A 57,671-nucleotide genomic window follows, 5' to 3' on the forward strand; every position below is an offset into this window, starting at 1 on the left:
GCACCCGCTCGACCGCCATCAGCCGAATTTCCTCCAGCGTCTTTCGGTCAAAAGTTCGTCCATCTCGTTTCATGGAATATATGAACGTCATTCTTGTGGCAAGTTCCCAATTCGTCGACTTATTTAGCGACTACTGAGTAAACAAGCGTTCGGTAGTAAACTGCGCACCATTAAAACGCAAAGGCCAGACTTGCACCGGCTTTTGCCTTTCCGGCCATGCACCGGGAAACGCACGCTGGAGAACCCCGCGCAATGAGCTACACCGCAGAATCCATTTCCGTTCTCAAAGGACTCGAACCCGTTCGTCATCGTCCTGGCATGTACACACGCACGGACTGCCCGCTGCACATCATCCAGGAAGCCATCGACAATGCCGCTGACGAAGCACTCGGCGGTTACTGCAAGCGCATACAGGTCACCTTGCACAGCGACGGCTCGGTGTCGATTCAGGATGATGGGCGTGGCATCCCAATCGAGATTCACCCGGTCGAAAAAGTGCCGACGGTCGAAGTAGTCTTCACCCAATTGCACGCTGGCGCCAAATTCGACAAGGCCGACGGCACGTCGGCCTACCGCTTCTCTGGTGGCCTGCACGGCGTCGGCGTTTCGGTCACCAATGCCTTGTCCACCCGCCTTGAAGTTGAAGTCACGCGCGACGGCGGACGCTACCAGATCGCGTTCTCCGGCGGTTCGCTCAGCGAGCCCTTACAGCGCCTTGGCGACGCACCCAGGCGGGCCAGCGGCACCCGCGTCAGAACCTGGCCAGACCCCCGGTTTTTCGATTCGGCAAGCATCCCCGCCGCCGAACTCGAACGCCTGCTGCGCAGCAAAGCGGTTCTCCTGCCCGGCCTCGAAATTTCGCTGGCCATCGAAAACGGCGCAACGAGCACCTGGTGCTTTGCCAATGGCATGCAGCAATACCTGGCCGAACAACTCGACGGCGAACTGGTGGCGCCGATGTTTACCGCCGAGAAATATGCACTCTACGGCGACGAGAATTTCCCGGTCGGCGCCGGCGCGGCATGGGCCATCTGCTGGAGTGCAGAGGGCAATCTGGCGCGCGAATCCTACGTTAACCTGATTCCCACCCCGGCCGGCGGCACCCACGAAACCGGTCTGCGCCAGGCGGCATTTGACGCTGTCAAAAGCTTCGCCGAGCACCGCGCGCTGCTGCCCAAGGGTATCAAACTCGCCGCCGAGGATGTTTTCTCGCGCGCCAGTTACGTCCTTGCCGCGCGCGTTCTCGACCCCTCATTTCAGGGGCAGACCAAGGAGCGACTGAACTCGCGCGATGCCGTGGCACTCGTCTCGCGCATGGTGCGCGACCCGCTCGAACTATGGCTCAACGAGCACCCAGACGACGCCAAAAAGATTACCGAGCTGGCCATCCGCGCCGCGCAGGCACGTTCGCGCGCCGGGCAGAAGGTCGAAAAGCGCAAGCAGTCGGGCGTCGCCATCTTGCCCGGCAAGCTCTCCGACTGCCAGAGCGAAGACATCCGGCGCAACGAGATTTTCCTGGTCGAGGGCGACTCCGCCGGCGGTTCGGCCAAATCCGGTCGCGACAAGGAATTGCAAGCTATCCTGCCGCTACGCGGCAAGGTGCTCAACACCTGGGAAGTCGATGCCGGCAATCTGTTCGCCAACCGCGAAGTGCATGACATCGCCGTAGCGCTCGGCATCGACCCGCATGCGCCGGGCGCGCCAGCCAGCGTTCTCGACAGTCTGCGCTACGGCAAGGTGGTGATCATGACCGATGCCGATGTAGACGGTAGTCATATTCGTGTCCTGTTGTGCACCCTGTTTTACCGCCATTTCCCCAGGCTGATCGAAAACGGCCACCTCTATTTCGCGCAGCCACCGCTCTATCGCCTGGATGTCCCCGGGCACGGCAAGAACCGCCCGCCGCGCAAGCTCTACGCACTCGACAATGCCGAGCGCGAGGCAATCATCGACCGTCTGCGCCTGGAAGGCATCAAACCCGAAGCAGTCGTCCTGTCGCGCTTCAAGGGGCTGGGCGAAATGAATCCGGAGCAGTTGTGGGAAACAACCATGTCGCCCGACACCCGCCGCCTAATGCGCATCCGCCAGCCCGGCGCCGATAAAGCCAACCCGGTGATGAATATGCTGATGGCCAAAACCGAGTCGGCCGGTCGACGCGCGTGGATGGAAGCCAACGGCGCACTGATCGGCGCAGAGATATAAGAAAATTGATTTCACCGCAAAGACGCGAAGACGCAAAAAGGTCGCAAAGGAAGATGAAAAAGCTATCGTGCAACGCCAGACTGCTCTTCTTTGCGGCACTCTGCGCCCTTTGCGTCTTTGCGGTACAAACTGCATTTCAGACTGAAAACACTTCGAAGTATATGAACGACTATGCCCACCACACCTGATCTGTTTGATAACTTGCCGCTAGCCGAAGTACCGCCGCCGCCACCCGTTGTGCTGCCTGAAACACCGGATGACGACGATGGCGAGAGCATTCTGCTGCACGAATCGGCCTCGCGCGACTACCTCGAATACGCCATTGCCGTGGTCAAGGGCCGTGCCCTGCCCGACGTCAAGGACGGCCAGAAGCCGGTACAGCGGCGTGTGCTGTTCGCCATGCGCGAACTCGGACTGGTGGCCGGCGCCAAGCCGGTAAAGTCGGCACGCGTCGTTGGCGACGTGATCGGTAAATACCACCCGCATGGCGATACCTCAGCCTATGACGCCATGGTACGCGTGGCACAGCCTTTTTCGCTGCGCTATCCTCTGGTCGACGGTCAAGGCAACTTCGGCTCACGCGACGGCGACAATGCCGCCGCCATGCGCTACACCGAAGCGCGCCTGGCGCCGATCGCCGAACTGCTGCTCGGCGAACTTGGCGAAGGCACCGTCGATTTCCAGCCCAACTACGACGGCTCGTTCGACGAACCCGCTTTCCTGCCGGCCCGCCTGCCCTTCTCGCTGCTCAACGGCGCCTCGGGGATCGCCGTTGGCATGGCCACCGAAATGCCCTCGCACAATCTGCGCGAAGTCGCCGCCGCCGCCATCCACAAGATCCATAATCCGGCGGCCGGCGTTGCCGAACTGATGGAACACATCCCCGGCCCCGACTACCCGGGCGGCGGTCAGATCATTTCCTCAGCCGCCGAAATCGCCAGCGCCTACGGCAGCGGGCGCGGCAGCCTGCGTGTTCGCGCCCGTTACGAATTCGAGGACATGGCGCGCGGCGCCTGGCAACTGGTGATCAAGGAACTGCCGCCGGGTGTTTCCTCGGCCCGTGTGCTCTCCGAAATCGGCGCACTGATGAACCCGCAGCCAAAGCCGGGAAAGAAATCAATCGAACAGTCGGCAGCGCAACTCAAGGCCCTGTTCGCCTCGCAGCTCGAACGCGCACGTGACGAATCGGGCAAGGACGATGACATTCGCCTGGTCTTCGAACCGGTGAGTTCGCGCCTGCCGCGCGACGAGTTCGTCGCCCTGCTGCTGGCGCACACCAGCCTTGAGTCGACGGCGCCGATTAACCTCGTTGCCGTCGGCATCGACGGTCGTCCGTGCCAGAAGACACTGGCCGACTTGATCGGCGAGTGGTGCCAGTTCCGCGTTCACACCGTTCGTCGACGTACCCAATTCCGCCTGCTCAAGGCCAACGATCGTATCCACATCCTCGAAGGCCGGCACATCGTCTTTCTGAATATTGACGAAGTAATCCACCTCATTCGCGAATCGGACGAGCCGAAGCCGGCACTGATTGAACGCTTCAAACTCTCCGACCGCCAGGCCGAGGACATTCTCGAAATCCGCCTGCGCCAACTGGCGCGGCTCGAAGGCATCAAGATCGAGCAGGAACTTGATAAATTACGCGGCGAGAAGGAAGAGTTACTCAAGCTGCTCGGCAACGAATCGCTGCTGCGCAAGCTGGTGGTGCGCGAGATCAAGGCCGATGCGTCCAAACACGGTGACGAGCGACGAACCATCATCCAGCCGGCAGCAATGGCCTCGCGCTTGGAAGTGGCAACGGTGGCCGACGAGCCGGTAACGCTGATCGTCTCCGAAAAAGGCTGGGCGCGTGTTCGCCAGGGACACGGGCTTGACCTCTCCGGCGTCACCTTCAAAGATGGCGACGGCCCCGGATCAACCCACGAATGCCGCTCAGTCGATTCACTGGTCATCCTGTCGACCGAGGGCCGCGCCTACACCGTGCCGATCGCCAGCCTGCCCGACGGACGTGGCATGGGAACACCATTGCCGTCCTTCATCGACATCGGCGCCGGCAAAATCGCCCACGTCCTGACCGGTCAGGCGCAGGACGAGTTGCTGGTGGCCAAGACTTCCGGCTACGGCTTTGTGTGCGCCTTCGCCGACCTGCTGTCGCGACAGAAAGCCGGCAAGACCTTCCTGACCATGGAGGATGGCGCACTCATCCTGCCACCCGCCCGCATCACCGGTAAGGACCATGTCGCCGCGCTGTCCGATGACGGTCGCCTGCTCGTCTTCCCGCTCGATCAGATGAAACGGCTGACCAGCGGCAAGGGCGTGCAGATCATAGCGCTCAAGGGCAAGGAAACGCTCAAGGCGATCGTCGCCGCCAAGGGGCCGACGGTTAACATCAAAGGGATATTCCGCAACAAGGTGAAGCTCTTGCCGTCGGAAGAAAAACACCTCGGCCAACGCGCGCGGCGCGGCGCGGCAGTGGGCCTGGTCAATCAGGTAGTGATCGAGAGTCTGCCTGATTCATCAGTTTAGTTTTGAATACCGACTAAACTGACAAGCAGCCCACCGCAATTGTCACGGCTTACTTTGACCGTTCAATGAAAGGCAAACTATGAAAATAGAATATGACCCGGAAGCCGATGCACTCTATGTGAGGCTTGGTGAACAAAAGATCACTGAATCCGAGCAGGTACAGCCAGGTGTAATTCTCGATTTTGACGAATCGGGCAAAGTCGTTGGTGTCGAGATTCTCTCGGCCAGCAAACGCGAAAACCAGCCTTTGAAAAAAGCAGCCTGAGCATAATAAGAATTCAACAGTCCGAAAAAACGGAAGCACCCGCAGCGGCTTACAAACTTTTACAAATTGTTGATACCAAGCTTTACCGCATATCGCATACACTTCTTTTGCGACTTGTTCGCTGCACTTTTCCAACAATCTCTACCGGAGTTCAAAATCATGGCGAAGAAAAAATCCAAGGGCAAGAAACCCGCCCCGAAGTAATCTCGAACAGGCACCGCCTGTTTCGTGATCAACAAAAAAGCAGGCGCAAGTCTGCTTTTTCGTTTTCTCAATCGGTTTTCTGACCCGCAGCGGTGAGCATGCCAACTGCATTATCCCCCGCCCTACCAAACATTTTCCGGCCGCGCGACTTTTTTCGCTTTCTGATCGGCCCGGCGATGTTCGCCATGCTGGCGGTGATCCTGATCCAGGAGTCTTGCAGCGCGGCAACGACCTGGCTGGTCATTAAGATCGCCCGCGACATCACCGAAGAAACCGTTTCGGCTGGCCTTTTCGGCTGGATCATCGCGGCGCAAACGGTTTCCTACCTGGCCGGTGCGGTGAGCTGGATCTTTGCCGAGCGCGCCGGCTTTGGCGCCTACTCGCGCTATATGCTGAATTTTGCCCGCCACAATCGCTTCCAGACTGGCTTGCTCGGCGACATCAGCGCACGCGAACAGAGCGAGCCCTTTCTCACCAGCGAAACCTTTCATGTCTGTTTCGAGCTGATCTTCACCCTGCAATTTCATCTTCGCCTGTTCTTCCAGTTACTCTTCAACTCGCTGGTGCTTGGTGTAGAAATCGACGCCGGGCTGCCACTGGCCTTTGCCGCAGCCTTTGTCGTTCTATCCATCCTGCAATGGTTCCTGCGCACGCCGCTGGCCGCCGCCTACCTGCATAACCAGCGCATGACCAACCGCATGACGGCACGTACCTACAACGCCTGGGACAATATTTTCAGCGGCAACCGCTACAACTTCAGCCTCTGGCACCGGGATTTTCGCCAGCGTCTGGCCGCCGCGCTCGATGCGCAGATTCGCGCCATCCTGCTGCGTGAAGGCTGGAGTGCGATCAGCGGCCTGATTGCCCTGGTCCTGGTGTTATCAACCACGGCCTGGATCGCCGTGCAGGATGCCGGCGATACCACATTGCTGATCGCTCTGGCCGCCACCCTGCCAAGGCAGATCGAGATGACGCTGGACATGCACCAGCTCACTGCCGGCTTTACCGATCTGCTGGCGGTATGGACTCGAATCAAAGGTGTCTGCGCGCATATCCGGCCGCTGCCTGATGCTGGCTTTGTCGGGCGCATCGGCTTTGGCCGCATCGTGCTCAAGGAGGGTGAAAATGAACGCAGTTGTGTTTCGCTGGCCGACGCCGTGCAACACGCGTTGGCCACAACAACCGGACTGATCACTGTGCGCGGTGGTAATGGCAGCGGCAAATCGACCCTGCTGGCGGCGCTCAAGGCGTATCTTCGTGGCCGCGCCTACTACTGGCCAACGCAGGATCGCTTGGCTTTCGCATTCAATAGCGGCATGCGGGAGGTCGCTGAAAACGCCGACGAAATAAGCACTGCCGATGCCGACGAAATCAGAGCCGCCGAAGAGGCCGTTCAGAAGAAGGGCTATTCGTCGGGCGAACGGCAGTTGCAGGTTCTACGTGAGATTGTCGCCAATACCGCCTATCCGGTTTATCTGCTCGACGAGTGGGATGCCAACCTTGATGCCGCCAACCGTGCGGCGGCCCTCGCCCTGGTTGAGGAACTTGCGCAGCGGGCGCGAGTCATTGAGATATCCCACCGCGACAGGATTTGACCATGTCCAGCTTGCCACGCCTTGCCGCCAGCATTTTACTGATCCTGAGTTGCGCGGCATTCGGCGCTGATCCGGAGATCGTGGTTAAGCTCCTGAAAAACGGAGACGCCTTTGTCGTCGATGCTAGGTTCGATATCGCGGCACCCTTGCGCACCGCGTGGGAAGTCCTCACTGACTTCGACAATATGGCCGGCATTCTGAGCAATCTGACATCGAGCAAGATCATCCGTCGCACAGGCAATACCTTGAATGTGGTGCAGGAGGGGGCAGCACGCTACGGAATCTTCACCTATTCATTCGCGTCCGAGCGGGAAATCCGGCTTGAGCCGATGCGGCGAATTCTTGCCCGGCAGCTTACGGGGACGGCAAAGCGGTTTGAAAGCGAAATGAAACTCTCAGCAAGCGATCGCGGCACCCAGATTCATTATCGTGCCGAGATTGTCCCGGATTCGGGCATCGCTCGTACTTTTGGTGGCCCCTTCATCGAGCATGAGATCGAAGAGCAACTCAACGCCATGGCCGCCGAGATGGTGCGGCGCAAAGCCCTCTGAATGAAGTGTGGAGTGACTATGCGGAGTTCATTCTTCGCCTGAACCGCAGGCCGCACGGCGCAGGCGATCGGACACGGCGGCCCAGGCCGGCGCTGCGGGAATGTCTTCAACCACGATCAGGTCATTACCCGCCTGATCGAGCTCGCGCAGCGCGGCATAGAGGCCGCGCGCGTAGCCTTGCGCATCGTCCGGCAACTGGCGCAAGGCATGCGCTGGCGCCACCGCCGGAGTTCTCCGGGTGTGTGCCAACAGGCCGCAGCGCCGCCCGTCCTGCTGCAGGCCGCCAATGAACGCCGACAATTGTTCGGTCTTCACCAGTTGCATCGGTGTCAGCGGCGCGTAGTGGGCATCCAGCGAACCGGAAACGCGCGGCGTGTCTACCGCTTGCTGGACGTCGGGTAGTTCAGGGAATATGCCAATCACGGTGGCAATCTGCTCCGGCGTGATGTGCCCGGGACGAAGCAGGCGTGGCGGCTGATCACCAGCGCGCGACAAATCGATGATCGTCGATTCGATGCCGACCGGACAACGTCCGCCGTCAAGAACCAGCGCTACCGAGTTGCCGAGTTCTTCCCGCACGTGCGCGGCATCGGTCGGGCTGATGCGTCCGAAACGGTTGGCCGACGGCGCGGCGATTCCGCACAGGCCACTGTGTCCGCCACCGGCCTGCGCGTAAGCGCGCAGCAGGTCGAGCGCGACCGGGTGCGCCGGTACCCGTACCCCTACGGTTTCCTGCCCGCCAGTCACAGCGTAGGGCACTTCAGGAGCGCGTTTGAGAATGAGGGTGAGCGGCCCCGGCCAGAAGGCCTCGGCCAGTTCCCAGGCTACGTTCGGGATGGCGCGCGCCCAGCGGTCAAGATAGGCCGAACCCGCCAGATGTACGATCAGCGGGTGATCGGCCGGCCGCCCCTTGGCGGCGAAAATCCTGGCTACCGCATCAGGATTGGCAGCATCGGCGCCCAGCCCGTAGACCGTCTCGGTTGGAAAGGCGACCAGCTGCCCGGCTTGCAGCAGTTCAACTGCTCGGGAAAACTCCTGCCGTTTCACGGCAAATCGGGAAGCGTCTTTGACAAAACCTTGTCGGACTGATTGACGCGGAACTCGGCAAGCTTGCGAGCCAGATCATGATCGTTCAGGGCCAGCATGGCCACCGCAAAAAGCGCAGCATTGACTGCGCCGGCCTCTCCGATGGCAAAAGTCGCCACCGGAATACCGCCGGGCATCTGCACCATGGCGAGCAGTGAATCGAGCCCCTGCAAATGCTTGGACGGCATCGGTACGGCCAGCACCGGCAGTTGACTCTTGGCCGCCAGCACCCCGGCCAAATGAGCCGCGCCGCCAGCGGCACCGATCAGCACCTTGACGCCCCGCTCCTGCGCGCAAGCGGCGTAGTCGAGCGCTGCGTCCGGCGTACGATGGGCGGACAGTACTTTGGCCTCGTAGGGAATGGCGAAACGCTTGAGCATTTCAGCGCAGGCACGCATCACGGGCCAGTCGCTGTCCGACCCCATGACGATGCCAACCAGTGTTTGTTCGATCACGATCATCTCCTTTAAGTGTTTAACGAGCGCTCGGCGCTCTCAAGGGTATTGGCCAGCAGCATGGTGATCGTCATCGGACCGACGCCACCGGGAACCGGCGTGATGAACGACGCCACATCCTTCGCCGACTCGAAATCGACGTCGCCGCACAGCTTGCCGTCGGCCGTACGATTGATGCCAACGTCAATAACCACGGCACCCGGTTTAATCATGTCGCCGGTGATCATTTTCGGCTTGCCGATCGCCGCAACCAGGATGTCGGCGCGCCGGCAATGCGCCTTGAGATCGCTCGTCTGCGAGTGGCAGACGGTGACCGTCGCCCCGGCATGCATCAGCAGCATGGCCATCGGTTTGCCAACAATGTTCGAGCGACCGACCACCACTGCTTCCTTGCCCTTGAGGCTGACTCCCGCCGCCTCGAACAATTTCATCGCACCATAAGGTGTACATGGGATAAAGCAGGGCTGACCCTGCATCAGCGCGCCGACGTTCTCGGCGCGAAAGCCGTCGACGTCCTTCTGCGGCGCGATCGCTTCAAGCACAGAGTCGGCGTCGAAATGCTTCGGCAGCGGCAGTTGCACGAGGATACCGTGTATCTTCGCATCGGCATTGAGCTCGGCAATCTTGTCGAACACCACCTGTGGCGCCACGTCGCAGGGGTAGACGTATTTTTCAGAGTGGATGCCGGCCTGGGTGCAAGCATTGACCTTGTTGCGCACATAGACCTGCGAGGCCGCATCCTCGCCGATCAGGATCACAGCCAGTCCGGGGCGCATGCCCTGCGCCGCGAGCTCGTCGGCACGTTGCTTGAAACCAGCACGTAGTTTCTGACCGAGTGCGACGCCATCGAGGAGTTGTGCTGTCATGGTGAGATCCAGAATACGTAATGGAAGGCGCGCGATTTTACCGCATCTTATGCCGCCTGCGCAGCTTGTGCCGCAGCAGCGCGACCGGCAGCAAAGGCGCGGCGGTTAAGCTCGATGAGTTCGGGTTTCTTGCTGGCGAAACGTTTGAGGATGCATTGTTCGAGAACCTCGGCCGAAAAAGGCAAGTGATCCGCGATGGCGCCTAGCATGACTGTATTGCCGAGCCGGATGTCGCCGAGTTCATTGGCGATAGACGAGGCATCAAAGGAAAAAACGCGGGTTCCGGCAGCGCGCACTTCGGCGACCGGATCGTCGGGATAATCGTACAGACCAAGGTCGACCACCGGCGGCACCAGCCGCCCGGTATTCATCAGGGCCAGGCCGTCGGGACGCAGCATGTGGCGCCAGCGCATGCCCTCAGCGGCTTCAAAACCGAGCAGCACATCGGCCGTTCCCGGCGTAATCTGGGGCGACAGAACCCTGGGGCCGAAACGCAGATGCGAGGAAACGACCCCGCCGCGCTGTGCCATGCCGGCCACTTCGGTCTTCTTGACGTCGTGGCCAAAGGCAATGGCCGCCTCAGCAAGAATTTCAGTCGCCGTCATGACCCCCTGACCACCGGTACCGACAACAAGGATGTTGGTTATTTCAGACATATTAAAAACTCCGAAACGCTTTCAACGCAGAGAGCGCAGAGACGCAGAGTTCGCAGAGAAACCTCTTACTAACTCTGCGTTCTCCGCGTCTCTGCGCTCTCTGCGTTGAAAGAGGTTAACTTTTTTTCACCACATGAATCGGCATCGCCAGCATCTCGACCGGCACGATGGCGTCGGGCGCACAGGGTTGCAGGCACAGGCCGCAACCGGTGCAGGCCGCGCTTTCGATGCGCACGAAATTGAGCTCGACTTCCTTGCCGCTCGGTTTGATGACCTTCTCGCGTCGCGTCACGTGAATGGCCGGACAGCCAATGTCGACGCAATTGCCACAACCGGTGCACAGTTCCTCGGCGACCTTGAACGGCTTACGCGCGCGGTAGTCCTCGACCAGCACGCAGGGCTGGTTGGTGATGATGACCGAGGGTTCGTCAATTTTCGATTCCTGGCGTAGCGTCTTGAACAGAGTCGGCAACTCGTAGGGGTCGACCACATGCACGCGTTCTTCACGCACCCCCAGTGCTTTCACCAGACGGGAAAAATCGATGCGCGGCGCCTCCTCGCCGTGAATGCCACGACCCGTGCCGGGGTTGTTCTGGCCACCCGTCATGCCGACGGCGCGATTATCAAGCAGCAGCACGGTGACGTTGCCGCGGTTATAGACGATGTCAAGCAGCCCTTGCATGCCCATGTGCAGGAAAGTCGAGTCGCCGATCACGGCGACGATCTTCCTGTCCTTTTCGGAATCGGCGCGACCCTTGTCCAGGCCGAGCGCCATACCCATCGACGCGCCCATCGATATGCAGGCGTCAAGCGCATTCCACGGCTGGCCGAAGCCGAGGGTGTAGCAGCCGATATCACCGGAAATAGTGACATTGCGCAGTTGCGCCAGCGTGTAATAAACGCCAAGATGCGGGCAGGCTACGCACATCGTCGGCGGCCGTGGGAAAACCTTCATCGGCGCGACTGTGACGACATCGGGGAGCGGCTCGCCAAGCAGCCGGGCGATAGCCGGTTTGAGGACATTGGGTGACAATTCGCCGCTGCGCGGCAGGATATCCTTGCCACTGACCGCAATGCCCTGGGCCTTGATTTCGATTTCAATCAGGGGTTCGACTTCCTCAACGACCACCAGTTGATCGCATTCGCTCGCAAAGCGGCGTACCAGATCAAAAGGCAGCGGACAGGAAAAGCCAAGCTTGAGCACCGGTGCGTCAGGAAAGCTTTCGCGCACGTGCATGTAGGCCGGACCCGAGGTAACGAAGCCGACACGGCGATCACTCCCCGTCTCGACGACATTGAGTCTTGATATCTCGGCCTCGGCCCGCAGCCGGTTTTCGCGCTCGAACATCAGCGGCAGGCGAAGGCCGGCAGCGCCCGGCACCATCACCCAGCGCGCGACATCCTTGGTGAAGCCGGCGACTGGCCGCTCACTGCGTTGACCGACGACGACCACTCCCTTGACGTGGCAAATGCGCGTCGTCAGGCGCAGGATCACCGGCACTTGGAAGCGCTCGGAGAGCTCGAAGGCGGCCAGCGTAAAATCGTACGCTTCCTGCGAGTCGGACGGCTCAAGCACCGGGACGTGTGCGAAACGGCCCCAATAGCGCGAATCTTGTTCGTTTTGCGACGACGACAGGCCGACGTCGTCGGCAACGGCAATCACCAGCCCACCGGCCACACCGGTCAGGGTCATGGTCATCAAGGCGTCGGATGCAACGTTCATGCCGACGTGCTTCATCGCGCAGAAAGCGCGCGAACCCGCCATGGCGGCGCCGAAAGCGACTTCCAGCGAGACCTTTTCGTTAACCGACCACTCGGCATAAATGTCAGGATAGGTCGAGATCACCTCAAGCATCTCGGTCGCCGGTGTCCCCGGATAGCCCGCAGCAACGCGCACGCCAGACTCCCAGACGGCACGTGACACGGCCTCGTTACCTGACATCAAGAGCCGGCTCTGCGCCGGCACGGGCGTGACTGCGGCCATCACATCTCCTCAAATGACTGGACTGTCTGCTAAAAATCGGGATATCCAACGCATGGATAACGCAGTTGCACTGCCTTGAGCAGAGCAGAGTATATCGCAGGCGTTTTGCTCAGTCTCAGAGATAGCGAGCCAAGCCTGAGCAATTCATCGTCGCGCCCCGCTATCACAATGCAGACGATTAGCCAGTCTGGGCCAACTTAAACCGTTCTTGCGGACAGATTTCACTGATCCGGCTAGATTCAATTTGGAGTCCGTTCGCCATGCACCTGCCGGTTTGAGCGACCACATTATATTACTATTGCACAATGCAGTATCGTATTTTACAATGCGGAAAATAGTGCGTTATTGATGCAATGCGGTACTTTCCATCGCGACGACGCATTAAGCTTGGCGGTTTCGTCAACCACTGATGAGCGATCAGCCACCCATCTGCAGACCAGGAGACAAGTCATGGCAGTACCCCCCGAAAACACCAAGAACGTTGCGATCAACGATACTGATCCACAAGAAACCCGCGAATGGCAGGACGCACTGACCGGCGTCATCGGCCAGGAAGGCACCGACCGCGCCCATTTCCTGATCCAGCAAATGATCGCCCAGGCACGCGAGGAAGGGATCGACATCCCGTACAGCGCGACGACCGAATACATCAACACCATCCCGGTTGATCGGCAGCCCATGTATCCGGGTGATGCCACCATTGAAATCCGGATCCGCAATTTCATTCGCTGGAACGCCATGGTCATGGTCGTTCGCGCCAACCGCGACAGCAATGTCGGCGGCCATATCGCCTCCTTTGCATCGTCAGCCGCGCTGTACGATGTCGGCTTCAACTGGTTCTGGCGCGCGCAAACCGAGCAGTATGGCGGCGACCTGGTTTTTTTCCAGGGGCACTCCATCCCCGGCGTCTATGCCCGTGCCCACCTGATGGGCCGCCTGAGCGACGAGCAGGTGGGCAACTTCCGTCAGGAAGTCGACGGCAAGGGGCTCTCCTCCTACCCGCATCCCTGGCTAATGCCCGATTTCTGGCGCTTCCCGACCGTGTCGATGGGACTGGGTCCGATTCAGGCCATCTATCAGGCGCGTTTCATGAAATACATGGAAAGCCGGGGCTTCATTAAAGCCACAGATCGCAAGGTGTGGGCTTTCCTTGGCGACGGCGAGACCGACGAGGTCGAATCGCTTGGCGCCATCGGCATGGCCTCGCGCGAAAAGCTCGACAACCTGATTTTCGTCATCAACTGCAATCTGCAGCGTCTTGACGGGCCGGTTCGCGGCAACGGCAAAATCATTCAGGAACTCGAAGGCACTTTCCGCGGCGCCGGCTGGAATGTCATTAAGCTGATCTGGGGGCGCCACTGGGATACGCTGTTCGAGCGCGACAAGAAGGGCATCCTGAAGAAGCGCATGATGGACGCGGTCGACGGCGAATATCAGATCTATAAAGCCAAAAATGGTGCCTATGTACGCGAGCACTTCTTCAACACCCCTGAACTCAAGGAACTCGTCGCTGACTGGACGGATGCCGACATCTTTGCCCTCAATCGTGGCGGTCACGATATCTTCAAGATCTACAGCGCCTTCAAGGCGGCGACCGACCATCAGGGGCAGCCCACACTGATCCTGGCCAAGACCGTCAAGGGCTACGGCATGGGCGTAGCCGGCGAAGCGATGAACATCTCGCACCAGCAGAAAAAGCTCGACCGCGATGCGATTATTGGTTTCCGCAACCGCTTCAAACTGCCGGTACCGGACGACCAGATCGACGATCTACCGTTCCTCAAGTTTGAAGAAGGGTCAGAAGAGTTGACCTATATGCACGAGCGGCGCACGGCGCTGGGTGGTTTTCTGACGAGGCGCAAACTCAAGGCCGCCGCGCTTGAGATTCCCGAACTCACGGCCTTCGAGTCGCTGCTCAAGGGTTCGGGAGAGGGCCGCGAAGTCTCAACCACAATGTCCATCGTGCGCGCCCTCAATATCTTGCTTAAAGATAAGAAAATTGGTCGCCGTGTCGTCCCCATCGTCCCGGATGAATCACGCACCTTCGGCATGGAAGGACTCTTCCGTCAGATCGGCATCTGGAACCAGGATGGTCAGAACTATATTCCGGAAGACCACGACCAACTGATGTTCTACAAGGAGTCAAAGGACGGCCAGGTGCTGCAAGAAGGAATCAACGAATCCGGCGCCATGAGCGACTGGATCGCCGCCGCCACCGCCTATTCGGTGCATGGCGAGCAGATGATTCCCTTCTACATCTGCTATTCGATGTTCGGCCTGCAACGCACCATGGATCTTTACTGGGCAGCGGCAGATCAACGTGCACGCGGCTTCATGATTGGCGCCACTGCCGGGCGCACAACATTAAACGGCGAAGGTCTGCAACACGAGGATGGCCATTCGCACGTTCTCGCCGGCCTAATTCCCAACTGCATCAGTTACGACCCGACCTTCTCTTTCGAAGTCGCGGTGATCATGCAGGACGGCATGCGCCGCATGTTCCAGGAGCAGGAAGACGTTTATTACTACATCACGGTAATGAACGAAAACTATGAGCATCCCGAAATGCCCAAGGGCGAATCGGGCAACACCGCAGCCGACATCATCAAGGGCATGTACCTGTTGAAGAAGGGCCAGGTCTCGGATGGCAAGCAAGCGGCTCCACGCGTGCAGTTGCTCGGCTCCGGCACCATCTTCCGTGAAGTCATCGCCGCCGCCGAACTGCTCAAAAACGACTGGGGCGTCGACGCCGATTTGTGGGGCTGCCCAAGCTTCAACGAACTGGCGCGCGAGGGCAACGACAAGGCGCGCTGGAATCTGCTCAACCCGACCGCCAAGCCAACACTCTCGCACGTCGAGCAGTGCCTGAACGACACGCGCGGCCCGATCATCGCCGCTACCGACTACGTTCGTCAGTATGCCGAACAGATTCGCCCCTTCCTCAACCGCCGCTATGTCACCCTCGGCACCGATGGCTTCGGTCGCTCGGATACGCGCGAGAAACTGCGCCACTTCTTCGAGGTCGATCGGCGCTGGGTCACGCTCGCCGCGCTCAAGGCCCTGGCCGACGATGGCAGCATCGCACACAGCAAGGTCGCCGAGGCGATTGCCAAGTACGGCATCGACGTGAACAAACCCAACCCGATGTCAGTGTAAGGGAGCGCATTAATGAGTCAGACAACTGAAGTCAAAGTCCCGGATATCGGCGACTACAGCGATATTCCGGTCATCGAAATCTGCGTCAAGGTCGGCGATACGGTCAAGCTTGATGACGCGCTAGTCACCCTTGAATCCGACAAGGCGACCATGGATGTTCCCTCGTCGGTCGCCGGTGTCGTCAAAGAAATCCGGGTGGCGCTCGGTGATCGCATTTCCGAGGGCTTTGTCGTCGCTGTCGTGGACGCGGCGGCTGGCGCCCCCTCCCCCGTCGTCACGCCGGAGCTTATCACTGCTCCAGCGCCCGCCGCAGCGGCTGTTGTTGCAACTCCGGCAGCGGCAGTCGTGCCAGTGCAAGTACCACCGCCCGCCGCCAGCCTGGCGCCGGGTGCGGCAACGCACGCCAGCCCGTCGGTACGCCTCTTCGCCCGCGAGCTTGGCGTCGACCTGTCCAGGGTTACAGCGACCGGCCCCAAGCAACGCATTCTCAGAGAAGACGTCACTGCCTTCATCAAAGGTGTAATGAAAGCTGGCCCAGCGGCAAGCACTGGTGGCGCGAGTCTGGGAGGGCTGGATCTGCTGCCCTGGCCGAAAGTCGATTTCGCCAAGTTCGGCGCGGTCGAGGTCAAGCCACTGGCGCGCATCAAGAAGATTTCCGCACAGAACCTCGCGCGCAACTGGGTGATGATCCCGGCTGTGACCTACCACGAGGACGCCGACATCACGGAACTCGAAGCCTTCCGCGTAGCGCTGAACAAGGAGAATGAGAAGTCCGGCATCAAAATCACCATGCTCGCCTTCCTGATCAAAGCCTGTGAACTGGCGCTCAGGAAATTCCCGGAATTCAACAGCTCACTGTCGACCGCTGACAATGGCGAAATGAGCCTGGTGCTGAAGAAGTATTTCCACATCGCCTTTGCCGCCGACACGCCGAACGGCCTGGTCGTCCCGGTGGTCAAAAACGTCGACCAGAAGTCGGTGAGCCAGATCGTTGTCGAATGCGGCGAGCTGGCCAAGAAAGCGCGCGACGGCAAGCTCGGCCCGGCCGACATGAGCGGCGCCTGCTTCACCATCTCCAGCCTCGGCGGCATCGGCGGCACCTGCTTCTCGCCGATCGTCAATGCGCCGGAAGTGGCCATCCTCGGCGTCAACAAATCGGTCATGAAGCCGGTCTGGAACGGCAGGGAATTCGTACCGCGCCTGATCCTGCCAATGTCGCTGTCGGCCGACCACCGGGTCATCGACGGTGCCCTGGCCACCCGCTTCAACGTCTATGTCGCGCAGCTTCTCGCCGACATGCGCCGCGCACTAATTTGATCGGGAGATACGGATGAGCCAGATCATTGAAGTAAAAGTCCCGGACATCGGCGACTTCAAGGACGTTCCAATCATTGAGCTATGCGTCAAGATCGGCGACACGGTCAAGGCCGAAGAGGCTCTGGTCACACTCGAGTCCGACAAGGCGACGATCGACATCCCGAGCCCGGCCGGCGGCGTAGTCAAAGAAATCAAGGTCAAGGTTGGCGACAAGGTGTCGGAAGGTAGCCTGGTCATGGTGCTCGAAGCGCTTGACGCCCTCGCTCAGACTGTTCCGGCAGCATCGCTGGCAACTCCAGCCACAGTGCCAGCGCCGCAAGCTGCACCGCTGGCCGGGCAATTTGGCGGCACGGTCGATCTCGAATGCGAAATGCTCGTCCTCGGCGCCGGCCCCGGCGGTTACTCGGCGGCCTTTCGCAGTGCCGACCTCGGTCTGAAGACGATCATCGTCGAGCGTTACGCAACGCTTGGCGGGGTGTGTCTGAACGTTGGCTGCATTCCGTCGAAAGCGCTGTTGCACGTTGCCGTCGTCATGGATGAAGCCGAGCACATGGCCAAATGCGGTGTCGCCTTCGCCGCGCCGCAGATCGATATCGACAAGCTGCGCGCACACAAGGCCGGGGTCGTCGGCAAGCTTACCGGCGGCCTCGCCGGAATGGCCAAGCTGCGCAAGGTCGATGTCGTTCGCGGCTACGGCAATTTCCTCGATGCCAACCACATCGAGGTTGAGATCACCGACGGCGGGGCGCAAGAGAAGACCGGCGCCAAGAAGGTGATCCGCTTTCAGAAATGTATCATCGCGGCCGGCAGCTCGCCCGTGCATCTGCCCTTCATCCCGAGCGACCCACGCATCGTCGACTCGACTGGAGCGCTCGAACTACGCTTCGTACCCAAAAAAATGCTGGTCATCGGCGGCGGCATCATCGGCCTCGAAATGGCTACCGTCTACTCGCTGCTCGGCACCCGTGTCGACGTCGTCGAAATGCTCGACGGGTTGATGCAAGGACCGGACCGCGACGCGGTCAAGGTCTGGGAAAAACAGAACCTGCACCGTTTTGACAAGGTCATGCTGAAGACCCGAACGACCGCCGTCGAAGCCAGGGACGATGGCCTCTACGTCAAATTTGATGGCGACCATGCACCCGCCGAAGCAGTCAAATACGACATGATCCTGCAAGCCGCCGGCCGCTCGCCGAACGGCAAGAAGGTTGCCGCCGACAAGGCCGGCGTCATCGTCACCGACCGTGGCTTCATCACCGTCGACCCGCAGATGCGCAGCAACGTGCCCAATATCTTCGCCATTGGCGACATCGTCGGCAACCCGATGCTAGCGCACAAGGGAGTGCATGAAGGGCACGTCGCGGCCGAAGTCGCCGCTGGCGAACTGAAAGGCAACGCCGAACTGGCGCGCACCGCCTTCGACGCGCAGGTCATCCCCAGCGTCGCCTACACCCACCCGGAAGTGGCCTGGGTCGGCCTCACCGAAGAGCAGGCAAAGAAGGAAGGACGCAAGGTCGAAGTCGCCAAGTTCCCCTGGGCGGCGTCCGGACGCGCCATCGCCAACAGCGCCGACTACGGCTTCACCAAACTTATCTTCGATCCCGTAACGCATCGCGTGATCGGCGGCGCCATTGTCGGCCCAAGCGCTGGCGACATGATCGGCGAAGTCTGCCTGGCCATCGAAATGGGCTGCGACGCCGTCGATATCGGCAAAACCATCCACCCGCACCCGACGCTTGGCGAAACAATCGGCATGGCCGCTGAAGTGGCGCACGGCACGTGCACCGACATCCCACCGGCCAAGAAAAAATAAGCCCGCATCACGACGGCAAGGTCACGGAGAAATCTGTGGCCTTGTACGTCTTACCTATACGCCTCCCAGCACCCGCAATATTTCCCTGCCGTAGGCTTCCAGCTTTTTAGCCCCGATACCACTGACTTGCGCAAGCGCGTCGAGTGAGCCGGGCACACCCTGCGCCATCTCGGCCAGGGTTGCGTCGTGAAACACAACGTAGGCCGGCAAGTTGTGTTCGCGCGCGACTTCGGCGCGCCAAGCCTTCAGCGCAGCAAAGCGCGCCAATCCTTGTTCATTAAGTGGGAGCGGCGGCGGCTTGCCCTTGCTGCGCGCGGGCTTGCCGGCCCTGACCCCTGCCGTGCGTTTGGGCACAGTACTCGGCTGGCGCAGCAGCAACTGCACTTCGCCACGCAGCACCGGGCGCGCGCTCGGTGTCAATTCCAGCGTGTTGTATTCGCCCTCGCTGCGCAGGTAGCCCAGGGCAATCAACTGGCGCAGAACAACGCGCCATTGTGCTTCGCTCACTTCAGCGCCGATACCGAAGGTGGACAGGCCCGCATGCCCATACTGCGCGACCTTCTCGGTGCTCTTGCCGCGCAGCACGTCGATCAGGTGCACAGCGCCAAAGCGCTGGCCGCGGTTCTGGTAAAAACGGTAGATGCATGACAAAGCCTTGCGCGCGGCCTCGGTCGCATCCCAGGTGGCGGGAGGATGAAAGCAATTGTCACAGGCGTACTGATGCGCTGCACAGGCAGCGCTCTTCTCGCCGAAGTAGGAAAGCAGACGAACGCGCCGGCAGTCGTGCGTTTCGGCCAGTGCGAGCAAGGCGTCGAGCTTGCCGCGCTGGCCGCGCTTGAATTCCTCGGCGGCCGGGCTTTCGTCGATCATGCGCCGTTGGTTCACCACATCGGCCAGGCCGTAGGCCATCCAGGCGTCAGCAGGTTGGCCATCACGGCCAGCGCGACCGGTTTCCTGGTAATAGCTCTCGATGTTCTTTGGCAGGTCCATATGCGCGACGAAGCGCACGTCGGGCTTGTCGATGCCCATGCCGAAGGCGATGGTGGCGACCATGACCACTCCCTCGTCGCGCAGGAAGCAATCCTGGTGACGCCGGCGCACAGCGGCGTCGAGTCCGGCATGGTAAGGCAATGCGTTGACGCCTTCACCGCTCAGCCAGGTGGCGGTGTCGTCCACCTTCTTACGCGACTGGCAGTACACAATGCCAGCGTCGCCCTCGTGCTCGTCGTGGATAAAGCGCAGCAACTGCTTGCGCGCATCATCCTTCTCGACCACCGCGTAGCGGATGTTTGGCCGGTCGAAACTGCTTATGAAAACACGCGCTTCTGAGAGCGCCAGCCGCTCAATGATGTCGGCGCGCGTCAGGTCATCGGCGGTCGCCGTCAACGCAATGCGCGGCACGTCAGGATAACGCTCATGCAGCAGGTTCAGCGCCAGATAGTCCTCGCGGAAATCGTGGCCCCACTGACTCACGCAATGCGCCTCGTCGATGGCGAACAGGCTGAGCAGACCGCGCTCGTGCAGTGAATCGAGTTGCGCCAGCATGCGCGGTGTGGTCAGGCGTTCGGGCGCGACGTAGAGCAGTACCAGCCGGCCGCTCATCATCTCGCGCTCAATTTTCTGCGTTTCAGGAAGCAACAGCGTCGAGTTAAGAAAGGCAGCGCGCACGCCGGCCTCTTCGAGCGCGCCAACCTGATCGTGCATCAGCGCGATCAACGGGCTGACGACAAGCGCCACGCCTCGCCCGGCGCGGTGCCGTGCGATTGCCGGCACCTGGTAGCACAGGCTCTTTCCGCCACCAGTGGGCATCAATACCAGCGAATCACCGCCACAGATCAGGTGGTCGACAACCTCGGCCTGCGCTCCACGAAAAGCGCTGTAGCCAAAGACATCGTGCAGAATCGCGATGGGGGACGTTGAAGCAGTAGAAGTCACAGGACAGACCGACAGTAAAGCCCTGATGGTAACTGATTGAACACCCGTTTAGGTCGTCTGGCCGGCCAGGACGATTGGGGTCGTTTTTTGCAGTGCGTTGCAACTGTTTTCCTTTCAACTGACTCAAACACACCTTTCATGTAGAAAGGAAGCAGCGATGGTAAAAATCATGGCCAGAATTTCAGCGAAAGTCGGCACAGCGGACCAACTCCAGGAAGTTCTCAAGGCACTGGTCCGCTCCACCCGAAATGAACCCGGGTGCGTCAGCTACGAACTATTTCAGGACGAAGAGAATTTTCTCGAATTCGTCACCATCGAACACTGGGCGAATAACCAGGCTGCCGAAGCCCACATGACCACGCCGCACGTCGCCGAAGCATTTGCGAAGGCGGCAGGCTTGCTTGCCAAGCCCCCATCTATCAATCGCTTTACACAGATTATTTAGCGGGCGCGTGTTACCGGTCAAAATTGGCGGTCGCATGAATATATCCGTCATGTCGGGACCAAGACCTACCACGCCGACGGCGGCCAGATCGACTCGGTCGTCGCCAGCCACTACCCCGACACCTTCAGCAGCACCAGCCCGATCGACTTCGGGCACGTTGGGAGCTAAGGTCAAATTCAATATTCAGTCTCAGCGTTTGGCAAGTTTCGTGGCAAAAGGCACCTTTGACACTAGATATCACTATTGATACCATGAACGGATGGGTGGAGTCGACAAAATTCTTGACCAGATGCGACGCGAGCCGACCAATGTTCGCTTTGGCGACTTGCAAAAAGTCTGTGAAGCTTACTTTGGCAAGCCCAGAAATCACGGCACCAGTCATTCGATATTCAAAACGCCGTGGCAAGGTGACCCGCGGGGCAACATTCAGAATGACAAGGGCAAGGCCAAGGCGTATCAGGTCAGGCAAGTGCTGTTGGCAATCGAACGATTAGAGGTGAAGCCATGAACATCGATCATTACACCTACCGCGTGACGTGGTCACAGGAAGACCGCGAGCATGTCGGCTTATGCGCTGAGTTTCCGTCTTTGTCCTGGCTTGCACCGACACCCGAGAAAGCGCTTGCCGGTATCCGTCGCGTCATCTCCGAGGTTGTGGTCGACATGCAAGGTGCGGGAGAGGCCATTCCTGAGGCACTGGCTGAAAAAAAATACAGTGGACGCTTCATTGTTCGCGTTCCTTCGCTTGTGCACCGGGCACTGGCGACCGAGGCGGCCGAACAGGGCGTGAGCATCAACCGTCTGGTATCCGCGAAACTGGCAGTCTGAATCGCAGCCTTAAGGTGGCTGATTGACGATTGGCCATCAGCCCGCAATCTCTGCATCGGCGGCTTCCATCGGCAGCGCGATGCGCGAGCGTGACACCAGCGTAAATCCCATCTCGGTCGCGGCCTTAGTCATGATCTGGGCCTGCTTGTTCGCAATGGCCAGGTAAGGCGACTGCATCGGTACGCCGGTGTTGGGCGCCTTGACCGCGGCGCCACTCGCCCCGTGAGCCGGCCACGCACAACGCCGCTGGCCCTACGCAATCCGCTGCTGACCTGGCGCCTGATGCTGTTGATGCGCTAAGCTTGAGCCCATGTCAAAAACAGCCCTTGTCCTCTTTGCCCACGGCGCTCGCGACCCCGAGTGGGCCTCACCCCTGCGGCGTGTTTGCGCGGCGGTACGCGCAAAGTCTCCCGAACTGCGCATTGAATCCGCTTTTCTTGAATTCATGACACCGAATCTGCGCGATAGTGTTGAAGCGTTGGTTGGCGACGGTTTTGAGCGCATTGTCATATTACCGATGTTCATCGCCCAGGGGGGCCATCTTAAGCACGACGTGCCGCTACTGCTTGAAGAATTGCGCACGCTTCATCCGCAGGTTCGCTTTGATCTGACCTGCGCAGTTGGCGAAGCGGAAAGCATTGTGCAGGCCATGGCGGCACATGTGCTGGCATTAGCCGGCTAACGCCTATCGACCATCACGCGGTGATTTTTTCTCGCCCGCCAAGGTAGGGGCGCAAGACTGCGGGAACGGTAATGCTGCCGTCGGCATTCTGGTAATTTTCCATGATGGCAACCAGGGTTCGGCCAACCGCCAGCCCCGAGCCGTTGAGCGTATGCACCAGTTCGGTCTTGTTCTTGTCGTTGCGCAGCCGCGCCTGCATGCGCCGCGCCTGGAAAGCCTCGAAGTTGGAGCACGAGGAAATCTCGCGATAGGTGTTCTGCGCCGGCAGCCAGACATCCAGGTCGTAGGTCTTGGCCGACGAAAAGCCCATGTCGCCGGTGCACAGGGCGACGCGCCGGTAAGGCAGATCGAGCTTCTCAAGAATGACTTCGGCATGCCGGGTCAATTCCTCATGGGCTGCGTTGGATTTGTCGGCGGCGACAATCTGCACCAGCTCAACCTTGTCGAACTGGTGCTGGCGGATCATGCCGCGCGTGTCCTTGCCGTAGGAGCCAGCTTCCGAGCGAAAGCACGGCGTATGACAGACAAGTTTAAGCGGCAGCGCGTCGTGGGCCAGAATTTCGTCGCGCACGATGTTGGTGACCGGCACTTCGGCGGTCGGGATCAGATACAGCGGCTCGGCATCCGGGCGCAGAATCTTGAACAGATCGGCTTCGAATTTCGGCAATTGCCCGGTGCCATGCATGCTCGCCGCATTGACGAGATACGGCGCATAGACCTCGGTGTAGCCGTGCTCCTCGGTGTGCGTATCGAGCATGAACTGGGCAATGGCGCGGTGCAAACGGGCGAGCGGCCCCTTCATCAAGGAAAAACGGGCGCCGGCAATTTTGGCCGCCGTCGCAAAATCAAGCTGGCCGAGCGCCTCGCCCAGATCAACGTGATCCTTGACCGCGAAATCGTAGCTGCGCGGCGTTCCCCAGCGCCTGACTTCGACATTGTCGGCTTCCGACCTGCCGACCGGTACCGACTCCTGCGGCAGATTGGGAATCAGCGCGACAAAGGCGTCAAAGTCCTTGAGCAATTCGCCGAGACGAAGCTCATTGCCGTCCAGCTCCTCTTTCAGCGCCGCCACGTCGGCCATCACGGCGAAGGCGTCTTCGCCCTTGCCCTTGAGTATGCCGATCTGCTTTGACAGGCTGTTGCGGCTGGCCTGAAGTTCCTGGGTGCGCGTCTGCAGGGTCTTGCGTTCGGCTTCGAGTTTGAGAAAGGTGGCGCTGTCGAGCGTATAGCCGCGCCTTGCCAGCCGTTCGGAAACCGCGTCAATGTTGGTGCGCAGAAGTTGGATATCGAGCATGGTCAGTCCTCAGAGTCTTTTGATTTTTCGAATTTCAGCGCATTGCGATCCAGTTCGCGCAGATGCGCAAGCTTCTCGCCGATCTTTATTTCCAGCCCGCGACCAACTGGTTTATACCAATCGACAGTTGGCATCCCCTCGGGGAAATAGCTCTCGCCGGCGGCATAGCCCTCGCTTTCATCGTGCGCGTAGCGGTAATCCTTGCCGTAGTCGAGTTCCTTCATCAGGCGCGTCGGCGCATTACGCAAATGCAGTGGAACCGGCCGTGAAGCGTCTTTGGCGATGAAAGCACGGGCTGCATTATACGCGACGTAGGCGGCATTCGATTTGGCCGCCATGGCCAGATAGAGCACGGCTTCGGCCAGCGCCAGTTCGCCTTCCGGCGAGCCCAGGCGTTCATAGGTCGCCGCCGCTTCGCCGGCGATCTGCGCCGCGCGTGGATCGGCGAGGCCAACATCTTCCCACGCCATGCGCACGATGCGTCGGGCCATGTAACGCGGATCGGCGCCGCCGTCGAGCATGCGGCATAACCAGTACAGTGCGGCATCGGGATTCGAGCCGCGTACCGACTTGTGCAAGGCTGAAATCTGGTCGTAAAAGGCCTCGCCGCCCTTGTCGAAACGACGCAGGCTCTGCGCCAGCGTACTGTCGATGAAGGCGCCGTCGATCTTTGAACGATTGGCCGTTGCCGCTGCGGTGAGCGTCTGTTCGAGCAGATTGATCAGCCGGCGCGCATCGCCGTCGGCCAGACCGATCAGCCGCGAGCGGGCATCGTCGTCGAATGAAAGATCCTGCAGCGCCCGGGCGCAGGCGCGTTCAAACAGCAATCCCATTTCGTCGTCGGAAAGGGGGTTGAGCACATACACCGAGGCGCGCGACAGCAATGCGGAGTTCACCTCGAACGAGGGGTTCTCGGTCGTCGCGCCGACCAGGGTCAGCAGTCCGCTTTCAACATAGGGCAGGAAGGCATCCTGCTGCGCCTTGTTGAAGCGAACACTAAAGCATTGAACTTTGTTATAAAATAACGACTTACGAAGATTTTTAACTGATTTTCTGGCACAAATTTCTTGAACGCGGCACAAATTTGGCACAAATTTTTTTCTTTGTGCCGTTCCAGCTTTGAGCATTCTGTGGCCGTGCATATTTGCAGCCACACCACACGGAGAAATTCGCATGTCCGTCTATACCGTTGAGTATTCCCGCAAGAACCCAGAGACCAAGCGGAACATCACAGTAGTCAAATACCGCGCCCAGGTAAAGCACAACGGCAAGGCGCATACCAAGCTGTTTGACACCGAGCGAGAAGCCAAGGACTGGGAGGCCCAGAAGGAAAAAGAGCTATCGGGCATGGCTACAGTAGAGAACCTGATCACCGAAGCGAACAAGATCACCATGAGAATGCTCTTGGCGGAGCACTTCAAACAACACCTGTCCAAACAGAGCCCCAACTCCTACAAGACCAATCAAAATCGCAGTCTGCGAGCTATTCCTGAGTTCAAAATTCCCTACGAGCTCATTCACAAGCGGATCAACAAGTACAAGTACAGCAAAACGATTGTGCAGGCAATCATTGAGCAGACCCAAAAAGATTCCTTTGACTACATGAAAGACGGAATTCCGTTTGGGGACTTTTTTGTTGAAACCGTGGATATGCAGCTCATCCTTGCTTACATCAAGGCAAGGAAGGTAAAGGCTAACACCCTACTTCGGGAGCTTTCCACCATTTCTGGTGCCTTCACGCATGCCTACAAATACTTCACTGAATTTGAAGATGGTCTTGAAAACCCCATCAAAAAACTTCCCCGAAACGAGAAGCCAAAACCTGACAACAGCAGAAGAACAATCATCAATGAAGAACAGACATTGAAGATTGCAGAATATCTGAACATGAAGGCAAACCAAGAGCCTTACTATTGCTTTATCCAGTGCATCTATTCAGGTTGTCGCCGTGTTGAATGTCTTTCAATGGAATGGGAAAACATTGACTGGAAAAATCAGACTGTCTTGATCCCAAAGACGAAAAACGGAAAACCCCGTGACATCCCCATTGAGCCTTCTTTCCTTGCATACCTGAACGAACGAAGGAAGGAAAAAGGCAAAGTGTTCAAGCTGACCTACTTCAACATGCGTGCTTACTGGGTTGAAGCAACAAAGCAACTTGGCTACTACGACAATGAAAGAGAACGGCTTTACTTCCACGACACCAGAAGGACTGCCATCACTAACAATCTGCGACAAGCCGAAGGCAACAACTTCAAGCTTGCCAAGGTCTTCGGTTTGAAGACGACCGAGATTGAAAAGCAGAAAACTGCCATTGATCAAGATCTGTCAGGCATCATCCGCAAGCTACAAAATGGCGAGAAGCTGACACCCAAGGAAATCAGCTTGCTGGCAGGTCACAGCAGCACCAATGTGACTAACGACACTTACAACGCAGACAGGTGATGCCTGTCCTGAATGAAGAACTTTTTTTGGCAAAGAAAATCAACAGGAAGATGAAACAATATGACTACAAAACTAATTCTCGTTGACTACGAAAACATCCAGAAGATTGACCTTTCTGTACTGGACGAAACTTACAAAGCCATCGTCTTTGTGGGAGCCAAACAGAATCCGCCCAAAGCATCCAAACAGAAGGCTACTGCCCACCGCTTCAGTCGCGTAGACTTTCACAAGATTGATGGCACAGGCAAGAATGCTTTGGACTTCCATATTGCATTTCAGCTTGGCCGCACAATTGAGACCGATCCGTCCACAGAGTGCTTTGTTCTTTCAAACGACAAGGGCTTTGATCCCCTTCTGTCTCATTTGAACAAGAACGGGTTGAAATGCCGTCGCATCGGAAGCGTAAACGAGCTCGCAACCCAGCCCATTTACACGGCACCAAAGGCAGACGATGTGGTTTGCAATAGGTGTGGAAAGGCCAGCACAATTGAGCATCATGGCGGACGCTGGTGCACAAACTGTGGTTGCTTTGCCAGTCCAGCAGACCCCAAAAAACTACCATCCCGCCAAGCAAATTATCGTGAGCCACAAGTACATGATCACTACGACAGTCGGATCATGGCTGAATGTGGCTGGTGCCACCAGAGAACAGACATGACGGGTGGAATCTACGACGATGGTGAATGGATGTGTGGCAACTGCATCGCAAGGTATGCCAGTTGAGCCATTGGACATGCGAGAGTTACATAGACATGCTAAAAAAAATCTCATACGACCAATTGAACTCACGCCAAAAGGAAAACTACAACTTTCAAAAAGTTGCTGCACACCTTGCCGACTATGGCTTCAATTGCATGTGGCTCAATGATGACTGGCAAGGGGCAGACTTCATAGCCTGTCACATAGATGGCATCACCTTTTTGAAGGTCCAGCTAAAAGGTCGCCTGACCATTGACCAAAAATATGTGGACAAGGACATCTACATCACCTTCTGTGACGCTGGTGTTTGGTATCTTTATCCTCATGACAAGGTAAAAGATGAATTGCTTGCCGAAGGACTTATGGCAGGGTCCAAGTCATGGGAAAACGGTGGCTATAGCTGGCCTTCACTGTCACGGCAAATTCAGAAGTTGATGGCTCCCTATGCTGTTTAACAGACCAGCTACAGCACCCCAGTCCGTTCAAACATTTTCTTCAGGTAAGCCGGCCCACCTTCGTCCATGAAGAGAACATTCCGGTCTTCCAGTTCTTGTTGCTTGCAGGTCACATTCAGCAAATCACCAAAAGCCGTTCCAGACAGGATGAATGCGTTCAAGGTCAGCTTGGGGTCTCCCAGTTTTTCCTGAAGCACCTTCACTTCTTTGAATAGCCCCAACTTCGGATCGGTCAGGTTCATCTGCCGAATGCCCTTCGGATCAATGAAGTTCAGGCACTGCTGCCCCGTTTCTTCATCAACCAGCCAGAGCAGGTAGTCAGGGTAAAAATTGCCCGCCAAGGCAAAACCCAACCCCTTGGCTTTGGTATCGGCGTTGCGCAACAGATAGAGACTTCGCTTACCGATGATCTGCTGCCCCAGTGGCGACTGGTAGAAGGCTTCCAGGTCCCGAACAAACTGGATTTCGCTGGGTGCATCAAAAGCAAGGGGACGCATTTTCAGCGGAACAGCCCCTTCAATGGCGAACAAGGGGTAATACAGGTGGCTGTCAAAACAGATCGCCACCATCTGGCCCGCATTCCACTGACTCGCTTCACCCAGCTTGCCATCCCGTACCAGCTCTTGAAGCACCTTCAGTTTTTTCTCGTAGGCTTCGCCGTCTTCGGTGTCTTCAATCTCAAACTGATAAACCTTGAGCAGCGTGTCATCGTCTTCCTTGACGGTCACGATGTCGTAAAACTGCCCTTCATACGCGGATTTCAACGACTTGTAGAACCTGTCGGTGTAGTCCTGAAGCAGACGGATCAGAATTTCTTCCTGTTTGAGCACGTCGGCAAAGCCCCGAATACTCAGTTCAGATTTCGGGATGAACAGCGTGTACCAGTCATGCTGGTTCAGGCAAAAATCCATCAGACGAGCCCGGTCTAGTCGCAGGTTGCTCCAGCTCCGCAGTTGCTTGAACTCCTGCACCGCCAGGTAGATTCGGTCAAAGTCAAACAGCGCCATGGTTTCGCTGGCAATCTTGCCCATGTGCCGAATATTGCCTTCAGGACCGACACTGCCCTTATCCTGACTGGCCAATGCTTCCAGCTTGGGATACAAGTCTAAGGTGATGTGGGCTTCCTTGATTTTGCCCGCAAACTCAGCAGGCACTTCATAGAGCCACGGATAGACGGTACGCTTGAATCCCTTGATCTGGTTGTCCTTGTAGCCATCCTTCAGCGACAGGGTTTTGAGCTTGCTTTTCGGCAGATTGGGCCGAGTCTCAAAATCCAGTTCAATGATTTCGTCGCTTGGGGTGATCCCTTCTTCTTTCAGGTATTCCTTGAAAGCGGCCATGTAGCCCGCATTCACCCCAAAAATATTCAAGGTTTCCAAGCGTTCAAGGTGGGCACCTTTGGGCCGTTGGGCAGGAGTGCTGCGCTTGAGCGAGTAATCCCGCCCTTTCAGACGAACACCGCGCCCGAACAACTGGATGATCTGGGAACCTTCCCCCTTCCCCATGTTCAGCAGACCCATGGTGGAAACCCGCCAACTGCTCCAGCCTTCGGTGAATTTGCGAGAACCAATCAGGACATGCAACTCGCTGTCCTTGTTGTTCAGCGTCCCGAACACAGACCCGCCGAAGTCATCCGCTTCCGTGTCAAACAACGCCAGGTTTTCGGGCTTTTCGGCTTCCTTGAAAAAGCCTGCATCGTCGCCAATGTTGATCAGGCCGAACGGCTCAGACTCCCCCACCCGCAGGACCAACTCCCCCTTGCTGTTTTTGAGATTGACCACCTTCAGGCGCTGCTTGGCGTCAGCATTGAACAAGAGCTTCAGGATGCCGCTGTACACATCATCCGCAGTGAAAGCCATCAACGGGGTGAAACGGTCATGGAAAATGTTGCGCCCCTTGCCGTCCAGCAAACGCGCCGTGTTAGCCAGCAAATCCTTCAGCCACAGCTTGGTTTTGGCTTCGTCGTTCAGGAACCCCGCAAAGAAACGCAGCACATTCAGGATGTCCGAATCTTCGCCCGATACCGTATTGCCGACGAACACCCACAGGGGTTTTTCAATGTTGAAATCGGTCAGCTTGTCACGGTTCGCCCCCCACAGGTATTGCTGCTGGTAGAAGCTCAACAGGCAGGCCGTGAAGTATTGACGGGCAATGTCTTCCTGGCTGTATTCGTCATCCTTCAGATTCAGGATGAGCGATTCCTTGCCGTAGCCGTCTTCGTAGAAAAACTTGTAGGAGTAGTCAAACAGAATGCTCTTGGCGTACACCTCACGGGTTGCCAAGGTGCGAGCCCGCCGCTTTTCTTCCGTGGTCAGTGTCAAAGCCTGCTTCTGTGACTCATCCAGCTTCTTCAGGTTCGTGGTTTCGAAGAGAACTTTCGCCTTCTTCTTCATCGTCTCGGCTTCGGCTTTTTGCACGGTAAAACCCTTGGCTACCGCCTGACCGAAGGTGGCGGAATACTCAAAGGCAAAACCACCCCGAACCAGCGTTTCACGGCGAGACATCCAGGCCCCGGCTGCGGTGCCCGTGCCACGGTGGCCTTCATCCACCAGCACCAGGTTTTTACCTTCAAAAGCTTCCACGGCAACGGTTTTGTCGCCCATTTCGTCGCCCAGCTTATTGATGTCAATGATCTCAATCGTGCCTTTGAAGACACCACTGCGATTCTTGTCAAACATGCGGCTGAAACCAAAACCCGACAAGTTCAGTTCAGCCAAGTGCTGGCGAGACAAGCCTTCATTCGGCGTGAGCAGAATGATCTTGTCGGGGTAGGCATCCTTGCCGTTCTGAAAGTAGTGCAGATACTGGCGAATATTCACATGCAACAGCAGGGTTTTGCCGCTACCCGTGGCATTCCAGAAGGCGAGCTTGTTCAGCTCGTCAGCCCCAAATGGCTGAAAGCGGTTATCCGCATCGGCCTGCTTGTTGTAGGTCTTCAGTTGCTCGTTCAGGCCATCCAGCAAGGCTTGGGGCTTGTTGAAATACCAGTCCAGATAAATCTCTGTGAAGAGCAGAGACAGATACTGGAAATACTTCATGTTGAGGACGGTGCCCTCAAGCTTGTTACGCCGTTCAGTGATGGCATTCCAGTGCTGGACAATGTTCAGGTCATAGCGACGAAGGTCTTGCTCGCTGAACCGATCCACTTCAAACAAGTTCTGGGTGAGCTCATGGAAAAAGCCGGTTTGCCCATCGTCATCAATGCCTTCATGCCGATCTTCACCCAAGCGAATTTTCAGGCCGGAAAGACTGCCGCCCTTGAAGAAGCCTAACAACCACTGGTTAAGGACAAGCTGTTTGTGAAAGCTGGCCATGGTCAAGCTTCCGTGTTGAACATGCGGGACATGAATTCAGGTTCAATCTGGCGGATTTTCAGGGTTTTGGTGATGCCCCCTTCGGCTTCCGTGCTGGTGAAAACGGCAGGAATGTTGTGATCGCCATTGATGTACACCACATCAAATTCACTGTCGGCAGGATTGATCGTCAATTTCTCACAGACTCGGTTCAGTTTTTCGTAGTCCAGCTTTTCAGCATCGCGCCACAGAACAAGAGCCTTTTCGCCTGTAGGTAAAAAACCTTCAACAGCGACAAAACCGATCCCCATCTGCATGTCTATATGTCTGACCCGCAAGCCAATCAGATAGTTGAAGGTTTCCACCAAGTCTATGGTTCGCTCTTCATAGGCTCCCGCCGAATCCACTGTGACCTTCAGCTTGCAATCAAATGGCTTCTTGAACTGATCCACCGAGAGCAAAGAGCCACGACTTTCAATGTCCAGCATGTAGCGCAACAAGTATTCTTCCTTGGCATCAGCGGGTAAGGACTGAAGCAGGCTTTGCTGTGCTGCTGTTCGGGTCAGTTGCAGGTTATTTAGGGTGTCTTCGTAGCTTTCCAGCTTGACGACCTTAAAGGCATGAGAAATGCCCGCAGTGAGTGCTGTCGGCTTGCCCCCTTTCCAGTCGGGCGAGAAAACGACCTTCTGCATACGCGGCTTGATGACAGTATCAAAATATTCGCCCTGCTCAACCAGAACATATTTCCGGTTGCCCTTGTCTTCACGATTGACGGCAATCACGGCATGTCCCGTGCTACCTGAGCCACCAAAGCAGTCCAGCACGACACTATCCTTCTTCGCAGCATGAAGGATGAAGCGAGAGACAAATTTTGAGTGCTTTGGAGCAAGAAAGACACCAGAACGGTTAAACAAGCCATGTGTCTGCTTCTCGCCGTCGGAATAGTCTGAAAAGACACTCTTCCCCACATTGGTTTCGACTTCATGCAGCATTCGCTTGATGCGCGGCACCTTCTTTTCATCAGGCCCCCAAGCGATACGACCATCGCGGTCCAATGCCTTGAAACTCCGTTTATCTGGACTATCTTCGTCGTCTTCAAGAGCAAATTTCCAACCACTCTTTGGAATAACACAAGGCAAGCCAGTCACAGGGTGAGTCGGTTGATACCAGCGCCAATTTTTGTGACTGGGATCATTCACAGTGGGAGACTGCTTGGTTGCAGGCATTGAAGCATCTCCTTCCTGCCATATCCATATTGCTGCCTTCAGTTCGCGAGCATCTTCTTCTGAAACGAGCCTTCCAGCCGCGTCCCGATATTCCGCTTTGCTGTAGTTGAAGAGCCCCTTCCAAGGATCATTTTTTTGTTCAGTATCCCAATCCAAACCATCGGCTTCAACTTGTTCTCGAAACTCAATTTGGTGCTGTTGGTAAAGCTGTCGGAGTTCTTTGATAATCACTTCAACAGGTGGGTATTCGGGGTTCAGACGAGCAACCAGCTCCATTACTTCAGCGAAGCCCGGTTTCGGCTCACGGAACATATCCTTGTCCTGTTCGGCGATCACTCGATTCTTCGCATAGACAAGGACATACTCATGATTGGTTGAGTAGTTGGGGGCTTGACTGTTGTTTGTGTTCATTGACCAGATGAGTTCTTCAATCTGATTGTCTTCACTGAAAACTTCAGTCAGGATGTGCTCAAGGTTCTGCCGTTCATGCTTATCAATACTGACGAAAATCGCAGCGTCTTGCGACATCAAGGGCGCAATCTTTTCCACCCTGTTGTGCATCATGGTGGCCCATGCCGAGTGCTTGAACGTGTTCTTGTAAGGTATGGCACTGCTTGTGGTGTTGTAGGGTGGATCAATGTAAACACACCGAATCTGCTCTTGATAGCGATCCTGCAACAAATTCAATGCTTGGAAATTATCAGAGTGGATCAACACGCCATCCACCTTTTCATCCAGTCCATCTATGACAGCCAGCAGAGCGGCTTTGAATGCGCTGTCGTACAGTGCCGTATCAGCCATTAGATAAGGATGGGCCTTCAAGTAGCCAACACCTTGGGATTGGGCATCAGCTTCAATCATGCCCAGGTCCAGCCACTGCTGCCACTGTTTCTGGTTATCCGCGATTGCTTGGTAAAGCGTTTCTGGCAAACGATCAAGGGTTACACAGTAGTTCGTGCTAACCACAAATTTTTTCTTCAGCCAAAGTCGCTTTTGAAACTCTTCCAACTGACCCAAGAATGCAACCAAATCATGAGCAATGGCGCGAAGAGTCTGGATCAGGCGAAGTGATTTTTCAATGTCGGCGAATTTCTCGGCATCTTGCACATCGTCAAGGTGCATGACTTCATTCTTGATGTAGAAATCCAGTTCCCGGCGCAGGAATGACCCCAAGTCTTTATGAACAAAGTAGTCCGCTGAATTCTTAGTGGTGTAGCTGGTCAGGCACTTTTCCAGCAGGGTTCTCTGGGGATTTTTTTCTGTTGGCTCTCTTTTGCTCAGGTCTAACCACCTTGCCGAGACGATAGGATCGGACAGTATCTTGCTCACCGCATCGCTTACAAGAGCATCCTGTTTTGAGCCTTTGGGCATGACTTTATAGTTAAAGCGAATGACGAGTTCACCATCCACTTCTTCCACAGGATTGATCTCTTCTTGAATCTGTTCTCCATCAGCATCTACGACGGTGCGAGTGTGTGACTCAACAAGGACAAAGCGCCGCTCCTTATCGTTATCCTTGCGGTTGTCTTTGGCGGTATCCGCCGCTATCAAACGGAACTTGACCGTGCGATCGTCATCCAGCTTGAAGCCATAGTTGGAGAAGTTCTCACCGCTCTTGGTGTAATACTGGTCCTTATCAGCCCAATGAAGCACCACTTCTTCCCCAGCATAGGGAATGGCATAGGTATCGCCCTTGTAGCGCCGCTGGCTGATGAAGTCCCCCTTGTCGTAGTAGCGGGAAAAGAAGGTCAGCAAATGGGTGAAAACGGCATTCTCATGTTCTGCCCCACCTGAACCCAGATCAGCAATCTTCTGCCGCAGTTCCTTCACCTTCGGCACATTGTCAGGGTCCATGCCGTCAGCCCGATACTGGGCTTCCTTGTCCTTCAGCTCTTTTTGCAGGGCTTCCAGGTTGCCAGCACCAGAGGCGGCAAGGCTTTCAACGACTTTTGCCTTCAGTCCGTTCTCAAGATAGTCATTGATCTCACCCACACGGGCATTGAGAATCCGATAGACACCAAAGTCCAGCTCAGGACGGTCAATTTGAAAAATCTCTTTCAGCTTGCGAACCAGATCATCGTATTTGCTCATGCTCTCGCTCATTCAATCGTTGTTAGACCACTGCCCACGCTAGGGAGAACAGGGTTTGGGATTCGGTTTTTTGGGTCAGACGTTTTTCCAGCGACTCAATCAGGGCATCCCGTTTCTCTATGATGTCGTCTTCCACCTGAAAGATTTCTTGCCGCTGTCGCCGTTGCTGCTTTTCCAGCTTCTGGATGCGTTGCTGTATCTCGTGCTGCTCATCCAGGTTCGTGGCAAGCCTAGCCTGCCGTTGTGCTACCTTGATCTGCTCTTTGGTGTCCCGCAGGGCTTTTTCCGCCGCCAGCACCAAGTCATCGGCCCATTTTTCCAGCTTCTCACGGGCATCATTGAAGTGTTTGTTGTTCGCTTCCAACGACTGGCTGATGGTGGCTTTGGCGTGTCGCTGGGACTCTGCCGCCAGTCTCGCCACCACCGAGTCAGGGATTGTCGTCGGAACAGCACTGTCAGCCATGCAGTTGAACAACTTTTCGCAGGTTTCTTGCTCAAGGGGCGAGCCGTCCGCATCCAGGGCCGAGAACAGCAAATATTCTTCACGCTCGTAGCTGTCTATGGCCAAGGCGGTCAGGGTCAAGTAGCCCTGCTTGCCGCGCAGAGACTCCACCAGGTGCAGGCGGGTTGGGTGCTGGCTGACATTGAAAACCACCTTGGCAACAGGCGTGTCCAAAACCTTGGCTTGATCAATCACATACTCGCCCAACGGGTGCGACAGCCGGTAGAGGTAAGTGCCGTAGTCGGGGTCATCCTTCTCTATGGACTTGGGCCCTGACTTGGAAATCAGGTGATAGCGACCGGCAGGGATGCTTTGTGACGGTGGCTTGGCAATATCAAAAGCAAGGTTTTCGTCATCAAACCGGGCTTGGTCACGGAGCATGAACTGAGTGACTGACCAGAAGCGCTTGCTGAATTTGTCTAGCTGGGCCTTGGTGTCCGACAACTGGACCCGCAACCGTTCATGGACATCTTCGTCAAAGTTTTCAAGCAGCATCTTGCGGGTGTCGCTCATCCTTGCTTGGATGCGCTCGTCCATTTCAGCTTGCAGGGCTTTGAAGGCCGTTTCGATTTCTTCTGGGGTTCGACATTCCTGATAGATGGTCAGGATGCGTTTCTCAAAATCCACCCCCGATTCAATACTGCCAAGGACTTCATCGGATGCCCCGAAAACCCCGTTAAACAGGTTGAATTTTTCGGTCAGCAGTTCTAGCACGCGGCGATCTGCTTGGTTGCGCTCGTTCAGAAAGTTGATAACCACCACATCATGCTTCTGGCCGTAGCGGTGGCAACGGCCAATTCGCTGTTCAACCCGCTGGGGATTCCAAGGCAAGTCATAGTTGATGACCAAGGAGCAGAACTGGATATTCACCCCTTCCGCCGCCGCTTCGGTGGCGATCAGGATGGTGCCCTTATCCCTGAAATGCTCAATCAGGGCCGTCCGAATATCAATGTCACGGGAGCCAGCGATCCGCCCAGTGCCTTGGTTGGCGATCAGCCATTTCTCATAGATGGCGGTGGCTTCAGGGCTGTTGTTGGTGCCACTGAACAGAACCACTTGCCCGGCATAGCCGTTCGCTTCAAGGTAGTCCTTCAGGTAAAACTGGGTTCTGCGGGACTCAGTGAAGATCAGCGCTTTTTTCTGCGCCCCCGTCACCGCCATCTGTTGAAAGCCAATGTCCAAAGCAGACAACAGGGTTCTGGTTTTGGTATCGGTGCCGATGCTTCGTGCCAATGCAGCCAACTCAGCCAGCAGGCGAATTTCTTCACCGAGCTGCTTGCGGTCTATGTCTTGTGGCGGCGTTTCACCGTCTTCTTCAAGGTCATCCAGTTCCAGTATCTCGTCCAGCAAATCGCCTTCAATGTCTTCGTCAGCAATCAGTGACTCGGCAAAGTCAGGGTCATCCTGCAATTTTTCATCGCGCAACGCTTCCAGCCGCACCTTCATGGTTTCCAAGGTGCCAGCCACTGCCAAGGACGAAGAAGCCAGCAGTTTGCGAAGGATCAGTTCGGTCAGGTGTCGTTGCCGATGCGGAATGGCATAGCTGTTGGGACGGGTCAGAAATTCACTGACCGCTTCATAGAGCCTGTGCTCATCATCCGTCGGGCTGAAGGGACGAGTGATCGCCTTTCGCTCTGTGTAGCGGATGTATTCAGTGACCTGATTGCGAAGGGTGCGACGGCAAAATCCCGACAGCCGTTCTCGCAGACCTTCCAAGTCCCCCCCAGCCGACACATACTGGCTGCGGAAGGCATTCACATCACCAAAAATGTGATCGTCAATCAGCGTCGACAGCCCGTATAGCTCAAGCAGGGAGTTTTGCAGGGGGGTTGCCGTCAGCAGCAGCTTGCGACAGTCTTCAGTGGCCCACCGCAACCCCTGACCAATTTTGTTGCTCTCACGGTAGGCATTGCGCAGCTTGTGGGCTTCATCAATGACGACCAAGTTCCACTGAATCGCCTTCAGCTCATCCCGAATTTTGTTTGCATAGTTGTAGGACAGCACGACAATGGCTTTTTGGGTCAGCGGTGACTTGCCTTGCTTCAGGAAATCACGCGAGGTCTTGGCATCCAGGACCACGGCGGGCAAGTTGAATTTTTCTTCCAGTTCAAGCGCCCATTGCTTGCGCAACGAGGCAGGACAAATGACCAGCAGACGGCGCCGCCGCTCAGACCAATACTGGCAAAGGACGATCCCCGCTTCAATGGTCTTGCCCAAACCGACTTCATCCGCCAGCAGCACCCCCTTGGAGAGCGGCGACTTCAAGGCGAACAGGGCCGCTTCAATCTGGTGGGGGTTCAGATCAACACTGGCGTCAAACAGGGACTGGGAGAGCCTACCTACATCATTGGGAGCGTGCCGCCTGGTCAGCTCGTGAGCAAAATACTTGGCATGGAAGGATGTGATCATGTCCCTGAACTGTCTAGTTATATGTTCAACAAGGGGACACCGCCCCACTAGGAACCGGGCACGTCAGCATCCGATGCAACGGCACAGCGTCATTCTAAGCCACTACCCCTTGTCATAGAAGTCTTGACAAGCCTGTCATCATGCAAAAGTACAAGTTTTCAACAAAGAAGAGAATGCCAAGGAACAAGCTCAGTTTCAACCTGAGATGTTCAAAAAGGCATTTAATGAAAACATCAACTTCATGTCGTGACAGGCGTTGACGCACCAAAAGTTGGTGCTATGATCCACGAAGAACAACAAGCCAACTTGATGCTTTGTTGAATCAGACAGCTTCACAACCTTGAAAGGACTCCAGATGACTTTCCCACAACAAGCCGAACTTGAAGCAATTGCCAAAAAAGTTCCCGATGGCTTGACTCAAGAGGAATTGGAAAAGCTTGGGAAATTAACTGCCAAGAAAATTGAATGGCAAAAAGAGCGTGATGCTGAAATCACTGGAATCATTGATTCAATCAAAACAAACAAAATTGAACTTACTCGCCTAATTGGGAAGGCTTACACCATTGATGACCTGAAGGCTACAGCCGTTCATTTTGACCTGATTAAACCTAGCGGCAAGGGTAAGCAACAAGGTACAGCCTCAAAGAAGGATAAACTTGTTGTAGGTGTATTTAAGCTTGCCGACTACAAATTCACCGCCGAACCACAAGCTGACGGCATCGTACCGACCGAATTTGAATGGGACTTCAATAACAGCCCCCGTGGTGTATCGTGGAAGCAGAAATTCGTACAGGCCATTATCGCCAAAGGAATTGATGATTGCCTGACCAAGATCACACCAGAGTTCAAAGCATGGCTGGATATTTCCCGCCCGGATGCCCGTAGCCCCAATAAGTTGGTTTATGAGAACAAAGCCGCTTTCTACAAGGCTTTTGGTCTTAAGAGTGACGGCACTCCTTCAAAGTCAAAACCACAAGCTTAAGTCTGCATATCACACCCAACCAGCCCACTTCGGTGGGCTTTTTTACACGAGTAACCATTACTCAATGGGTGAAATTCAAAAAGTTTCACCCACAAACTTATGCACCGCAGGCCCGAAGAGATCTGAGATCGCCTGATCTATGCCGCCCATAAGGTAGTCGGCAACATCTTTTTCAAATACATCAGTGCCACTGTTCAGCACCCTGTACAGGGCGAGCAAGGACAAGACTCTTCTGGGACTGGTGATGTATCGGAAGTCAGAAAAACCAATCCTGGCCCTTCTAGCGTTCGCCTTGATCGCCTTGGTCTCTTTCGTTTCGTCCCCTTGTTCCGTCTGTTCGCCCAGTTCTATCAGCTTTAACCGTCTTGCACCTTCGGTATAAACAGTAGCAAGCACGCTAGGGTTGTGGCTGATGAACTCTTCCAAGGTCAGGTAATAGGTATTTCGATCCTGATGCCTGAAATATGTGAATTTCTTGGCCGCATCTTCATCTTCTGATTCTTCTACTGAAGATCTTCCGGCCCAGCCCACCACTGGCATAGATTGGCGCTCCCAGTAGGTCCTGGACCAGAAATACCAAGGAACAGTGTTCTCAAGCAGTGCCTGTGCCTTCTGCAAAGGGTTCATGTCACGAATAGTGCAATTTCTGTCCGAGAGCAGAGACCACTTCGCTCTTTCAGCATGGTTCGCCAGTTCGTCATCTACAAGGGCGTGGCTGGCTGACAAGTCATCGTCCAATATCGCCCAGAGCGGGAGCCCATCAGGGCCGACATCCCAAGTCTGCAAAGTTCCAGGCAACACCTTGTTGATCGCTTCCACGCTACCGATCAACGGCCTATCTCGCCCACTCTTGTAAGCACGAAACGAATCGTCGTTGATCACGACCTGTCCTGCCACGACATCCTGCAGACCGCCAGCCGCCTTGAGACCAGCCACTTTCAGGCAATGGGCGATCCATGCTTCGCCCCGCATCCAAGCCAAAGTCAGCTTCTTTCCCTTTTCTTCGTGGAGCTTCCACGACTTCAGCGGAAACCACCATACCGTTTGAACGGGATTGGTCTGTTCATTCATAGAAATAACGTTCTCTAGGGAGGTTTCAGAAAACGTGAGTGTAAAGCAATGTTTGGCTCACAAAGAACTTCCTATGAAATGTGAGCAAACCACAGTTTTGCACTCATGGAAAATAAAGAACACAAGCCACAAAATACACACACCTTAATAACAAACGAAAGGAAAACAAATGAAAACAATAGTAGATGCAATCAAACACAAACAAAAAATAGTTGTTGTGTACAAGGGATTACCACGAATCATAGAACCACACATTGTTGGCGCCGCAGCAAATAGCAATGAGTATGTTCGTGGTTTTCAAACAGATGGAACAAGTTGCACTGAAGAACATGGCTGGAAACTCATGAATCTGCAAGCCATTCAGATGGTATCCCTATTACCAAATCAATTCTTTCCAAAAGCGAGAAATGATTTCAAAAGAAATGACCCATTGATCACCACAGTGTATGCAACGCTATAACCAAACATCAAACTAAAAAGGAAATTCAATGACAAACAAAAATCAACTCGGCAAAGATATGAAAAAAGGCATGAGCAACCTAAGCATTAACCAAATCAAAGGATCAATCCTTACCTGTCTCATGGTCTATAAGCAATGCATTTTGATTGAGAAGGATACCCCAGAAAGCCCTTGGTTTCACTTTCTTGATCTTGTCGCGCTTATGTGGGGCTACTACGGCGATCTTGACTTACACATTGACAAGATGGAAGAGCGATTGACGGCAGTGGTAGGCGATTTTAAGTCACGCTCTGACATTGAAGCCTTCGTACAGTCTGTGGGCGACTTCAAAGAAGAGCATGACAAGTATTTGGAAAATCTGAGCAAGATCTACGACCAAGTTATCAAAATCTAACAACCAAGAAAGGAACCATCATGCAAGAAACAAAAAAACACTATAGCAAAGAGTCAAGGGAATTTTTAGCAAAAGCTTACGCATCACAAATCTATTCCGACATATGGAGAAAAATCTCTGAAGGCTTTGAATGTAAAACCATCGCAGAATTCCACAAAGAATGCTCGTCGGAAGAACTTTCAGAAATCACAAATTGGAACCATTCCGTCTTTGGAGAAGAACTATGCAATGCGGTCGATTACGCGATTGACGTTACTTTGACTGAAGAAAAGACAGAACTCAGTAATGTTGCCGAAATTGAAATCTTCGAATTACGTTTTGGCGGCGTGGATTTCTGGGTATCTTTCAGATTGATTGATCCAGATCACAAGCGAAGAAAGCTTATTGAGTCAATGAAAAGAAATAGCTTTTATAAGTGAAAAATAACTTCCCCAACGCTTTGGGGAATCACTGGGAAGACATCCCCATATTTGAGAATTATTTCAACCAAGAAGGAGATACAAACCATGAAAAATGCAAATTTAAAGTCAAAATCTTTAATTACACCCCCACCTTCCCCAGAACTTACCCAAGCTCTTGGGGAAAGGCAAAGGCAATATCTACGTGGATTTCGAAGGCTTTCCCCATTTACCCCATCATTTTTCAAGTTAAGAAGAAAAAGTGGTTACATATAGCTTCTTACCACATCAATGATGGAATTGAAAAACAAAATGGGGAAGCTGGGAAAATCGCACCCTACTAAATCTAGGAATTTGTTGGCAACATTTTCAAACTTGACAACAGCAAATATTCTGTTAGATCAATAAAACACAGAAGGAGAACAAATCATGAAAGAAAAGAAGAAGCACCAGTTTTTCAATGTCGTGATTGACGATGATCTAATGAAGGACATCCGAGAGTTACGACAAGCAGGGGTGAATTGGCAGTCTCTGACCCGAACCTTTCTTCAAGGAAAGGCAAAAGAATTCAAGAAAAGCCAAACATTCATTCTGAAATAAAAAATGCGGCCCTGCAAAGCCGCATCAAAACCAAAACAACTTACAAAATGAAAGGTTACTTATGACTCTAATCAAAAGAAAGGAAAATGTCAAATACCAAGACATCCTTAAAAACGAAGAAACATACAATGCTTGCTCTTCTTACCAAGACAAGCAATTGATGCTTCAATATTGCAATGAATTTTCAGACTACTTCTTTGTGGAAGACATGGGTGGAAAATCCGTTGTGATTAGCCCTATCCTTCGCAAGCGAGCTATCACCAACAATGATGGTAGCGAGAGCATTGTGAATGACTTCACCTACTCTTACTTCTCACAAGCCGAATTCGGCAAGGCGAAGATCAAATCTCACTTCAACATTGACAAGCAGTACAACAAATCAACTTATCAGGTTCAGGTTTCCTTTGCAGACTTCTGGTTGAAGACCCGTTCTGAAATCTGCACCAGCTACAAGCACACCGTGTTTGACCCCAACCCCAAGTTTAATGATCCTGAGACCTTCAACTTCTGGACAGGCTTCGTTGAGCCCATCAAGGGGGATGTAACTCCATTTCTGAATCACATTGATAATTTGATTGAAGGAACCGCCGAACAGAAGGCGCACATCATCAAACTGATCGGCTATACCGTAAAGTTTCCCCATATCCGCACCGATACAACGATCATCCTTCAGGGAAAGCAGGGATCAGGAAAAACCACGATTTCCGAGACACTCCGCGCCATGTGCCCGAACCATACCGCTGTTGTTGATAATCTGGACGAGCTTTTAACTGGCTTCAACCATGAGTATCACCACACCAAGTATTTTCTGCATGAGGAATCCATTTTCTCTGGGGACAAAAAGAGCAACGAGCAGATGAAGCCCTTGATCACTGGCACCACTCGCAAAAGCCGAATCAAGAACGTCACTTCCGTGGAAATCCAGAACTACTCATTCCACATTTTCACCAGCAACAACGACAACCCTGTTCGTATTGAAGACAGTGACCGTCGCCACAACGCCTTTACTTGCAGCAATAAACTGATCGGCTACAAGGCTTACTTCAAGACCTACTATGACTGGTTGAACAATGGTGGCGCCAATGCCTTGGTGCATTTCTTCCAGAATGAAGTGAATTACACCCATTTTGAGCCTACCATCGCCATTGAGACTGATGCCAAGAACTTGATCAAGGCGCAGAACCTTGATCCAGTCGAGAGCTTCATCTTCAACATTCTCGCTGGTGCGATTGATGCCATCCCAGAAGACAACCGCTACAAAACGGACAAAATGGAGCTCCAAGAGCTGACCATTCCGCGCATGGCACTCTTTGAACACTTCCAGACCTTCCACAGCACGGCAGGCCGTAAGATTTTGAGCTTCAGCCAGCAGAGCTTTAACGCCAAAGTTCAGCAGATTTTCAAGTTCCCAGACACCTACACTGAGTGGAAGAACAAGGCGATTGGCCGTTACTTCAGGTTTCCAAAGCTTGCTGAAGCCCAAAAATTGTTTGCCCAGCATATCAAGGTCAGCGATTTCTTCAGTCTCACATGCCCAGGTGGGGACGAAGCTGAACAGAAAAAAGAAGCCGAAGCCGACTTATTGACCTTGGTCACTCAGCCATCCAAGCCACAAGCGGAAAAAAGCAAGCTCGAATTAGCCAAGCTCAACATCAAACCAATCGCCTTCACCATGCCAGTGAAGATTGAAGAGCGAAGCGTTCAGCCTGTTGTGCAGCAAGCAGAAGCCCCTGTAGCCATTATGGCTACCGTTCAGCCTACGGCTCACCAGGTCAAGAAGTCATACAACGATTGCGATCCGTTTGCTGATGATCCAGATGAGGACCCATTTGTATGGTCTCCCAGCACCGACAAGCCTTCAGGCGAATGCTGGACGGACAACATCACTGATACCGTGTATGCATCGCCACCAACCACCAAGAAGTTGGCATTCTGGAAAGAAAGCACAACTCACTAAAGCCAAGAGACTCTGCGGAGTCTCTTTTGCATGGTGCTTATCGGCGATCTATCAGCTCCCTTAGCTCCTTACCTGCCTTGAAGTGCGGAACGAACTTCCCTGATACGGCTACCTTCTCGCCCGTCTTGGGGTTTCTAGCCATTCGGGCAGGCCGATAGTTCAAGGAAAACGAACCAAAACCACGGATTTCGACACGATTTCCAGCCTTCAGGCTATCGCCAATCGCTGTGAGAATTTCAGCGACACAGGCATCAGCATCTTTAAGGATCAACTGGGGAAATCGCTCTGCCAAGCGTGCAATGAGTTCGGATCGAGTCATGTCCTTGATTTTACAGAACAACAAGACTCTAACAAAGCATATTCAAAGCTTGACACTTCGAATTTGTTTGTTACTTTATTCCAATAAAATAGGAGAAATAAAAATGAAACACTATCAAGCAGACATTTTATTCAACGACAACAATCAACGATCAATGAACATATTTATTTACTTTGACGAATTTGATGCAGCCACAGATGATGAGATTGAAGAACACTTGATTTCATTAGCATACAAGGAGCTTATGGAACTTGGCTTTAACAAAGACCCTAACGATCTTAGTTTTATGTATTTCGACAAAATAGTTTCAATCAAATATCAATATACACATAAATAGCCATTGCTTTTCTTCTTTGTTTTTTGTAAATCAAATATACAAACAAACAAGGAAGGCAAAAAATGAAGAAAAAGGTTGTGATTGTAGCTTCTGATGCAGGAAACATTGGCAAGACGCTCGTAGCATCCGTTATTCTTGAAACATTGAGAATGACTGATAAAGTTGATGGTTATGTCTGTGACCGCAACTTTCAGGGCTTGTATGAACGATATGGGCAGAAGAACAGTAATGGGGCATTGAAACCATTGCACTTACAAGACCCAGCCCAAGGAGTTGCTTTTCTGGACATTGCCAACCCTGACGAGAAATCCAAGGTAGCCAGCAGTCTTGGCACTGACTCCAATTATCTTGTTTTCGATTTACCAGCCAATGCCACACATCAACTGGCAACCTGCATGGGCAGCCCACAGGATTTCATCGACTTTTTGGAATTTGCGGATGCTGAAGTTATCTTCGTTTGTCCTATCAAGGACCAGAAAAGCATTACATCCTATAAGAGCTTGAGAGAAACCTTCCCCCACGGTGCCAAGTTCATTCTTGCCATCAATGCGGGGTTTATCAAGGCAACCGAAAGCAATGCCCAGACCGTCATTGACGGCATACTTAAACAGTTTGGGCATGAGACCCACTTCATCCTTGAGCAGACGTTGAGCCCTAGAATCTTTGACTTACTCAAAAACAATACCCTACGAGAAGTTTTTACCCCCAGAGCAGAACGCAAGCAGGCTGACGGCTCCTACTTCCCTGCTGATAGTGACTATCTTGCACAGGACAGGGGTGACCAGTTCATCATGAACAGGTTTATCCCCAGTGTCAGCGAAGCGGTGGAAGGACTTTTCTTGAACCAATGATCTAAGGCTGGCTGACCTGTCAGTTGCCATGGGTTAAAGTGCTTGACAGACCACACTCAAAGCAAGAACGGAAGCGCCATGAAATCAAAAATTGACTGGATTCGGCGAGCACAACGAGCCATACGAATGCTTGCTGAACTACACCGCCTTGGCTACCAGGGACTGCGGGGGATGCCATATCTGAATCCCCTTGGGTTCAGGCTGGCGATAGCCCCAAAACGCTATTTCTCAGAACGAAACGGGGCTGTCATACCGCAAAGCCAACTGACTGGGAGCAATGTCGCCATCACAGGCGCTGGAGACTACTTCGGCTGGATGGATACCGCCAACGACGATGCCCGAACACTTGCCCAAAAATTTATTGAGCGCTTTCCTGAGATCGCAAACCAAGGGAAGGAGAGGGATTGGGCTTATGCAGGCTGGCTCGCTGAACTCGTAGGCTTCCTAGAGCAAGGCGACTGGATACCCACACTTTGGTGGGAGAACATGAAAGGCAATTCTGAAGATCTACAGACTTTGCCAATATGGATTGCAGATCAAGATAACCTTCAATGGGAAGGTATAGCTTCTGTCATATCTCCTGAAAATCCGTCTTTCCCACTCCCCCCGATAAGCATTAACCATAGCAATACTGCTAGTTCCGAAGAAAGAACGATCTGGTGGGGAGAACAGCGGTATTGGACCGATGCTTTGGATGCAATCTGTCTGGCGATGGAAGATGGTGGGCGATTAGTCACCATTGACGTGAAGAAAATTGAATCGCATCTTTTTGACGGTGATGGTCCTGCTTACATGCTTCTTGAAGCCATGAAATCTGTCATTGAACACGAGGGGTACGATGGATACAAGGGGGCACCCCGACTTGTGAAGGCACTCCTTTGGAAGTTGCAGGAAATCAGCGAGAGTTGAAAATTTCGTTCATGGACATCAAGCCGATTGACTATCAACACCCTTGGGATCAACCGACATTCCGGCCATGCTCATCAACCGACGAACCTTGCTCAAGTCCAACCAGAGATCACCGATACTGGCGCTGATTTTCTTGAAGCCCGTATAGTTTGTGCGGTCGAAAGCATTCAGATCGTGATTGTCAGCCAGACGATAGAGCCATCGCCAGACATTTTCCCAGTGTCTGTCCCAGTCTTCAGCCGCCATAGGGCGGATTGCTCCAGGACTGCATAGACTTCGCCAATCTGGTTCATGACCCAACCAATTTGGCTCTGACCAGTCGGAAGCTATCACCTTTTCCGTGACAACCGCTGCTGGGTTGGTGGGGGAAGTTCTGATCGCCGCTTTTCGCTGTGTGGCGGTCACTGACTGATCCACCTTCCTTCGCTCATCCCTGACCAGTTTCATGTAGCGACTGACCATTGCTGGATTGACTGTGCCGAACCCCACTTGATTGAGCAGCAAGCTCAATTCCTGATGGCACACTTTGCCGACCTTCTTCCAGGCAGGAAACAGACGACCATTCCAGTCATCGTAGTTTTCCCTGAAGACATCAATCAGTCGTGTCTTGTTTGTTGTGGCAACCGCTTCATGTTCAGCCTGCACGATAGCTTGGCTTAATCGCTCTTGTATATTCATGACACCCCCTAATGTTCTTGCGTCATGAATTGAAGTAAGAAATTTTTGTCACAAAATCAAGTGCCCTTGTCTTGTTTTTGTACATCCGTTGTATTTTTTCGTTTTCAATTGTTTTATTTTTGTTGGATTGATGTTTTCTGGTTTGTATTTACTTGTCTTTCCTTGTTGCGCGTTGTACATCCCTGTCTTTTTCTTGTCGCATTCTCTGCTTTTTGCCGTTTTGCAGTTCATAAGCACCTATCACATTAAAATGTATCTGGATGCGATAGGTTCATTTCCAATAGAAAACACGGAGTTCTTCAAGAATCTGATTGTTTTGTTTGGTTAAACCTTGACTTCCCAATTTCATTTGTTACCTTGATTTCAAAAAGGACAACAAATGCAAGAACACTTACGAATGGATGGCATCAAGGTTTTTCCTGAAGATGCAAAGCTTCTTCAACTGGTGATGCAGGAACACCAGATCAAGAACAAGAGCGAAGCTTGGCGAATCGTGCTTCGTAAATACGAGAAGAACCGAAACCTGACCGATTCCTTTGACGAACTAAAGGATGAGTTGGTCTCTGTAAGAAATGAGATTTCCCAGCTTAGTTCAGTGATCGAAGACTTGTATTTCATTGTCCAGAGCATCAGCATGGGGCAATCGTCATGATGCTTCGCAACTATGCTGCCATGACCAATCTGGAGTATCACGAGAAGCAACTGAACTACAACAGCACGGCATTGCTTGCCACCATAGCCGAGCAGTTTCCTGAGCTTGAAACTCGTGATCTGAACGATCCCCGCTTTGCGGAATTTCTGGCGAGCAATCCGTATAACCCAAAGCTCTTGGGCGAGCTGGCCCAGAGCCTTGGATTGGATGGAAAATTTCTCAGCCCTGAGCTCTGGAAAGACTTGTCCAACGGCTGGTGTCCCGTAGTTTCGTCTTCCCCCCTGTTCCACCAGGCACAGGACACCCCAAGGGGAAAAATGGTGCAGTTCAGGAAAACGGCGACCCCGATCCATGCTGACGGGAGTTACCGCTATCCGGCCAAGGGCGAGCAAAAAAATCGTTTGGGGACAGAGTTCATTTTCTGCTTCGGCGAACGACTTTCCACCGCCGTTGCTTTGCTCGCCAGCGAAGACAAAACACTAGAACTTCGCTTTAGCCAGCTATGCAATCAGGTTTTCAGGGATGTGGTGATGCCTGAAATGCTCAATCTGGCCCGCATCCGCAAAGGTCAGGACGGCACTGATTACCAGTGTGCCGCCGAGATTTTGGCCGTGCCCTATTTTCATGTGGACTCACGCTCAGAAAGTCCATTTCTGCATTTTCACCTTGATCTGCTCAATGTGGCCCGTGGCTATGACGGCAATCTGTACAGCCTATGCACCGACGAGATCGGCGCCAATGCTTCGGCACTGGATACCTTGTTTATGCGACACATGAAGGCCGGACTGGAGAAGGAATTCGGTTTCGTGTTTGAAGCCGTCAAACACGATGAGGACCTTGCCAACGAGTTCATTCAGAATCACGAGCGAAAAACCGTGTCCTTTGATCTGCCCGAATCGCTGATCCCTGCCCAGGTTCGTGACTGGCGAGCCACCCGCGAAAAAGAGATGCAGCAGGCTTTGAGACAGTCAGGCAAGACTGGCTACAAGGCGGAAGAGTTGGCCCGTCTGACGTCCCGCGATGAGAAAACCGACAAATCGCCCGCGCAGTTGATGCACCAGTGGAAACAGGAATTTCATCGTATGGGCTGGACCCCAACCCAGTTCAAGCAGGAGCTTGCCCGCCACCAGCGACAGCCGAAAAATCAGCACCAAGCACCCACGGCAAGCGTCATGGAAGACACTTTTCTTCGCCACCACAAGGATGTGGCCATGACCGAAAACCAATATTTGGCCCATCTTCAGAAGCAGCTCTTGCCTTTCATGTCGGGCGAGCAAGCAGAACGTGAAGCCACCACGATCTTTGAACGAGATTGTGTGCTGGCCATGAGCAAGGAGCAGATGGACTACTTCAAACCGCTATTGGACGACACGATCACCGACCCCAATCACCGTCAGGCCATGCAACTTCGGTTCATGCGAGAAGCCCGTTTTTTGCACCGTTCCACAATCGCCAAGGATCGCTATATCTCTGACAGCCTGAAAGCCCGCGAGCAGGAAACGGGTTTCAGCTTTGAGCGTGCTCTGGTGGATCGTTTCATTCTGGACTACGAAGCCCGTCAATCCGGCCCTGATCGCCGTTTCAAATTTGCCAAGGGGCAACGAGAAGCGGTGCAAATGATTCTGAGCGAACCAGGAGCCGTCTGCAATGTAGCTGGCAGAGCCGGTGCCGGTAAATCCACTTTGCTGAAAGCGGCCCGTGAATTCTATGTTGCCAACGGTTTCAAGGTCTTCGGCACATCCACCAGTTCCACCGCCAGCAAGGGTTTGGCCGAATCCACAGGCATGGGATCGCAGGACTTCCACAACACCACCAAATTGCTTCGCCTGCTGGACGAAGGCAAGTTAAAGCTGGATCGCCAGTCCGTTCTGTTCTGGGACGAAGCGGGTATGGCGGACACCAACAGCTTCTACCGTGTGATCCAGCATATCAATAATGCAGGCGGCAAGCTGGTTTTGGTGGGCGAGAAGGAACAGCTCCAAAGCGTGGGGTTTGGCGGAAATTTTTCTCAGCTTAACCAGGAGTTCATCACCACCCCGGTTCGTGAAATCAACCGTCAGGTGGATCAGTGGCAGCGCGACATGGTGGAAGATTTCGCCAGTGGGCGATCACATCAGGGCATCCGTACTCTATACGAGATCGGCAAGGTCATCATCACCCCTTCCGATGAGCAACGACTGACCCAGATCGTCAATGACTACCTATCTGCTAGCAGTTCAGCCCAGGACAAAATTATTCTGGCCGCCACGCATGACGATATCGAACGACTCAATCTAGCCGTCCGAAATCAGCTCAAGCAGTCAGGAAAGTTGCCAGAGCAAGACGTCATGGTTCAGTGCAACGACAAGCAGGAACGTGCTTTCTCCACTGGGGATCGCATTGTCTTCACGAAAAACCAGAAATCCGACGATGCCACCACCCAGCAACTCAACAACAGCGACACGGGGGAAGTTCGCAAGATTTTTACCAGCAAGCTAACCGGCAAACCGAAGGCGATCCAGCTCAGGATGGATGACGGCAGGGAAATCGTGCTGGATCTCGGCAAGCCCCATGCCCTACGACATGCCTATGCCGTAACAGTGCATAAAAGTCAGGGACAAACCAAAAATCAGTCCTTTTATTTTGTGTCCAGCACCACCAATAGTTTGCATCATGCCTATGTCGCCTGTTCTCGTCATCGCCACGAATTGAAGATGTATCTGAGCGAGGACATGGTTAGCACACTGGAAACCAAGCTGGACGGCAAAGCCCCCACGGCATCCATGAAAAAGGTAGCTCAATGGATCGCTCAGGAAAAAAATCTGAACCTTCCCAGCGAAACCTTGCAGTCCTTTACCGAGACCCGAAGCTTTCTGGATCAGCACTGGAAGGGCACCACTGGCAACGACCCGCACCCACTGGATCGTTTTATCCGCATTGTGGAAGCGATGGCCAGCAGTCAGTTCAAGAAAACCAGCCATGACTATGAAATTCTGGATGGCGCCGCCCGAAACACCTATGAAGCCTTGAAGATGGCGCGGGTTGAACAGGTTCGTCGTGCAAAAACCCAGCCGCAGCCCATACCCAAAGCCATCAAAGCCCGCATCGTGCAGAGCAACGATGCCCAGCAACTAGCCCGCTTGCAGAAGTTACGTGAGCAGAAGGCACGAAGTCAGAAACACCAAACCATGCACAGATAACAAGAAGGAGAACCGCATGATCATCAGTCCAACACTCAAAAAACTCACTCAAGCCAACGAAGCTTATTCCCTTTCCAGCGACATTGTTTGCCGAACCTGTACCAATGCAATTTGGCGAGCGGGACGAATCCGACGAATTCAGGAAGCCAACAGTGACATTCTTCAGTGCTACTGCCCCATCTTCTTCACGGTAACTTGGGCAAGTCAGGACCCCATTGAATTCACGAGTTGCGACGGATTCAAGGGAATCGACGACTAAACCCGATGGAGTCTAAAAATTTCTTTCTCATTGCCTTGGGGAAGTTCTGGGAAAAAATGAGCATTGATCGGGGGTGAATTCCCAATGCCTTGGAGAACTTTTGTTCAACTTGATGTGATCAAGCGTCTCCCATAAACCAATCCGAAGCAATTAATCAAGTTTTACTACAATTTTTCCAAGGCTTCCCCAAGTGCCTGGGGAGGGGAAAAATCAACATTGACTGACTATTGCAAGGATTTCCCCAGAGACCCCATCATTTTTTCAACAAGAAGAAAATAGGGGGTATAGATAGCCGCCCATCCCCTTGTACAAATTTCCAAAAAAACATGGGAACCTGGGGAAGTTGGTAAAGCATCGAATCATTTTTCTGACAAACCTTGTTAGTCATCTTGATTTCCCTGATTATTTTTGTAGCTTGTACAAAAACAAGAAGAGAACAACATGAACTACAAACAAGAAAATTCCACAGATGAAGAATCTATTTTCATCCCAACCGAGATCATGGGGGACTATCAATACAACGATCAATCAACCATCAAACCAAGAAGTCACTTGTGGAAAGAAAACTGCTACAAGCTGAAATTTTTTATTCCTGCTGCCGTCTATGTTCTGTTCTGTGGGGCATACCTCTACCTTGAGTTCATTTTCTGAGGTTTCGGCTCGTGAACATCAGAAAGGAACCCAAACCCAAGTGGATGTTGCCTGGCGATCAGACGCCCTTGGACACCACCATCCCGACCGTGCATGTCGGATCAGCCCTCATGTTGGGTGTGCTAACCACGGTGATCGCCGTCAGCCTGATTTTGTTGTTGTCTTGGGCGAATTACCCTTTGTTTCCTGTTCCACCGAGCGAGCGACCACCGATTTTTCATGTGCAGGCTTTCTGGCAGGTACTGGCCGGGTTGATCTCAAAACTGTTTCAGGGGGATATGTTTCACTACTACCGAGCTTATCTATTTCGATTGAACCAGAGCGGCATGGGGGACTACCTTGCTTATCGCTGGCTGATCGCTCTCATCGGTGGCATCGCTTGTGGCGGCTGGGTCTTCTGGAAATCCTTGAAACCCGTGGGCGGTGTTCGCCATGTGAAGGGAAAGGAACTGTTAGAAGGGAAAATCGCCTACCAGTCACTGAAGCGAGAGTTCAATTTTCTGTGCCGACATGGCCATGGTTCCCGTTTGGTGATGGCAGCCGACTCAGGTTTTGACCCCACCAATCCGCTGCACTTCACTCCCCAGCATCTGAAGTCTGGACGATTCATTGAGAAGCCTGAAGCCCTTCGCCGTTCGCATACGCTTTATATTGGTGGGACAGGACGCGGGAAGACTCAGCTCATCTACTTTCTGGAAGTGGCTCAGGTCTATCAGCACATTCGTAACGGCGACCGCGTGAAGCTCTTGATCGCCGACACCCCTAAATCCGACTACTGCAAATATTTCCACAGTAGCCACATCGTCAAGATCGCTCCCCATGAACATGGCGGTGTGTGCTGGGATATTGCGACCGACTTACGAAATCCGTTGGTGGCCCACGCCTTCTGGAAAGGAAAAATTCCGCTGGATGACAAGGATTCAATTTGGCCGCTTGCCGCTATTTCCGTTTGTACCGGGGCGACCAAAGTCTTGCAGGTGTTGGCACCAAAGGTTTGGAACTACGGCATGCTGGCTTATCTACTCGGAAAATCGGGAGAAGAACTATCAGGGATCGTAGGCGAACACTATCCTGAAGCCAAACAGGTCTTGAATTCCGCCCGTGAGACCTTGACCAGTGTGATGTTCAACTTGGGAACCCACACAGCGGACATCATCCAATTGGGCAGAATTTATGACTGCTACGACAGCAAGGTTGCCATCCATCAGGCAAGCTCTCAAGCCTTGAAATCGCCAGCGTATCTGAATTTCATCAGTGTCCAGATGGGTTATGACCCCATGAACACCGAGAACGAAACTGCCAAGATGAAGAAGGCGGTTCATTTCAAAGGGGTTTGCCGTTTTCTCAACCAGACACAGCCTGACTGGCAGTGGAAGGATTTTTCCCGTTTCATCAAGCAACCGATTGACGAACAGAAAGTGCGAATTTTTCAGTGTCTGACCGGCAACGAAAAAGGCTTTCTGATGAAGTCAGGCTTTATGGATGACTGGAAAAGCTTGTGTGCCACCGTGGTTCAGTATGCTGATGAATGGGATCAAGCAGAAGCTCGCAAAAAATTTTCCATTCGCTCATGGATCAAGCACGAGAACCCCAAGCGTAAAGTGCTTATCTTGAAGCCTTCCGAGAGTTTCCCCAGCCTGACCGAAGGACTGATCAAGGGAATACTCTACTTCGCCAACAGCGTGATTTTGGGCGATTTGGCCGACAGCCGAAGCCGCCGATTCCACATCCTGATCGATGAGTTTCAGTCCTACGGTAACATCGAACCCTTCACGGCACCGGCTTTGTCCTTGTATCGCTCAAGGGGGGTCAGTCTCAGTCTTGCCATGCAGGACTTGGCACAACTGGTGAAAATCTACGGGCAGGAATTCGTGGATTTCATGACTTCCAACACGGGATCGCTGTATGTGCTGGGTATCCAGGACGGTTTCAGTGCCAACAAGTTTTCTGAGTTATTGGGCGAGAAGACCATTGCCAAGTTGCATCGCAGTGTCAGCCACAGTGATGGTGGGAAATCCACATCCATTGACGAGCAGCACCACCAGGAAAAAGTCATGGGAGCCAACGAGTTCAACTTGTTGGGAGCCAACGAAGCCACAAGGACAATTACCTATCTGGCGCTGTTTGCCAAGCAGAATCCCGCCTACATTCTGACCGCACCGATCTTGCCCTACAAAACGAGAGCCGAAAGCAAACCAGCGGCTTGGATTGATGCCTTGCCCAGCAGACCCTTACTACCTGATATGGATCGCTATTGGGATTCGAGCCAGGACAGCTACCAGCCACCCCAGCGAGTCGTATCCCCTAACCAGGGCATGATTGATGATCAGATTGACCATATTTACGATGGCTACCAGGAAGACCTTGAAAGAGAATTTGCCAGCCAGACGGAAGCAGATCGTTTGGGAATCACAGAACCAGTCCCTTTCGCCATGTATCAGGAAGACTAGGAAATGTGCATCAGTGCCATCGTTTAATCAGCTCATAGCCGACCAGCACAACCGTCATGCTGGATGACCAGACCAAAAAATCACGAGCAATTCTTTTCAAGGTATAGGGAGCATCCACCATCTGCTGAAGGTAGGGCTCAATCAGATCGGGAAGCTTAGATCGCATGGCACTGATAAACAAGTGGCGACTCTTCTCACGTAGCTTCTCGTTTTCTGCATCAAGCAAACTGGCGTAGCTTTGAATTTTTTCATCGTGTGCCTGTAGCAGTTGGGCGAAATGATGACTTATGTTCTGAATATCCCTTGCGACATGGCTACTGTGCGCGTGCATTTCAATTTTCATTGAATCAATATTCTTCTTCAAGTTTGCCTGTATCGCTGTTTCAAGCGATTCGGACATTTGCCAGACTACATGATTCATTTGCTCTACAGCATCGGGCATATCTTCATAAAGTGTCTTGATGTATCCCATAACATAAAGAAGAGCAAAGACTTCATCATCTGACCTTAAACCTGCATCATTGATGACCTTCATGAAGTCAAGCTTTCTTTCTTCAGGAAGCATAGCAAGTATCTTGTTCCTGAAACTTTCTCCCTCAACATCTTCTTGCATGTGATTTCCTTTTTCAATCAACATACAAAAAACAAAACAAATTTCAATAGCTATAGTTACCACTCTTCTAATTTTGTTTGACTTTTCATTTTTGGCTGTTATTTGTACATCACAACCAAAGGTGAAAATCATGAGCACAAAATCAATAAAAATACAGACAGGCGAACAAGATGGCGTCAATGTAGTGGCTGATCCTGAAAATCAACGATACCTTGTTGATCTTCCAAACAGCTACGATGTGTATTGGCAATTTCATAGCAAAGATGAGAAGCATGCCTTTGCTAAACGAATTGAACAAACCGACATCAAGCGAGCCGTCTATGAAGTCCCTCTTGAAAATCTGGCGACCGACGAACAGATCAAAAGCTTCAACTACAAGATCAATAGTGCCAGAAGCATTGCCAAGGAAATTGCCAGCGAGCGAGAAACCATGGAATCGGTCTTGTCCTTCAACCAGACCCACGACAACAAAGCCGTGGCTTTCATCTACAAAGCCCCCACCAAAGGCTTTGCCGTGGGAGAAATCCTCCACAGCGGAAAATTCTTCGTTGCCCAGTCGGCGGGCGAGAACGACGACAAGGTTTTCATCCGTGTCATCCACAGCACCAAGCTATTGCAAGGGAAGGATGAGTTTGCCAACCGCGAAGAAACCTTACAGAGCAAATTCCCAGTAGGAAGCCACAAATATCTTCGCTACGACGAATTGGGCAGGATCACCGCCAAGGACTACCAACCCAAGCAGATTTCTCTTGCCAGCATGGCAACCTTGACCAACGATCAGCGAGAAGCATTGAAGGCTTACAGCGAGAAGAGCGGCAAGGCTTGGAAGGAAAAGCTGAATATCGCCTGGACCACTGGTAGCTATAAGGGGGTGGATAGTCAGCAGTCTGCTTTGTTACAACAGGTTCGTAACCAGTTTGGACCGGAATGGCTGGCTGAGTTGAAGACCGAAAATCTCTACCCAGCAATAGTTAAGCAACCGACTTTAGCCACTGACAAGACACAGGGAAAGGCACTAGTCCGTTGAGAAATACCCCGTAGTGCATTTCACGACCAACGGAAAAAGTATCTAGTCGTTAGTGGCTATGCCCACGGTGATGAGCATCGGGAAAATGGGCATGGATGTGTACCATTGGCTCGTGCCGGTGTAAATGAACATGTTTTTTACCCAGCTCAACTGAGAAACCATGTGAGTGCTGATGGTGTTCGTCGTGGGTATGCTCGTGGCTGTGCTCCATCGCTTCGTGGGCATGCTCATGCTCATGTCGTTCTGTCAGGTGCAACCAAATACCAAATGCCATTAGCACGCCAGCAACAATAATTGGAACAGTAACGGGCTCTCCGCTCAAAAGAGCCAGCATGGCCCCGAAGAAAGGTGCTACAGAGAAATAAGCCCCGGTACGGGCCGTACCTAGGTGTCGCATGCCGACTACGAACAGCACAAGGCTCACTCCATAGGCCAACAGACCTACAACCATCGCTGATTGAACTGTCCAGAAACTTGGCAACCCAGAACCCATTACCCATGCCAGCACAAGATTTGCACTGCCTGCAACGGTCCCTTTTACCGCCGCAATCCAGGTCGCATCAGCCAGTGCCACCTTTCGAGTCAGGTTGTTGTCGATAGCCCAACAAAGACAGGCACCTATTATCGCCATGGCAGGAAAAGCCCCGGTAAACCTAGCCTCACCGGGCCAACTTAGAATCAATGCTCCACTAGCTATGGCCAACATCCCTAACCCGATACGTCGGTCAAAATTCTCCTTGAAGACTGCCCAGGCAATTACCGCTGTCAGCACGCCCTCGGCATTTAGCAAAAGTGCAGCACCGGAAGCCGGCATACCAGTTAAGCCGAACATGAGCAGTACCGGCCCGGCAACTCCGCCAGTCAGAATAGCACCTGCCAGCCAGCCAATCTCTTCGCTCTTAAGCAAAACTGTTCGGGCATGGGTGACGATGCGATAGATGCTCAATCCTATCCCTGAGCCGAGATAAAACAGTCCGGCGAGCATCCAAGGGCTAACATCTTGAAGCAGCCATTTGGCGATAGGAGCACTAGCACCAAACAAAAAGGCTGAACCGAGTGCCGCAGCTACACCGCGATTGAAGATGAGAATTTTGATTGCCATTGCTTGCTGATTGTCTCATTGCGGAAACATGCTAGGGACTATTTGTCACACCACTGAGGTCAGCACCTGACCTAGATACTGATAGCTGTGCTTTTTTGGGCATTGGCAATCGCACGATCCGCCATTGCTTGAGCCTGTTCGTTCTTCTGTTCAAGGTTCAACTTGTAGGCTTCCAGATGTTCCATCTGGTATTCAGTTGCCTTGGATGCCTGATTCGCCGCCTTGGTAATCAAGGTTTTATCGTCTTGTAGGGCAGCAAGCCACGATCTCAAGTAAGCCGCATGGTTTTCATGACCAGAAGGATTGTGGGCAATGCCAAGCTCAACAGCCATGAACGATGAAGTGAGCTCAGCGATTAGCTCTTCTTTGGCATATTCGGTAGTCCCAAAGCCATTTCCCATCTTTCTGCCGAGCGCAGGCCCTGTGCTATGCCCAAATTCATGAAGCAAGGTATCGGCATAGGCTTCACTACTTTTGAACAGACTGGGATCGGGCATATGAACCAAGTGCTTGGATGAAGAATAGTAGGCACGAGACATCCCAGAGTGTTCGACTTTGAGATCGGTTCTCTCCTGCAACGCCTTGGAAAGCAACTCGATTTCTTCAGCCGGTTTTACTTCTTTACCGACTTGAATGTAAGGGGGCATGCCTTCAATCTGACTGGCATTGAAGACGGGATACCACTTGAATCCTATCTTTGGATTTCCCTTCTCATCAAGGATAGGAAATGCCTTACCTTGTTCATTTTTCATTACATTGCCATCACTATCTTTTTGATAAGCAGGCACAACCTTCATGATGTAGCTCGCTTTTGAACCTTTCTTGATATGCAACGGAGCATTCATAGAGCGAGAGATTTCTTGCATTTGAACAAAGGTCATCCAACGGGGATCACTGAATTCTTCGGTGATCAGTGTTGCCACATTTCCCCCGTGATACTTTTCACCAGTCAGGGCATTTCTAGGCCACTCGTTACAGCTAAAGAATGGTTTTTCCCACTTCAAGCCGTTTTCTTCACAGGAAATGGCTTCTTCTATACGAGCAATGAACTTATTTGTAAGTTCTTGCTGATAGTCTCGCTCTTCAGTTTTTGCAATTTCTTTTTTTTGATATTGTTTCTTGTAAGCCATCTATATCTCATGTAGTTATTACAAATAACCATAAGAAATAGAATACTAATGTCAAGAAACGAACCGTCTATCCTGAAAAACTCCACCTTCACTGATCAGGCTGGTGAAGCCTATCCCCAAGATAGAACAGTCCCCAAAAGCTCGTTATAAGCATCTGCCAGAATACAAACAAGAAAATCAACATGTAGGATGCAGACACCAGCGTATGGTAATTCTCTGGAATGATTGCTTTGGTTGGCAGATAGATAGCCTGTCCAAAAATAGCAAGAACAATGAGAATTAGGCTCTCAGCAGTCAAGAAAGCAAACATTGAACACAGAAAACGTCTTCTTGTTAGCTCAATCGGTACAATTTGACCTTGGACCACAATGTCCAGTTTCGGTGCTGGCTTGGGCATTGTCTTATCAATGTCCATCTTGTTGAAGGTAGCAATCGCAGCTAGTGCTGCAATGTAAAAACCAGGCAAGCCTTGAACGAAACCAAGAATTTTGGCAATCAAAGCACCATCAGCATAGAGTGTGACTGTTCCGAATTTCTTCAGATAAAACAAAAGTCCAGTTGATAGAGCAGCCAAAACCAGAGGGTACACCCAATCCACTATCCATTTCTGCTTGTGCTCTATGGATAGATAGGAAAGTGGTCTAAGTAAATGTCTGAACATTATGCCTCCGG

General features: G+C 53.5%; 52 protein-coding genes (1 of these 52 running past the window's edge). 31 read left to right on the forward strand and 21 right to left on the reverse strand.

Going from position 1 to position 57,671, the window contains the following annotated elements:
* The first annotated feature begins 252 nt into the window (after window positions 1-252).
* From Q1J43_RS05810 to Q1J43_RS05830, 5 genes are all read left to right on the forward strand, one after another.
* Entirely contained in the window at window positions 253-2,202 is a 1,950-nt protein-coding gene (locus tag Q1J43_RS05810; RefSeq protein ID WP_301101452.1) for a DNA topoisomerase IV subunit B, read from the forward strand.
* 171 nt (window positions 2,203-2,373) lie between these two features.
* Complete coding sequence (gene parC / locus Q1J43_RS05815) at window positions 2,374-4,728, forward strand: DNA topoisomerase IV subunit A (protein ID WP_301101453.1); 2,355 nt, start codon at window positions 2,374-2,376, stop codon at window positions 4,726-4,728.
* Window positions 4,729-4,807: 79 nt separating this feature from the next.
* Window positions 4,808-4,993, forward strand: coding sequence for a DUF2283 domain-containing protein (locus tag Q1J43_RS05820; RefSeq protein ID WP_301101454.1), 186 nt, complete (start codon window positions 4,808-4,810; stop codon window positions 4,991-4,993).
* Window positions 4,994-5,295: 302 nt separating this feature from the next.
* Window positions 5,296-6,792: an AAA family ATPase gene (locus Q1J43_RS05825; protein WP_301101455.1), complete on the forward strand. Its 1,497-nt coding sequence runs from the start codon at window positions 5,296-5,298 to the stop codon at window positions 6,790-6,792.
* Between the two features lie 2 nt (window positions 6,793-6,794).
* A complete protein-coding gene (locus Q1J43_RS05830; RefSeq protein ID WP_301101457.1) occupies window positions 6,795-7,343 on the forward strand; it encodes an SRPBCC family protein in 549 nt (182 codons plus the stop codon).
* A gap of 27 nt (window positions 7,344-7,370) precedes the next feature.
* On the opposite strand, the gene Q1J43_RS05835 is transcribed toward Q1J43_RS05830, so the two are convergent.
* From Q1J43_RS05835 to Q1J43_RS05855, 5 genes are all read right to left on the reverse strand, one after another.
* Window positions 7,371-8,390, reverse strand: a complete 1,020-nt coding sequence (locus Q1J43_RS05835; protein ID WP_301101459.1) for an L-threonylcarbamoyladenylate synthase — start codon at window positions 8,388-8,390, stop codon at window positions 7,371-7,373.
* On the reverse strand, window positions 8,387-8,890 hold the full coding sequence (gene purE / locus Q1J43_RS05840; protein ID WP_301101460.1) for a 5-(carboxyamino)imidazole ribonucleotide mutase: 504 nt from the start codon (window positions 8,888-8,890) through the stop codon (window positions 8,387-8,389). Before purE ends, Q1J43_RS05835 begins: the two co-directional genes overlap by 4 nt.
* A 5-nt stretch (window positions 8,891-8,895) precedes the next feature.
* Window positions 8,896-9,750, reverse strand: coding sequence for a bifunctional methylenetetrahydrofolate dehydrogenase/methenyltetrahydrofolate cyclohydrolase FolD (gene folD / locus Q1J43_RS05845; RefSeq protein WP_301101461.1), 855 nt, complete (start codon window positions 9,748-9,750; stop codon window positions 8,896-8,898).
* A gap of 47 nt (window positions 9,751-9,797) precedes the next feature.
* On the reverse strand, window positions 9,798-10,406 hold the full coding sequence (locus tag Q1J43_RS05850; RefSeq protein WP_301101462.1) for an indolepyruvate oxidoreductase subunit beta: 609 nt from the start codon (window positions 10,404-10,406) through the stop codon (window positions 9,798-9,800).
* Window positions 10,407-10,521: 115 nt separating this feature from the next.
* Window positions 10,522-12,390, reverse strand: coding sequence for a thiamine pyrophosphate-dependent enzyme (locus Q1J43_RS05855; protein ID WP_301101463.1), 1,869 nt, complete (start codon window positions 12,388-12,390; stop codon window positions 10,522-10,524).
* Window positions 12,391-12,840: 450 nt separating this feature from the next.
* Here Q1J43_RS05855 and aceE point away from each other — a divergent pair, with 450 nt between their 5' ends.
* Genes aceE through lpdA form a run of 3 tightly spaced genes read left to right on the forward strand, consistent with a single transcriptional unit; the run spans window position 12,841 to window position 18,676 of the window.
* On the forward strand, window positions 12,841-15,546 hold the full coding sequence (gene aceE / locus Q1J43_RS05860; protein WP_301101465.1) for a pyruvate dehydrogenase (acetyl-transferring), homodimeric type: 2,706 nt from the start codon (window positions 12,841-12,843) through the stop codon (window positions 15,544-15,546).
* 12 nt (window positions 15,547-15,558) lie between these two features.
* Window positions 15,559-16,863 (forward strand): dihydrolipoyllysine-residue acetyltransferase, encoded by a 1,305-nt coding sequence (aceF, locus tag Q1J43_RS05865; protein ID WP_301101467.1) that lies wholly within the window; start codon window positions 15,559-15,561, stop codon window positions 16,861-16,863.
* Window positions 16,864-16,876: 13 nt separating this feature from the next.
* The gene (gene lpdA, locus Q1J43_RS05870; RefSeq protein WP_301101468.1) at window positions 16,877-18,676 is read left to right on the forward strand and encodes a dihydrolipoyl dehydrogenase; all 1,800 of its coding nucleotides are present in this window, start codon (window positions 16,877-16,879) and stop codon (window positions 18,674-18,676) included.
* 54 nt (window positions 18,677-18,730) lie between these two features.
* Here the strand turns inward: lpdA and recQ are convergent, their stop codons facing one another.
* Window positions 18,731-20,611 (reverse strand): DNA helicase RecQ, encoded by a 1,881-nt coding sequence (recQ, locus tag Q1J43_RS05875; RefSeq protein ID WP_301101469.1) that lies wholly within the window; start codon window positions 20,609-20,611, stop codon window positions 18,731-18,733.
* 157 nt (window positions 20,612-20,768) lie between these two features.
* Between recQ and Q1J43_RS05880 the strand changes: the two genes are divergently transcribed.
* The 3 genes from Q1J43_RS05880 to Q1J43_RS05890 all read left to right on the forward strand — a co-directional run bounded on the left by Q1J43_RS05880 (window position 20,769) and on the right by Q1J43_RS05890 (window position 21,884).
* Window positions 20,769-21,056 (forward strand): putative quinol monooxygenase, encoded by a 288-nt coding sequence (locus Q1J43_RS05880; RefSeq protein WP_301101470.1) that lies wholly within the window; start codon window positions 20,769-20,771, stop codon window positions 21,054-21,056.
* A 259-nt stretch (window positions 21,057-21,315) separates the two neighbouring features.
* Window positions 21,316-21,564 carry a hypothetical protein gene (locus Q1J43_RS05885; RefSeq protein ID WP_301101471.1) on the forward strand — a complete coding sequence of 83 codons (249 nt, stop codon included), beginning with the start codon at window positions 21,316-21,318 and terminating at the stop codon, window positions 21,562-21,564.
* A complete protein-coding gene (locus Q1J43_RS05890; RefSeq protein WP_301101472.1) occupies window positions 21,561-21,884 on the forward strand; it encodes a toxin-antitoxin system HicB family antitoxin in 324 nt (107 codons plus the stop codon). Before Q1J43_RS05885 ends, Q1J43_RS05890 begins: the two co-directional genes overlap by 4 nt.
* Before the next feature lie 36 nt (window positions 21,885-21,920).
* On the opposite strand, the gene Q1J43_RS05895 is transcribed toward Q1J43_RS05890, so the two are convergent.
* The gene (locus Q1J43_RS05895) at window positions 21,921-22,061 is read right to left on the reverse strand and encodes a P27 family phage terminase small subunit (protein ID WP_301101473.1); all 141 of its coding nucleotides are present in this window, start codon (window positions 22,059-22,061) and stop codon (window positions 21,921-21,923) included.
* 133 nt (window positions 22,062-22,194) lie between these two features.
* Here Q1J43_RS05895 and Q1J43_RS05900 point away from each other — a divergent pair, with 133 nt between their 5' ends.
* Entirely contained in the window at window positions 22,195-22,566 is a 372-nt protein-coding gene (locus tag Q1J43_RS05900; protein WP_301101474.1) for a CbiX/SirB N-terminal domain-containing protein, read from the forward strand.
* Window positions 22,567-22,579: 13 nt separating this feature from the next.
* Here Q1J43_RS05900 and serS read toward each other — a convergent pair whose 3' ends face one another.
* Together serS and Q1J43_RS05910 are read right to left on the reverse strand one after the other, a co-directional pair.
* Entirely contained in the window at window positions 22,580-23,860 is a 1,281-nt protein-coding gene (gene serS, locus Q1J43_RS05905) for a serine--tRNA ligase (protein WP_301101475.1), read from the reverse strand.
* 2 nt (window positions 23,861-23,862) lie between these two features.
* Complete coding sequence (locus Q1J43_RS05910) at window positions 23,863-24,987, reverse strand: replication-associated recombination protein A (RefSeq protein WP_301101476.1); 1,125 nt, start codon at window positions 24,985-24,987, stop codon at window positions 23,863-23,865.
* A 46-nt stretch (window positions 24,988-25,033) separates the two neighbouring features.
* Between Q1J43_RS05910 and Q1J43_RS05915 the strand changes: the two genes are divergently transcribed.
* From Q1J43_RS05915 to Q1J43_RS05925, 3 genes are read left to right on the forward strand one after another with little or no spacing between them, the layout of a single operon-like run.
* The gene (locus Q1J43_RS05915; RefSeq protein ID WP_301101477.1) at window positions 25,034-26,305 is read left to right on the forward strand and encodes a site-specific integrase; all 1,272 of its coding nucleotides are present in this window, start codon (window positions 25,034-25,036) and stop codon (window positions 26,303-26,305) included.
* A 60-nt stretch (window positions 26,306-26,365) separates the two neighbouring features.
* Complete coding sequence (locus tag Q1J43_RS05920; protein ID WP_301101478.1) at window positions 26,366-27,028, forward strand: PIN domain-containing protein; 663 nt, start codon at window positions 26,366-26,368, stop codon at window positions 27,026-27,028.
* A gap of 29 nt (window positions 27,029-27,057) precedes the next feature.
* Window positions 27,058-27,459, forward strand: a complete 402-nt coding sequence (locus tag Q1J43_RS05925; RefSeq protein WP_301101479.1) for a hypothetical protein — start codon at window positions 27,058-27,060, stop codon at window positions 27,457-27,459.
* Between the two features lie 8 nt (window positions 27,460-27,467).
* On the opposite strand, the gene Q1J43_RS05930 is transcribed toward Q1J43_RS05925, so the two are convergent.
* Genes Q1J43_RS05930 through Q1J43_RS05940 form a run of 3 tightly spaced genes read right to left on the reverse strand, consistent with a single transcriptional unit; the run spans window position 27,468 to window position 36,980 of the window.
* Window positions 27,468-30,773: a DEAD/DEAH box helicase family protein gene (locus Q1J43_RS05930; RefSeq protein ID WP_301101480.1), complete on the reverse strand. Its 3,306-nt coding sequence runs from the start codon at window positions 30,771-30,773 to the stop codon at window positions 27,468-27,470.
* 2 nt (window positions 30,774-30,775) lie between these two features.
* A complete protein-coding gene (locus Q1J43_RS05935; RefSeq protein WP_301101481.1) occupies window positions 30,776-34,069 on the reverse strand; it encodes a site-specific DNA-methyltransferase in 3,294 nt (1,097 codons plus the stop codon).
* Window positions 34,070-34,091: 22 nt separating this feature from the next.
* Complete coding sequence (locus tag Q1J43_RS05940; protein ID WP_301101482.1) at window positions 34,092-36,980, reverse strand: SNF2-related protein; 2,889 nt, start codon at window positions 36,978-36,980, stop codon at window positions 34,092-34,094.
* Window positions 36,981-37,335: 355 nt separating this feature from the next.
* Between Q1J43_RS05940 and Q1J43_RS05945 the strand changes: the two genes are divergently transcribed.
* On the forward strand, window positions 37,336-37,962 hold the full coding sequence (locus tag Q1J43_RS05945) for a hypothetical protein (RefSeq protein WP_301101483.1): 627 nt from the start codon (window positions 37,336-37,338) through the stop codon (window positions 37,960-37,962).
* 75 nt (window positions 37,963-38,037) lie between these two features.
* Here the strand turns inward: Q1J43_RS05945 and Q1J43_RS05950 are convergent, their stop codons facing one another.
* Window positions 38,038-39,033 carry a hypothetical protein gene (locus tag Q1J43_RS05950; protein WP_301101484.1) on the reverse strand — a complete coding sequence of 332 codons (996 nt, stop codon included), beginning with the start codon at window positions 39,031-39,033 and terminating at the stop codon, window positions 38,038-38,040.
* Between the two features lie 169 nt (window positions 39,034-39,202).
* Here Q1J43_RS05950 and Q1J43_RS05955 point away from each other — a divergent pair, with 169 nt between their 5' ends.
* The 6 genes from Q1J43_RS05955 (at window position 39,203) to Q1J43_RS05980 (ending at window position 42,842) form a co-directional block, all read left to right on the forward strand.
* On the forward strand, window positions 39,203-39,493 hold the full coding sequence (locus Q1J43_RS05955; protein WP_301101485.1) for a hypothetical protein: 291 nt from the start codon (window positions 39,203-39,205) through the stop codon (window positions 39,491-39,493).
* Window positions 39,494-39,521: 28 nt separating this feature from the next.
* Window positions 39,522-39,887: a hypothetical protein gene (locus tag Q1J43_RS05960; RefSeq protein WP_301101486.1), complete on the forward strand. Its 366-nt coding sequence runs from the start codon at window positions 39,522-39,524 to the stop codon at window positions 39,885-39,887.
* Between the two features lie 20 nt (window positions 39,888-39,907).
* Window positions 39,908-40,306, forward strand: a complete 399-nt coding sequence (locus Q1J43_RS05965) for a hypothetical protein (RefSeq protein WP_301101487.1) — start codon at window positions 39,908-39,910, stop codon at window positions 40,304-40,306.
* A complete protein-coding gene (locus tag Q1J43_RS05970; RefSeq protein WP_301101488.1) occupies window positions 40,303-40,629 on the forward strand; it encodes a hypothetical protein in 327 nt (108 codons plus the stop codon). Before Q1J43_RS05965 ends, Q1J43_RS05970 begins: the two co-directional genes overlap by 4 nt.
* Before the next feature lie 85 nt (window positions 40,630-40,714).
* A complete protein-coding gene (locus Q1J43_RS05975; protein WP_301101489.1) occupies window positions 40,715-40,885 on the forward strand; it encodes a hypothetical protein in 171 nt (56 codons plus the stop codon).
* Window positions 40,886-40,946: 61 nt separating this feature from the next.
* Entirely contained in the window at window positions 40,947-42,842 is a 1,896-nt protein-coding gene (locus tag Q1J43_RS05980) for a primase-helicase family protein (RefSeq protein ID WP_301101490.1), read from the forward strand.
* Window positions 42,843-42,879: 37 nt separating this feature from the next.
* Here Q1J43_RS05980 and Q1J43_RS05985 read toward each other — a convergent pair whose 3' ends face one another.
* Entirely contained in the window at window positions 42,880-43,161 is a 282-nt protein-coding gene (locus tag Q1J43_RS05985) for an integration host factor subunit beta (RefSeq protein WP_301101526.1), read from the reverse strand.
* 103 nt (window positions 43,162-43,264) lie between these two features.
* Here Q1J43_RS05985 and Q1J43_RS05990 point away from each other — a divergent pair, with 103 nt between their 5' ends.
* The 3 genes from Q1J43_RS05990 to Q1J43_RS06000 all read left to right on the forward strand — a co-directional run bounded on the left by Q1J43_RS05990 (window position 43,265) and on the right by Q1J43_RS06000 (window position 45,258).
* Window positions 43,265-43,498 carry a hypothetical protein gene (locus tag Q1J43_RS05990; protein WP_301101491.1) on the forward strand — a complete coding sequence of 78 codons (234 nt, stop codon included), beginning with the start codon at window positions 43,265-43,267 and terminating at the stop codon, window positions 43,496-43,498.
* 62 nt (window positions 43,499-43,560) lie between these two features.
* Window positions 43,561-44,349 carry a hypothetical protein gene (locus Q1J43_RS05995; RefSeq protein WP_301101492.1) on the forward strand — a complete coding sequence of 263 codons (789 nt, stop codon included), beginning with the start codon at window positions 43,561-43,563 and terminating at the stop codon, window positions 44,347-44,349.
* Between the two features lie 78 nt (window positions 44,350-44,427).
* The gene (locus Q1J43_RS06000) at window positions 44,428-45,258 is read left to right on the forward strand and encodes a hypothetical protein (RefSeq protein WP_301101493.1); all 831 of its coding nucleotides are present in this window, start codon (window positions 44,428-44,430) and stop codon (window positions 45,256-45,258) included.
* Between the two features lie 18 nt (window positions 45,259-45,276).
* On the opposite strand, the gene Q1J43_RS06005 is transcribed toward Q1J43_RS06000, so the two are convergent.
* The gene (locus tag Q1J43_RS06005; RefSeq protein ID WP_301101494.1) at window positions 45,277-45,936 is read right to left on the reverse strand and encodes a hypothetical protein; all 660 of its coding nucleotides are present in this window, start codon (window positions 45,934-45,936) and stop codon (window positions 45,277-45,279) included.
* Between the two features lie 48 nt (window positions 45,937-45,984).
* Window positions 45,985-46,167, reverse strand: coding sequence for a hypothetical protein (locus Q1J43_RS06010; protein WP_301101495.1), 183 nt, complete (start codon window positions 46,165-46,167; stop codon window positions 45,985-45,987).
* A gap of 148 nt (window positions 46,168-46,315) precedes the next feature.
* Here Q1J43_RS06010 and Q1J43_RS06015 point away from each other — a divergent pair, with 148 nt between their 5' ends.
* The 5 genes from Q1J43_RS06015 (at window position 46,316) to Q1J43_RS06035 (ending at window position 53,127) form a co-directional block, all read left to right on the forward strand.
* Window positions 46,316-46,588, forward strand: a complete 273-nt coding sequence (locus Q1J43_RS06015) for a hypothetical protein (protein WP_301101496.1) — start codon at window positions 46,316-46,318, stop codon at window positions 46,586-46,588.
* Between the two features lie 20 nt (window positions 46,589-46,608).
* Complete coding sequence (locus Q1J43_RS06020) at window positions 46,609-49,767, forward strand: AAA family ATPase (RefSeq protein WP_301101497.1); 3,159 nt, start codon at window positions 46,609-46,611, stop codon at window positions 49,765-49,767.
* A gap of 16 nt (window positions 49,768-49,783) precedes the next feature.
* A complete protein-coding gene (locus Q1J43_RS06025; RefSeq protein WP_301101499.1) occupies window positions 49,784-50,026 on the forward strand; it encodes a hypothetical protein in 243 nt (80 codons plus the stop codon).
* Window positions 50,027-50,467: 441 nt separating this feature from the next.
* Window positions 50,468-50,677 (forward strand): hypothetical protein, encoded by a 210-nt coding sequence (locus tag Q1J43_RS06030; protein ID WP_301101500.1) that lies wholly within the window; start codon window positions 50,468-50,470, stop codon window positions 50,675-50,677.
* A gap of 11 nt (window positions 50,678-50,688) precedes the next feature.
* A complete protein-coding gene (locus tag Q1J43_RS06035; protein ID WP_301101502.1) occupies window positions 50,689-53,127 on the forward strand; it encodes a type IV secretion system DNA-binding domain-containing protein in 2,439 nt (812 codons plus the stop codon).
* A 10-nt stretch (window positions 53,128-53,137) separates the two neighbouring features.
* On the opposite strand, the gene Q1J43_RS06040 is transcribed toward Q1J43_RS06035, so the two are convergent.
* Window positions 53,138-53,872, reverse strand: a complete 735-nt coding sequence (locus tag Q1J43_RS06040; protein ID WP_301101503.1) for a hypothetical protein — start codon at window positions 53,870-53,872, stop codon at window positions 53,138-53,140.
* Between Q1J43_RS06040 and Q1J43_RS06045 the strand changes: the two genes are divergently transcribed.
* Window positions 53,871-54,767 carry a hypothetical protein gene (locus tag Q1J43_RS06045; protein ID WP_301101504.1) on the forward strand — a complete coding sequence of 299 codons (897 nt, stop codon included), beginning with the start codon at window positions 53,871-53,873 and terminating at the stop codon, window positions 54,765-54,767. The two genes, Q1J43_RS06040 and Q1J43_RS06045, sit on opposite strands and share 2 nt — an antisense overlap.
* 49 nt (window positions 54,768-54,816) lie before the next feature.
* On the opposite strand, the gene Q1J43_RS06050 is transcribed toward Q1J43_RS06045, so the two are convergent.
* From Q1J43_RS06050 to Q1J43_RS06065, 4 genes are all read right to left on the reverse strand, one after another.
* Window positions 54,817-55,869 (reverse strand): DMT family transporter, encoded by a 1,053-nt coding sequence (locus Q1J43_RS06050; protein ID WP_301101505.1) that lies wholly within the window; start codon window positions 55,867-55,869, stop codon window positions 54,817-54,819.
* A 71-nt stretch (window positions 55,870-55,940) separates the two neighbouring features.
* Entirely contained in the window at window positions 55,941-56,999 is a 1,059-nt protein-coding gene (locus Q1J43_RS06055; protein ID WP_301101506.1) for a zincin-like metallopeptidase domain-containing protein, read from the reverse strand.
* Window positions 57,000-57,087: 88 nt separating this feature from the next.
* Window positions 57,088-57,660, reverse strand: a complete 573-nt coding sequence (locus Q1J43_RS06060) for a hypothetical protein (protein WP_301101508.1) — start codon at window positions 57,658-57,660, stop codon at window positions 57,088-57,090.
* Window positions 57,660-57,671 carry the end of a hypothetical protein gene (locus Q1J43_RS06065; RefSeq protein WP_301101509.1) on the reverse strand. Its footprint extends 951 nt past the window's final position, so 12 of the gene's 963 nt are visible here — the last part of the coding sequence; its start codon lies beyond the right edge, outside the window; the stop codon is at window positions 57,660-57,662. The genes Q1J43_RS06060 and Q1J43_RS06065 overlap by 1 nt, the downstream gene beginning before the upstream one ends.

Origin of the sequence: Propionivibrio sp., from assembly GCF_029255185.1 — a bacterium.
Taxonomy (GTDB): Bacteria; Pseudomonadota; Gammaproteobacteria; order Burkholderiales; family Rhodocyclaceae; genus Propionivibrio.

Coding starts and splice junctions, on each gene's coding strand:
- Q1J43_RS05910 (WP_301101476.1), bottom strand. CDS start 24,987: ATGCTCAAAGCTGGAACGGCACAAAGAAAAAAATTTGTGCCAAATTTG.
- Q1J43_RS05980 (WP_301101490.1), top strand. CDS start 40,947: ATGACTCTAATCAAAAGAAAGGAAAATGTCAAATACCAAGACATCCTT.
- Q1J43_RS05885 (WP_301101471.1), top strand. CDS start 21,316: ATGGGTGGAGTCGACAAAATTCTTGACCAGATGCGACGCGAGCCGACC.
- Q1J43_RS06005 (WP_301101494.1), bottom strand. CDS start 45,936: ATGAATATACAAGAGCGATTAAGCCAAGCTATCGTGCAGGCTGAACAT.
- Q1J43_RS05930 (WP_301101480.1), bottom strand. CDS start 30,773: ATGGCCAGCTTTCACAAACAGCTTGTCCTTAACCAGTGGTTGTTAGGC.
- Q1J43_RS05880 (WP_301101470.1), top strand. CDS start 20,769: ATGGTAAAAATCATGGCCAGAATTTCAGCGAAAGTCGGCACAGCGGAC.
- Q1J43_RS05895 (WP_301101473.1), bottom strand. CDS start 22,061: ATGCAGTCGCCTTACCTGGCCATTGCGAACAAGCAGGCCCAGATCATG.
- Q1J43_RS05940 (WP_301101482.1), bottom strand. CDS start 36,980: ATGATCACATCCTTCCATGCCAAGTATTTTGCTCACGAGCTGACCAGG.
- Q1J43_RS05915 (WP_301101477.1), top strand. CDS start 25,034: ATGTCCGTCTATACCGTTGAGTATTCCCGCAAGAACCCAGAGACCAAG.
- Q1J43_RS05960 (WP_301101486.1), top strand. CDS start 39,522: ATGACAAACAAAAATCAACTCGGCAAAGATATGAAAAAAGGCATGAGC.
- folD (WP_301101461.1), bottom strand. CDS start 9,750: ATGACAGCACAACTCCTCGATGGCGTCGCACTCGGTCAGAAACTACGT.
- Q1J43_RS06060 (WP_301101508.1), bottom strand. CDS start 57,660: ATGTTCAGACATTTACTTAGACCACTTTCCTATCTATCCATAGAGCAC.
- Q1J43_RS06025 (WP_301101499.1), top strand. CDS start 49,784: ATGATCATCAGTCCAACACTCAAAAAACTCACTCAAGCCAACGAAGCT.
- Q1J43_RS06055 (WP_301101506.1), bottom strand. CDS start 56,999: ATGGCTTACAAGAAACAATATCAAAAAAAAGAAATTGCAAAAACTGAA.
- purE (WP_301101460.1), bottom strand. CDS start 8,890: ATGATCGTGATCGAACAAACACTGGTTGGCATCGTCATGGGGTCGGAC.
- Q1J43_RS05850 (WP_301101462.1), bottom strand. CDS start 10,406: ATGTCTGAAATAACCAACATCCTTGTTGTCGGTACCGGTGGTCAGGGG.
- Q1J43_RS05935 (WP_301101481.1), bottom strand. CDS start 34,069: ATGAGCAAATACGATGATCTGGTTCGCAAGCTGAAAGAGATTTTTCAA.
- Q1J43_RS05855 (WP_301101463.1), bottom strand. CDS start 12,390: ATGGCCGCAGTCACGCCCGTGCCGGCGCAGAGCCGGCTCTTGATGTCA.
- Q1J43_RS05965 (WP_301101487.1), top strand. CDS start 39,908: ATGCAAGAAACAAAAAAACACTATAGCAAAGAGTCAAGGGAATTTTTA.
- Q1J43_RS05975 (WP_301101489.1), top strand. CDS start 40,715: ATGAAAGAAAAGAAGAAGCACCAGTTTTTCAATGTCGTGATTGACGAT.
- Q1J43_RS05830 (WP_301101457.1), top strand. CDS start 6,795: ATGTCCAGCTTGCCACGCCTTGCCGCCAGCATTTTACTGATCCTGAGT.
- Q1J43_RS05985 (WP_301101526.1), bottom strand. CDS start 43,161: ATGACTCGATCCGAACTCATTGCACGCTTGGCAGAGCGATTTCCCCAG.
- Q1J43_RS06020 (WP_301101497.1), top strand. CDS start 46,609: ATGACCAATCTGGAGTATCACGAGAAGCAACTGAACTACAACAGCACG.
- Q1J43_RS06030 (WP_301101500.1), top strand. CDS start 50,468: ATGAACTACAAACAAGAAAATTCCACAGATGAAGAATCTATTTTCATC.
- Q1J43_RS05955 (WP_301101485.1), top strand. CDS start 39,203: ATGAAAACAATAGTAGATGCAATCAAACACAAACAAAAAATAGTTGTT.
- Q1J43_RS05810 (WP_301101452.1), top strand. CDS start 253: ATGAGCTACACCGCAGAATCCATTTCCGTTCTCAAAGGACTCGAACCC.
- serS (WP_301101475.1), bottom strand. CDS start 23,860: ATGCTCGATATCCAACTTCTGCGCACCAACATTGACGCGGTTTCCGAA.
- Q1J43_RS06040 (WP_301101503.1), bottom strand. CDS start 53,872: ATGATTTTCACCTTTGGTTGTGATGTACAAATAACAGCCAAAAATGAA.
- Q1J43_RS05995 (WP_301101492.1), top strand. CDS start 43,561: ATGAAGAAAAAGGTTGTGATTGTAGCTTCTGATGCAGGAAACATTGGC.
- Q1J43_RS06015 (WP_301101496.1), top strand. CDS start 46,316: ATGCAAGAACACTTACGAATGGATGGCATCAAGGTTTTTCCTGAAGAT.
- Q1J43_RS06000 (WP_301101493.1), top strand. CDS start 44,428: ATGAAATCAAAAATTGACTGGATTCGGCGAGCACAACGAGCCATACGA.
- aceE (WP_301101465.1), top strand. CDS start 12,841: ATGGCAGTACCCCCCGAAAACACCAAGAACGTTGCGATCAACGATACT.
- Q1J43_RS06045 (WP_301101504.1), top strand. CDS start 53,871: ATGAGCACAAAATCAATAAAAATACAGACAGGCGAACAAGATGGCGTC.
- Q1J43_RS05900 (WP_301101474.1), top strand. CDS start 22,195: ATGTCAAAAACAGCCCTTGTCCTCTTTGCCCACGGCGCTCGCGACCCC.
- Q1J43_RS05950 (WP_301101484.1), bottom strand. CDS start 39,033: ATGAATGAACAGACCAATCCCGTTCAAACGGTATGGTGGTTTCCGCTG.
- parC (WP_301101453.1), top strand. CDS start 2,374: ATGCCCACCACACCTGATCTGTTTGATAACTTGCCGCTAGCCGAAGTA.
- Q1J43_RS06010 (WP_301101495.1), bottom strand. CDS start 46,167: ATGAACTGCAAAACGGCAAAAAGCAGAGAATGCGACAAGAAAAAGACA.
- Q1J43_RS06050 (WP_301101505.1), bottom strand. CDS start 55,869: ATGGCAATCAAAATTCTCATCTTCAATCGCGGTGTAGCTGCGGCACTC.
- lpdA (WP_301101468.1), top strand. CDS start 16,877: ATGAGCCAGATCATTGAAGTAAAAGTCCCGGACATCGGCGACTTCAAG.
- Q1J43_RS05825 (WP_301101455.1), top strand. CDS start 5,296: ATGCCAACTGCATTATCCCCCGCCCTACCAAACATTTTCCGGCCGCGC.
- Q1J43_RS05945 (WP_301101483.1), top strand. CDS start 37,336: ATGACTTTCCCACAACAAGCCGAACTTGAAGCAATTGCCAAAAAAGTT.
- Q1J43_RS05990 (WP_301101491.1), top strand. CDS start 43,265: ATGAAACACTATCAAGCAGACATTTTATTCAACGACAACAATCAACGA.
- Q1J43_RS05820 (WP_301101454.1), top strand. CDS start 4,808: ATGAAAATAGAATATGACCCGGAAGCCGATGCACTCTATGTGAGGCTT.
- Q1J43_RS05920 (WP_301101478.1), top strand. CDS start 26,366: ATGACTACAAAACTAATTCTCGTTGACTACGAAAACATCCAGAAGATT.
- Q1J43_RS05890 (WP_301101472.1), top strand. CDS start 21,561: ATGAACATCGATCATTACACCTACCGCGTGACGTGGTCACAGGAAGAC.
- Q1J43_RS05925 (WP_301101479.1), top strand. CDS start 27,058: ATGCTAAAAAAAATCTCATACGACCAATTGAACTCACGCCAAAAGGAA.
- aceF (WP_301101467.1), top strand. CDS start 15,559: ATGAGTCAGACAACTGAAGTCAAAGTCCCGGATATCGGCGACTACAGC.